Source organism: Kosakonia sp. H02, from assembly GCA_030704225.1.
Taxonomy (GTDB): domain Bacteria; phylum Pseudomonadota; class Gammaproteobacteria; order Enterobacterales; family Enterobacteriaceae; genus Kosakonia.
Window position 1 is genome coordinate 3,742,142 of sequence record CP131915.1, and the last position, 57,671, is coordinate 3,799,812.

Consider the following 57,671-nt stretch of genomic DNA (forward strand, 5'->3'; position numbering starts at 1 on the left):
CTGTGGTTTTTTATGCAGTTCGGCATTCCGCTCGATCAGGCACTCAGCGGCATGCAGCAGATTGGCCGCTATGTTCTGCGCATGTTTGTCTGGCATGATTTTCTCAACTGGCCGTTTGCTTACTATTTCACGCAGATTGGCATTACGCTGGCGATTGTCTTTGCCGGGACGCTCACCGCCACCGTGTTCGCGCTGCTGCTGTCGTTCTTTGCCGCGCGCAACATTATGCGCGGCGGGCTGGCTGGCGCGTTCGCGTTTCTGGTGCGCCGCCTGTTCGATATTCTGCGCGGGATTGATATGGCTATCTGGGGGCTGATTTTCGTGCGCGCCGTCGGCCTCGGGCCGCTTGCCGGGGTGCTGGCGATCATCATGCAGGACACCGGCCTGCTCGGTCGCCTGTATGCAGAAAGCCACGAAGCGGTGGATCGCTCCCCGGCGCGCGGGTTAACTGCCGTGGGCGCAAGCGGTCTGCAAAAACACCGCTTCAGCACCTTTACCCAATCTTTCCCGACCTTCCTCGCCCTTAGCCTGTATCAGGTTGAATCCAACACCCGCTCGGCGGCGGTGCTCGGCTTTGTCGGCGCGGGCGGGATCGGCCTTATTTATGCGGAAAATATGCGTCTGTGGAACTGGGATGTGGTGATGTTTATCACCCTGATTCTGGTAGCGGTGGTGATGCTGATGGATGCAGCATCGGCGTGGTTGCGCCGACGCTACATCACGGGCAAAGCGGTTGCGTTGTTTAAACCAGAGTGATGAGTCGTTAAATGCCGTTGGTGCCGCTACCGCACAGCACAACGGCGATTTTCTCGTCCGGTTTCATGGTGAAGAGTTGACGCGTGACGGCAGCCACCGCCGTTGCCGCACCCAGCTCGATCGCAAGCCCGGTTGCCGCCCACACTTCGCGGGCAGAAGCTTCGACCTGATCTTCCGCCACCAGCACAATCTCATCGACATATTGCTCGACTAACGCAAAGTTGATCGCCTCTGTCGAGCGCGCGGCGAGGATCGGCACGATGGTTTTAACCGCCTCCAGTTTGACTATCTGCTGCTGTTGGCGGCAGGTCCACATCATCGGGCAGCCAGCGGCTTCAACACCAATAATGCGAATGCCCGGTTTCAGCAGTTTTGCCGCCTGCGCCACACCTGCGATCAGCCCGCCGCCGCCAATTGACACCACCAGCGTGTCGACGTCCGGCCACTGCTCCAGGATCTCCAGTGCCATGGTGCCCTGGCCGATGATCACATCACGATCGGCATACGGGTGCAGTAAAGCGCCGCCGGTTTGCTGGATGCGTGCGCCTGCGGCGTCCCAGCTTTGATCCCAGAAATCCCCTTCAACCGTCAGTTTTGCGCCGTAGCTTTCAATCCGCTGACGGGTCAGTTCGGTGCTGGTGTTCATCACAAAAATATCCGCCGGTAGCGCCAGTTGCTGGCCGACATAGGCCACGGCCGCGCCAAAGTTACCGCCTGAGGCGGTTGCCAGCCCCTGTTCGCGCACCTCGGGCGGCAGGTTCAACACGCGGTTAAACGCCCCGCGCGCTTTAAAGGAACCGGTCACCTGGCAAGATTCGGCTTTGAAGCGCAGCTCAATTCCCTCCACCGGTTGCCAGGGTGCCGCTTCCACCAGCGGCGTTTTACGCACCCACGGGCGAACGCGATCTAACGCCGCGAGATAATCGTTTGCAGTGATGTCAGGGTTCATGCCTGTTCCTCCACGGGTAAATGGTGTACCAGCACCGCCAGGCTATTGCCCTGCGCGGTTGCGCCGAAGGTACGCTGGGAGTAAATGCGCCCGCCAATGGCGAAATGCACCGCCTGCGGCACAGCTTCTGGTTCAGACAGACGGTGCAACCACCCCGCCAAATCGCCAGCTTTTACCTCATCGCCAATATCGACAACCGGCTCGAACCAGCCATCGCCTGGCGACAGCAGGTTGCCACCTGGCGGAATAAAGACCTGTTGCGAAAACTCCGCCGCCACCGGCTCAGAGCGGATCAATCCCAGATGATTCAGTACGCGCTCGACCGCCGCACGGGTGCGTTTCACACCGCGCGGAGAGATGCTGCCATTCCAGCCCATTTCAGCGGCAATCGCCGGAATGCCCAGATTGGCCGCCGCGCCGCAACTGGTGCGCGGATCGCCCATATTGTTGGTCACCACCGTTAATGTGGCCGCAAAAGCGCGGGCCATCGCTTCACTCTGCTCGCGCACTTGCGGGCTGAGTTCTTCAGTGACCACCACCTGCGCGCTCTCTTCAATAAACAGCGAACTGCCGCCGCTGTGCAGATCAAGGTAGAAATCACACAGCGGGAAAATGGCGTCATGGATCCAGGCGGCAATCTGCTCGGTTGGCGTTCCCCACGGGTTACCGGGGAAAACGCGGGCCAGGTTTTTATTGTCCAGCGGGCTCACGCGCATGGAGGCACGCAGCGCGGGCGTATTGGCGCAGGGCAGCAGAATAATGCGCCCGCGCACCTGTTCAGCAGTGAGGTTGCGGATCAGCTCATTAATAATAATGGGCCCTTCGTACTCATCACCGTGGATAGCCCCGGTGATCAGCAAAGTTGGCCCCTCGCCGTTGGCGATCACCGCCACGGGCATGGCGATCGTTCCCCACGCATCGTTGTGGGCGGAAAGCGGCAAGTGGGCAAAGCCCACCTGTTTACCGGGACGGTTGAAATCGATGCTGGTAAAAACAGTCGACATAATTACTGCTCCGTTGCCAGGTCGTTTTGTTCATCGTTAAACCACTTCTGGCGCAGCGCAGGCAGCTCGCCATCTTTGGTGCTCTTGTCGATAAACTGGTTAATCGCCGCCATCAGTTCCGGCTGGCCCGGGCGCACGGCGATATAGGCAGGGCTTTTGCGCAGCAGGTATTTCAGTTCGATATGTTTAGCAGGGTTTTCCTGCGAGACTTTCTGGGCAATCAGGTTGTTTTCGGCAAACATCGGCGCTTGCCCGGCGAGAAACGCGCTCACCGCCGAGGCGGTATCTTCCAGGCGCAGATAGTTACCCTGCGGGTAAAGCTCGCTCAGGGTCAGATCCGGCGTGGAGCCTTTTGGCACCGCGATCGCTGCTTTGCCCAGTTCGCTCAGCTTGTCGACTTTTTTCACGCTGTCATTGCCATAAACGCCCAGGTAAACCGCCGCATAGGGTTTGGAGAAGGCCACCTGTTTGGCGCGCTCCGGGCTGGAGCCGAGGGCGGCAATCAGCACATCCACTTTACGCGACATCAGGTAAGGGATGCGGTTCGCGCCGGTGACCTGTTGCAGTTGCAATTTCACGCCCATCTCTTGTGCCAGTTTCTGCGCCAGTTCCACATCAAGGCCCGTTGGTTTGCCGGACGCATCGGTGTAACCCCAGGGCGCGGCATCTACCGTGGTTGCGACACGCAGAACGCCGCGCGATTTGATGTCATCCAGGGAATTCGCCTGCGCCAGTAACGGCAGCGCGCAAAAGGCGAGAAGTGCAATTTTCTTGATAATTTTCATGCAAAATCTCCGGTGTTATCAGGCTGGGGTTTGAATAAATCGTTGTAATTCTGCGGTGCGCGGCGCACCAAAAATCTCGGCCGGCGGCCCGCTTTCCCAGACTTCGCCCTGGTGCATAAAGACGACGTTACTGGAAACTTTGCGGGCGAAAGCCATTTCATGGGTGACGGCAATCATCGTCATTCCCTGACTGGCTAAATCTTCCATTACGCGCAGCACTTCGCCGACCAGTTCAGGGTCGAGCGCTGAGGTAGCTTCATCAAACAGCATCACTTCCGGCGACATCGCCAGCGCGCGGGCAATCGCCACACGTTGCTGCTGACCGCCGGAAAGGGAGGAGGGAAAAGCGTCGCACTTTTGCCCAAGCCCGACCTGCTCCAGTAACCGTTTTGCCATTGCCGGGGCATCGGCTTTGCTGATCCGCCGCGTCAGGATGGGTGCCAGCGTGACGTTTTCAGCCGCTGTTAAATGGGGGAAAAGGTTAAAGCTCTGGAACACCATGCCGACGTTCTGCCGCAGTTTTTGCAGCTCGGCAGGCGTTCCGCCGACCGGTAAACCGCCGACGTGGATGGTGCCGCTATCGGGCTTTTCCAGCCCGTTAATACAGCGCAGCAGCGTGCTTTTGCCGGAGCCGCTCTTGCCAATAATCGACACGATGTCGCCGCGCTCGATGGTGGCGTTAATGCCGCGCAGCACTTCGTTGTGGCCAAAACTTTTCTTCAGGGAATTAATAACGACCAGCGCCATGGAATCGGGCCTCCAGTTGTAATGAGAGTCGTGCCAGCGGGAAACAGAGCGCGAAATAGCACAGCGCCACCAGCAGGTAGATAACCAACGGCTGTAACGTTGAGCCGCTGACGATTTGCCCGGAGCGTGTCAGCTCGACAAAGCCCACCAGCGCCGCCAGCGAGGTGTTTTTAATCAGTTGCACCGAGAAACCGACCGTAGGCGGCAGCGCCAGGCGAAACGCCTGCGGCCAGATGACATTGCGCAGCATCTGCCCGCGAGTGATGCCCAGCGACAGCGACGCTTCCCACTGCCCTTTTGGCACTGCGGCAATGCTGCCGCGCCAGATTTCACCGAGAAATGCGCCCGCAGACAGGGAAAACGCCGTCAGCGCGGCCATGAAAGAACTGACTTCCACGCCGGTGAGCATCGGCACGCCGAAGAAGAGTAAAAACAGCAAACCGAGCAGCGGAATGCCCTGAATCAGTTCGACATAGCACCAGGCGACGGTACGGATCCAGCGCTGATGCGACGAGCGGGCGGTGGCAATCAGCAGACCAATGACCGCGCCGCAGGCAAAGGTGCTGAGCGCGAGGATCAACGTCCAGCGCAGGGCGCTGATAATCATCCACAGATCGCTAAGAGAAATACCGCGCATGCTTACCTCCGTTCCTGAAAGCGATACCAGACTAAGCGCAGCACGACTTTCATCAGGCTGACGGCAAAGAAGTAGAGGCCGCAAATCAGCAGGTAGATTTCGAAACTGCGAAAGGTGCGTGATTCAACAAAGCTGCCGTTATGGAAGATCTCTTCCACGCCAATTTGCGAAATCAGGCTGGTGCCAATCAGGGTCAGGACCATCTGGCTTGCCAGCGCCGGAAAGACGTTTTGCATCGCCGGGAGGGTCAGAACGTGGGTGATTATCTGGCGACGCGACAGCCCCAGCGCTTCCCCCGCTTCACTCAGACCGCGCGGCAATGAGATAAGCCCGGCGCGCAAAATTTCCGTCATATACGCCCCGCAGTAGAGCGACAGCGCAATGGTGCCCGCCACGGGTGGCGAGAGATGAACGCCGAGGCTTGGCAAGCCGAAATAGATTAAAAACAGTTGCACCAGCGAGGGCGTGTTACGAAAAAACTCAACGTAACAGCGCACGACGCGCTGCCAGCCCTTCGCGCCATAAAGCAATGTCAGGGCGCAAACCGCCCCGAGCGTCAGGCCAAAGAAGATGGACAGCACAGCATATATCGCCGTGCCCAACAGCCCTTCAGCTAAGACATTGGTGTAGGGTAATAAAGAAGAGAAATCAAAGAGGTAATCCATCTGCATTGGCCTCCAGTTCGAGGATCGCCTCAATCTCTACCGTCTGGTTCTGTGGTAGCGATCCGGCGCCGATCGCGGAACGGGCTCCCCGGCCAATCTGTTCGCCAAAGACCTGCACGAAGAGATCGGAGCAACCGTTAATAACCTGGGGATGGTGCTTAAAGCCTTCATCGGCATTGACCCAGCCCAGCAACTTGACCACGCTTTTTACGCGCCCTAAATCGCCGGTGGCCTGGCGGACAACCGCGAGCAAGTTAAGCCCGGTGATACGCGCGTGATAGTAGGCATCTTCGACGCTGACTTCGCGCCCAACTTTGCCGGTATGCAAATGGCCGCTTGCTTCCAGCGGCCCCTGGCCGGAGAGATAGAGCACGTTGCCGAAACGTCGCCAGGTGACAAAGTTCGCCACCGGTGCGGGAACCGGCGGTAGTTCAATGCCGAGATGGTGCAGATGATCCGCCAGACGGCAACTGGCGGTGTGAGCAGGTGTTGGCATGGGTGTGTTCATTTTTTCCCCGTCGTCTCTTTTTTCGGCATTATGACCATGCTGGTTTTTATTGGTCAACCATAATGGTTAACCAATAAGAGATCTGTATGGCAAAGTTGCAAAAAAGTTAAAAACGACAGAGAGCGCAGCTTAACAGCAAATTGTTGGCGCATGAGAAATAAGTAAGTGCTCTGGTTCGCATAAATTGCGTACAGCTAGCTGCAAACGATGCTCGCCGTCGTGATTTTCTCAGGATATAATTCACGCCCGCGGGCCAGATTGGTCAGCCAATAAGGGATATTTCTGCGCACGGTATCAGGAGCCGCCAGATGAACGAGACTGATGACATTACCCAGCGAATTGTCGGACATGACAAAACCGCCGCTGTTAGCGTTTATCGCGCCATTATGCGCGCCATTAACGACGGCGATTTAAAAGCAGGCGATAAGTTGCCCAACGAGCGCGAACTGGCGCGGCGCTTTGAGACTTCCCGCAGTACCATTCGTAACGTACTGGCGATGATGTCAACGCAGGGGCTGGTCACGCGCAAAGTGGGAAGTGGCTCTTACCTTTCTGACAATTTGCAGCAACATCTTGTTGATACCGATCGTCCGGTCGCTGCCTGGCATAAAGAGGTGCCGACCTACAGTGAGATCCTTGAAGGCCGTCTGCTGTTTGAACCGATGATGATGACGCTGGTTGCCAGCCGCGCCACTCGCGAAGATTTCGCTACCATGCGCCATCACTTACAAGGCATCCGCGAAGCACAAGAGTGGCTGCTCTATAAAGAGCATATTTACGCCGTTCACCAGGCGATGTTCGCCGCCACCCGCAACCGCTTTCTGATCCAGATTTTCGATAATGTCATCGCCGACCGCCGCGCGGTGCAGTACGACGGCCAGCATTCGTTGCACTCTGCCGTCAGTGAAATTGTGCGCGAGCAGACCCTGCGTGAGTTAACGCCGCTGGTTGACGCGCTGGAAGCCCGCGATGGCAAACTCGCGCAAAAACGTGCCGATGACTATTTCACCCGCATTCTGGCATCACTGAGCGTTTACGGCTGATACCATCGTCACTACACTTGAAGGCATCGACTGCCCGGAGATATGAAATGGATGACAAGACAGTGAGCCCGCAAGACGCACGGGCGCAACAGCAAAACGGGGCGATGATTATTGATATTCGCCAGCCCGATGAATTTCGCCGCGAACATCTGCCCGATGCGATGTCCCTGCCCCTGGATGAGCTGCTGGCGGGTAAAACGGTGAACCCCACTTCCCCCAAGCAAACGGTGATTTTTCACTGCCAGTCCGGTATGCGCACGCAACAAAACGTTGAGACACTGATTCGGGCGGCGGCACCTGCGCACGTCGTATTGCTTGAAGGCGGGCTGACTAACTGGAAGCGCGCCGGGTTGCCCACGGTGCAGGATAAACGCCAGCCGCGCCCGCTGATGCAACAAGTGCAAATCGTGGCGGGCAGCCTGATTCTTCTTGGCGTCGTGCTCGGTTACACCCTCTCGCCCGCGTTTTTCCTGCTGAGCGGGTTTGTTGGTGCGGGGCTTTTATTCGCCGGGCTAAGCGGCTGGTGCGGCATGGCATTGCTGCTGGCAAAAATGCCGTGGAACCGGCCGTAATTGTTTGGCGTTTCTCCTCTGGGTCAAATGAGTGATATATTTCTGCCCTCAAACCCAAGGAGACGCCATGGCGGAATTTGATTCACTCGCGCAGGATCTGCTGGTACAGGCAGAAACTGAGCAGCAGCAGGCACGGGACCGGGCATTACTGAACCAGGTAGTGGAAATCTACGGTCAAAAGTACGTGGCGGAGCAGCTAAAAAAAGCGGGCAAGTCCGAGTGGAGCCGCGAAGCGCTCAACCGTTGGGTGAATGGCAAAGCCGCAGCGAAAATCCTTACCGCCGCCGAAGAAGCGCTGCTGCGCGGGCTGTTACCCTCCCCGCCTGCGCACCATCCTGACTATCGTTTTCGTTTTATCGATCTTTTCGCCGGTATCGGCGGCATTCGCAGCGGTTTTGAAGCCATTGGCGGGCAGTGCGTATTTACCAGCGAATGGAACAAAAACGCGGTGCGCACCTACAAAGCCAACTGGTACAACGACAGCGCCGCACACACCTTTAATCAGGATATCCGCGAAGTGACCCTGAGCGGCAATCCGCACATTTCTGAAGCCGACGCTTACGCGCATATTACAGAGCACATCCCCGAGCATGATGTGCTGCTGGCGGGCTTCCCCTGTCAGCCGTTTAGCCTTGCCGGGGTGAGCAAGAAGAATGCGCTTGGCCGCGCGCATGGTTTTGAATGTGAAGCCCAGGGCACACTGTTTTTCGACGTTGCGCGCATTATCAAAGCCCGCCGCCCGGCGATTTTCGTGCTGGAAAACGTTAAGAACCTCAAAAGCCACGATAAAGGCAAAACCTTCAGCGTGATCATGAATACGCTGGATGAGCTGGGCTACGACGTGGCCGATGCCGATGCGTCCGGCAAAGATGATCCGAAAATTATCGACGGTAAACACTTCCTGCCGCAGCATCGCGAACGCATTGTGCTGGTCGGTTTTCGTCGCGATCTTAATCTCGCCGACGGCTTTACCCTGCGCGATATCAGCAAGCTTTACCCTACGCAGCGGCCTGCGTTTGGCGAACTGCTGGAACCCACCGTCGACAGCAAATATGTGCTGTCACATAAGTTGTGGGATTACCTCTATCGCTATGCGAAAAAACATGCCGCCAAAGGCAACGGCTTCGGCTTCGGGCTGGTCGATCCCCTGCATGCCGGGAGCGTGGCCCGCACCCTTTCTGCGCGTTATCACAAAGACGGTTCTGAGATCCTTATCGATCGCGGCTGGGATAAAGCGCTGGGGGAAGCGGATTTCGCCAATGCGGAAAACCAGGCGCGTCGTCCGCGTCGCCTGACGCCGCGCGAGTGCGCGCGCCTGATGGGCTTTGAAAAAGTGGGCGAAAAACCGTTCCGCATTCCGGTTTCCGATACACAGGCTTACCGCCAGTTCGGCAACTCGGTCGTGGTGCCGGTCTTTGCCGCCGTGGCAAAACTGCTGGAGCCGCGTATTGCGCTGGCGGTCAAACGGCGCAACAAAAAATAACACCCTTCCCGGCGTATAACGCGCCGGGCGCTTTCTTAAGCATGAATAAATTGTTTAAAAAGTGATCATAAAGTTAATTACGTCCGGGTCGATATTAATTGAGCAATCCCGACTCTCTCACGGACTCTGACCATGCTCAAAAACATACGTGTTATTACCGGCATCATTATCGCGCTTTCGGTATTTTGTCTTCTTCAACTGGTCACCGGGGGACTGTTCTACTCGGCGGTTAACAACGACCGGGTCAATTTCCAGAACACCGTCGTACTCAACGCCCAGCAAGAAAACCTTGGCGACAGCGTTAATACGCTGATCAAAACCCGTGTCACCGTGACCCGCGTGGCGATCCGCTTTTTGAAAAACCAGCGCGATCCGGCTTCCCTTGCCAGTATCGAAAAACTCCTCACCACCGCTACCGAGTCGCTCGGCAAGTCTGAAGGTTATTTCAACAACTACAAAAGCACCCCGCGCGTTGCTGGCCAGGACAGTGCGTTAGCCGACGATGTGGTGCAAAACATCAATAAAATGCATGACGTGTTGCAGCAGTCGATCGCCTTCCTGCGGGCCAACAACTACGAAGCCTATGGCAACCTGGATGCGCAGCAGGCGCAGGACGATATGGATGCCAGCTACACGAAATGGCGGACAGAAAACAACACCTTCCTGCAAGCTGCCGCGCAGCAAAACCAGAGTAGTTTTACCAGTATGCAGTGGACGCTGGGGGTGATCTTGCTGGTGGTGATTGCGGTGATGGTCATTATCTGGCTTGGCCTGCAACATCTATTGCTCAGACCGCTGCACAGCGTAATGGGGCATATTCGCGCCATCGCCGGGGGCGATCTGACGCAGCCTGTTTCCGCTGATGGCCGCAACGAGATGAGCCAACTGGCGGCAGGTTTGCACGAGATGCAATTGTCGCTGGTCAAAACCGTCAGTTCAGTGCGTAACAGTTCGGATTCGATTTACACCGGCGCGAGCGAAATCTCCACCGGCAACAATGATCTCTCTTCCCGCACCGAGCAGCAGGCCGCGTCGCTGGAAGAGACTGCCGCCAGCATGGAACAACTGACCGCTACGGTGAAACAGAACACCGACAACGCGCGTCAGGCATCACAACTGGCGAAAACCGCGTCAGACACCGCCGCGCGTGGGGGTCAGGTGGTCAGTAATGTGGTGCGCACGATGAGCGAGATTTCCGACAGCTCGCAGCAAATTGCCCACATTACCAGCGTGATTGACGGTATCGCTTTCCAGACCAATATCCTGGCGCTGAACGCCGCCGTAGAAGCCGCGCGCGCAGGCGAACAGGGCCGGGGTTTTGCCGTGGTGGCCGGAGAAGTGCGCACGCTGGCAAGCCGCAGCGCGCAGGCGGCGAAAGAGATTAAAACCCTTATCGATAACTCGGTTAACCGCGTGAATTCCGGTTCGACGCTGGTCGCGGAAGCGGGCGATACGATGAAAGAGATCGTCAACGCCGTCACCCGCGTGACGGATATTATGGGGGAAATTGCCTCGGCATCTGATGAGCAGAGCAAAGGCATTGAGCAGGTGAGCCTGGCGGTGTCGCAGATGGATAGCGTCACCCAGCAGAACGCCTCGCTGGTGCAGGAATCTGCCGCGGCCTCTGCCGCGCTCGAAGAGCAAGCGGAGCAGTTGCGCCAGGCTGTCGCCGTGTTTCGTGTGAACGGGCACAGCGCCACGCTGAGTGCCAAACCCGGCAAACCCAGCGCCGCGCCACTGCGACCAGTTGCCGCTGTAACGCAAAGCCGCAGCGACAGCAACTGGGAAACGTTCTGACCGCAACAAAAACAACCCGCGCGATGAAACTTAGTCGCGCGGGTTATCGATGAGCGGGGTTAAGGGAGGTTAATCGCGGGTTTGTACCCAAAAGGCATGGATCAGGCCAGGAATGTAGCCCAGCAACGTGAGCAGGATGTTAATAATAAACGCCCAGCCGAAGCCTTTGCCGAGCAGCACACCCAGCGGCGGAAGAATAATCGTGATAACAACACGCCAGAAACCCATATAGCCTCCTATGCAAGTCAATTCCAGGTGATTGAAAATTGAGACAATCTCCTTAAGCGTAGCCGCTCTGCGCGCGACTGCCACCTTCACATTGTCTGTTTTACCCTGTTTTACGCTGTACCCTGTTCGGGGTTCAGGCTATGTTTACATTCACAAGCTCGTTACAAAAGGAGAGAAGCAATGTTTTCTGTTGGCGATATCGTTCAGCCCCGCATCGGCGGCCCGAAACTGAAAGTGCTGGAAGTGCATGAGGATCAAATCGTCGCGGTTCCGACCTATGACGAACAGGCAGAGAAGATAACCCTCAAGGCCGAAGATGTGGCGCTGTATAAAGAAGACGGCGACTTTGGTGTCTGCTGATCGACTGCGGTGAGAGCACTCTCACCGCCATGATGCGTAGTCATTCAATAAATATGCATAATCACCAATTACGCATATCAGCATCTCATCCTGCAAAACGGGCCTGATCAGCATAAAAAGTGCTGTTGCTTATTTTATCAGCGCAACGGAAGCATAGCGCGCTGAAACGCCTCCTCGTCCCTCTCCTGTGCCGCTGCATGGTTTCTCACCTTTCACTTAATCCATTGATATTTAAAATATTTTACCGCAAGCCCAACAAAAATAATGAAATAGTGAAAAAGCAAGCTATCGCAGAGGAGTTTCTCCAACAAAGAAAAGAAAATAAAAATTTATCGCTAGTTGTGAGTTTCAAACCAGATAGATACTCTAGTCGCATATATCCAGCCGTTTCAAAACGCTAAAGCCCGTTCGTTTTTTATCAAGGAGCACCACATGTTCTCTTCGCAGTCTCGCCTGCGTCACGCCGCTGCGGACACCTTCGCCATGGTCGTCTATTGTTCGGTAGTGAACATGTTGATTGAAATATTCCTCTCAGGAATGAGCTTCGAGCAGTCACTTTCATCGCGCCTGGTGGCGATCCCGGTCAACATTATTATTGCCTGGCCTTATGGGATGTATCGCGATCTGTTTATGCGTCGGCTAAGCCGTATTAGCCCGTCGGGCTGGATGAAAAATCTGGCAGATGTGCTGGCTTATGTGACGTTCCAGTCACCGGTGTATGTCGCCATTTTGTGGACGGTAGGCGCGGACTGGCACCAGATTGTCGCGGCGGTCAGCTCGAATATCGTGCTGTCGATGATGATGGGTGCGGTGTACGGCTATTTTCTTGATTACTGCCGCCGCTTGTTTCGGGTCAGCAATTACCACCAGGCCAAAGCCTGATGGCCGCAATCGATCATTAATGCTGTTCGCCAAATAATCCTTTAATAAACCGCTCCAGCGCCATGCGCGAGCTGAAACCGTGCGGGATACCGTAATGTTCCTGCGCCTGGCCGCCCAGATAGAGCGGGAAGTTCTGGTAGTGATCGCACATCTTGATGTCCGAGGCGGGATCCGCAAGCGATGAACTGCGTTCTTTTAACGTAGGGTGAATGACCAGTGCGGTGCGGCCCATGCGCGCTTCGCGATTGACATACACATAATTCTCGCCACGGCGATAGCCATAGGTTTTTGGCGTCGCCACATCCATGGTAAATCCTACATTTTCCAGAACGCGTGCCACTTCATCGGGTCTTAAGTACATAGATTTTCCTCGTCATCTCTCAACAGCTTCGCCACCTTACAGTACTGAGCATGGTCAGTGACTCAGAAAATTCCACAAAGGGACGTGAAAGACGTGATTGCCGTCTGGCCGTGAAAATTATGGTCTACGCTTAAAAACACACCAAAAACAAGGGAGGCTTCTATGTTTAACAGACCGAACCGCCGAGATGTCGATGAAGGTGTCGAGGATATCAATAATGATGTCAGCCAGTTAGCCGATAGTCTGGAAGCCGTGCTCAAATCCTGGGGCAGTGATGCGAAAGACGAAGCGGAAATCGCACGTCGTAAAGCGAAAGCGCTGCTGAAAGAGACCCGCGCGCGCATGAATGGCCGTAACCGCGTACAACAGGCCGCCCGCGATGCGGTTGGCTGCGCAGGCACCTTTGTGAAAGAGAAACCGTTGTGCAGTGTCGGTGCTGCCGCTGCGGTCGGGATCTTCCTCGGCGCGCTACTTAGCCTGCGTCGTTAATCGGTAAAAATACGTTCCAACCCCTGCGTGTCCTGTGGCGCGCAGGGGTTTTTCTTTGCCCTTCGCCCGCGTATCTGCGTATAAAATAGCGACAATTTGCCCTTACCCATTCTGCTTATTACCTGGGCATTGTCTATGCCATTTTCCTATATATTGTGTGGTTGAATCTTTTAATAACTACATCTAGTATTCACTTCAGTAGCAAACATCCTAACTGACGCGACTCTTCGCGCCGCCCTTTCATTTTAAACGGAAATACGAATTATGCGCATTACCATTTACACTCGAAATGATTGTGTTCAGTGCCACGCCACCAAACGGGCAATGGAAAACCGGGGTGTTGAATTTGAAATGGTGAACGTTGACCATGTGCCGCAAGCTGCCGATGAGCTTCGCGCGATGGGTTTTCGTCAGTTGCCCGTGGTGGTTGCCGGTGAGACAAAATGGTCCGGTTTCCGCCCGGATATGATCAACCGCTTGCCAGGCGCACCTCGCGTCGCCAGCGCATGAGCACCCTCGTCTACTTTTCCAGCAGCTCGGAAAACACCCGGCGCTTTATCACGCGCCTCGGGTTGCCCGCCGTGCGCATTCCGCTGAACGAGCGTGAGCGCATTCAAGTAGACGAACCTTATATTCTGGTGGTTCCCAGTTATGGCGGCGGCGGCACGGCAGGCGCTGTGCCGCGCCAGGTCATTCGCTTTTTAAACGATCCCCATAACCGCGCCTTAATTCGCGGCGTGATTGCCGCCGGTAACCGCAATTTCGGCGAAGCTTACGCGCGCGCTGGCGATGTGGTGTCGCAAAAATGCGCTGTGCCGTATTTGTATCGTTTTGAGCTGATGGGAACCCAGCAGGACATCGACAATGTGCGTAAAGGAGTGAGCGAATTTTGGCAACGACAACCGCAGAGCGCGTGATGCAAACCACGCCCGATTTCCATGCGCTGAATGCCATGTTGAATCTTTATGATAAAGACGGCCGCATTCAGTTTGAAAAAGACCATCAGGCGGTCGACGCCTTTATGGCTCACCACGTGCGCCCGAATACCGTCACGTTTAACAGCCAGGATGAGCGGCTGAACTGGCTGGTTGATGAAAATTATTACGATGAAAGCGTGCTGGCGCGTTATGACCGCGCGTTTGTGGTGGATTTAATTGCCCATGCGCACGCCCGCGGTTTTCGCTTCCAGACGTTCCTTGGCGCGTGGAAGTTCTACACCAGCTACACACTCAAAACCTTTGATGGCAAACGCTATCTGGAACATTTTGAAGATCGCGCCTGTATGGTGGCGCTGACGCTGGCACAGGGCGATACCGCACTCGCAGAGCAGCTAACGGAAGAGATTCTTTCCGGGCGCTTCCAGCCTGCGACACCGACTTTTCTGAACTGCGGTAAACAACAGCGCGGCGAACTGGTTTCCTGCTTCCTGCTGCGTATTGAAGACAATATGGAATCCATTGGCCGCGCGGTGAACTCGGCGTTGCAGCTCTCCAAACGCGGCGGCGGCGTGGCCTTTTTGCTCTCTAACCTGCGTGAAGCCGGTGCGCCAATCAAGCGCATTGAAAACCAGTCTTCCGGCGTGATCCCGGTAATGAAAATGCTGGAAGATGCGTTTTCTTATGCTAATCAGCTTGGCGCACGCCAGGGCGCAGGCGCGGTGTATTTGCATGCCCATCACCCGGATATTTTGCGTTTCCTCGATACCAAGCGTGAAAACGCCGACGAGAAAATCCGCATCAAAACCCTGTCGCTGGGCGTCGTCATTCCCGATGTCACCTTCCGTCTGGCAAAAGAAAATGCGCAGATGGCGCTATTTTCGCCTTACGACGTTGAACGCCTGTACGGTAAGCCGTTTGGTGATGTGGCGATTAGCGAGATGTACGAGCAACTGCTCGCCGACGATCGCGTGCGCAAAACGTATATCAACGCCCGTGATTTCTTCCAGACGCTGGCGGAGATCCAGTTCGAATCCGGTTATCCGTACATCATGTTTGAAGATACGGTGAACCGCGCCAACCCGATTGCCGGGCGCATTAATATGAGCAACCTGTGCTCGGAGATTTTGCAGGTTAACAGCGCCTCGACCTTTGATGAAAACCTGGATTATGCCGAAACCGGGCGCGATATCTCCTGTAACCTCGGTTCGCTGAATATCGCTCACACCATGGATTCACCGGACTTTGGTCGCACGGTAGAAACCGCGATCCGCGGCTTAACCGCGGTGTCGGATATGAGCCACATTCGCTCGGTGCCGTCGGTGGAAATCGGCAACGCCGCGTCGCATGCTATCGGCCTTGGGCAGATGAACCTGCACGGCTATCTGGCGCGGGAAGGCATCGCGTATGGCAGCCCGGAAGGGCTGGATTTCACCAACTTCTATTTCTACACCATCACCTGGCATGCGCTGCATACCTCAATGATGATCGCCCGTGAGCGCGGGCAGCAGTTTGCCGGTTTCCCGGCCTCGCGCTATGCCAGCGGTGAGTATTTCAACCAGTATCTGGAAAGTGACTGGCAACCGAAAACGCAGAAAGTCCGTGCGCTGTTTGAACGTGCCGGCATCACCATTCCCACGCGCGAAATGTGGCAGCAACTGCGCGAGGATGTGATGCGCTACGGCATCTATAACCAGAATTTACAGGCGGTTCCGCCGACCGGTTCTATTTCCTATATCAATCATGCGACCTCCAGCATTCACCCGATTGTGTCGAAGATTGAAATCCGCAAGGAAGGCAAAACCGGGCGCGTCTATTACCCGGCACCATTTATGACTAATGAGAACCTGGCGCTGTATGAAGATGCGTATGAAATCGGGCCGGAGAAAATCATAGATACCTACGCCGAAGCCACGCGCCATGTCGATCAGGGCCTGTCGCTGACGTTGTTCTTTAAAGACACCGCGACGACACGCGATATCAACAAAGCGCAGATTTACGCCTGGAAAAAAGGCATCAAGTCGCTGTATTACATCCGCCTGCGCCAGCTTGCGCTGGAAGGCACCGAGATCCAGGGCTGCGTGTCCTGCGCGTTGTAAGGAGAAAAGGATGAGCCCACTATCACGCGTCAGCGCGGTGAACTGGAACAAAATTCAGGACGATAAAGACCTGGAAGTGTGGAACCGGCTGACCAGTAACTTCTGGCTGCCGGAAAAAGTGCCGCTGTCGAACGATATTCCCGCCTGGCAGACCTTAAGCCCGGCGGAGCAGCAACTGACCATTCGCGTGTTTACCGGCCTGACGCTGCTCGACACTATTCAGAACACCGTTGGCGCGCCTGCGCTGATGGCGGATTCGCTGACGCCGCACGAAGAAGCGGTGTTATCGAATGTCAGTTTTATGGAAGCGGTACACGCCCGTTCGTACAGCTCGATTTTTTCGACGCTGTGCCAGAGCAAAGATGTTGATGCGGCTTACGCCTGGAGTGAGGAGAACAGCGCGTTGCAGCGTAAAGCGCAGATAATCCTGACCCATTACCGCGCCGATGAGCCGCTGAAAAAGAAAATCGCCAGCGTCTTTCTCGAGTCGTTCCTGTTCTATTCCGGCTTCTGGTTGCCGATGTACTGGTCGAGCCGCGGCAAACTGACCAACACCGCCGATTTGATTCGCCTGATTATTCGCGATGAAGCGGTGCACGGTTATTACATCGGCTATAAGTACCAGAAAGGATTAGAGAAAGTGAGTGCAGAAAAACGCGAAGCGCTAAAAGGCTTTGCGCTGGATCTGCTGATGGATCTCTACGATAACGAACTCACCTACACGGAAGATTTATACGCGAACAGCGGTTGGGTGGAGGATGTGAAAGCATTTCTCTGCTACAACGCCAACAAAGCGATGATGAACCTCGGTTATGACGCGCTGTTCCCGCCGGAAATGGCGGATGTTAACCCGGCTATTCTTTCCGCGCTGTCGCCAAACGCCGATGAAAACCACGACTTTTTCTCCGGTTCAGGCTCGTCGTATGTGATGGGCAAAGCGGTTGAAACCGAAGACGAAGACTGGAATTTCTGACTGCCCTCTCCTCTCCCGGCAGGGAGAGGAGTATTCCTCTGTTAAATAACCCGCTGCGTAAAAAGCTTTTGATTAATTTAATCATATTTGCGTAATTTCTCAGCACAATATTCCCACAGGATCTACACTGTAATTTCCCCGTCATTTTCATCTGAATCGGTACAATTCAGATGCGATCCCCCGATGAATTCAAAAAAAATATCACCCGGCGTTAGCCCTTATCTCATGGGAAATAGAGACGATTCTGCACCCGATAATTCCGCCAGGCCCGGCAATTGAGGGTTGTCTCAGAGTGAGAGTATGGTAGGGTATGACCAGTCAATTATTCTCACTGGGTAGCATATCGACATAATAAATAACAGGAACTCTTTTATTGCATGGCAATTAAATTAGAAGTTAAAAATCTATATAAAGTATTTGGCGAGCATCCGCAGCGAGCTTTCAAATATATTGAAAAAGGACTTTCGAAAGAAGAAATACTGGAAAAAACGGGTCTGTCGCTTGGCGTTAAAGACGCCAGTCTGGCCATTGAAGAAGGCGAGATATTTGTCATCATGGGGTTATCCGGTTCGGGTAAATCCACTATGGTACGCCTTCTCAATCGCCTGATTGAACCCACCCGCGGACAGGTGCTGATCGACGGCGTAGATATCGCCAAAATATCAGATGCCGAGTTGCGCGAGGTGCGCAGGAAAAAGATTGCGATGGTCTTCCAGTCATTTGCGCTGATGCCCCATATGACGGTGCTGGATAATACCGCATTCGGTATGGAATTAGCGGGCGTTCCGGCGCAGGCGCGCCAGGAAAAAGCGCTGGATGCGCTGCGCCAGGTGGGTCTGGAAAATTATGCTCACGGCTACCCGGATGAACTCTCCGGCGGCATGCGCCAGCGCGTGGGTCTGGCCCGCGCATTAGCCATCAATCCCGATATTTTATTAATGGATGAAGCCTTCTCGGCGCTCGATCCATTAATTCGTACGGAAATGCAGGATGAGCTGGTGAAGCTTCAGGCGAAACATCAGCGCACCGTAGTGTTTATTTCCCACGATCTGGATGAAGCGATGCGCATTGGCGACCGGATTGCCATTATGCAAAACGGCGAAGTGGTTCAGGTCGGCACGCCGGATGAGATTTTGAATAATCCGGCCAATGATTATGTGCGCACCTTCTTCCGCGGGGTGGATATCAGCCAGGTGTTCAGCGCGAAAGATATTGCGCGCCGCACACCGGTGGGATTGATTCGCAAGACGCCGGGTTTCGGCCCGCGTTCAGCGCTGAAAGTATTGCAGGATGAAGACCGTGAATATGGTTATGTGATTGAGCGCGGCAATAAATTTGTCGGCATTGTCTCCATCGACTCCCTGAAAGCGGCGTTAGGCCAAAACCTGGGTATCGATGCGGCGTTAATTGACTCTCCGCTCGCAGTCGATGCGGAAACGCCGCTTAGCGAGTTGCTCTCCCATGTTGGACAAGCGCCCTGTGCGGTGCCGGTAGTGGGTGAAGAACAACAGTACGTGGGCATCATTTCGAAACGAATGCTGCTGCAAGCTTTAGATCGCGAGGGGGCAAACAATGGCTGATCAAAATAATCCGTGGGATAGCGCACCGGCAACGGACAACGCGGCACAATCTGCCGATGCATGGGGCGGCGGCGGTTCTGCCGCACCGGCCGATAGCGGCGGCGCAGACTGGCTGCACAGCGCGCCAACACCGGCTCCCGAACATTTCAATATTATGGATCCGTTCCATAAGACGCTGATCCCGCTCGATAGCTGGGTGACGCAGGCGATCGACTGGGTGGTGATGCATTTCCGCCCGGTGTTCCAGGGGATCCGCATCCCGGTGGATTACATTCTTAGCGGCTTCCAGCAGTTGTTGTTGGGAATGCCGTCACCGGTGGCGATTATCGTCTTCTCACTGATTGCCTGGCAGATGAGCAGCGCCGGGATGGGCGTGGCGACGCTGGTATCGTTGATTGCGATTGGCGCGATTGGCGCCTGGTCGCAGGCAATGGTGACGCTGGCCCTGGTGCTGACGGCGCTACTGTTCTGCGTGGTGATCGGTTTGCCGATGGGCATCTGGCTGGCGCGAAGCCAGCGGGCGGCGAAAATTATTCGCCCGTTGCTGGATGCGATGCAGACCACGCCAGCGTTTGTTTACCTGGTGCCGATTGTGATGCTGTTTGGTATCGGCAATGTGCCAGGCGTGGTGGTGACGATTATCTTCGCCCTGCCGCCGGTGGTGCGCCTGACTATTCTTGGGATTAACCAGGTCCCGGCTGATTTGATTGAAGCGTCTCGCTCATTTGGTGCCAGCCCGCGCCAGATGTTGTTCAAAGTACAGTTACCGCTGGCCATGCCAACCATTATGGCGGGAATTAACCAGACGTTGATGCTTGCCCTCTCCATGGTAGTGATCGCCTCGATGATCGCCGTTGGTGGGCTTGGCCAGATGGTACTGCGCGGTATTGGCCGCCTTGATATGGGGCTTGCCACCGTTGGCGGCGTGGGGATCGTTATCCTCGCCATCATTCTCGACCGCCTGACCCAGGCTGTCGGTCGCGATTCCCGCAGCCGCGGTAATCGTCGCTGGTATCAAACCGGCCCGCTGGGTCTGCTGACCCGTCCATTCGCAAAATAATTCTGTTGCCCGGCGCACCCCGCGTCGGGCAAGAGTGTCCCACCTGAAAAATAAGGAACAACGATGCGACATAGCGTACTTTTTGCCACAGCGTTTGCCACCCTTGTCTCTACCAGCACGTTTGCAGCCGATGCAGATTTGCCAGGCAAAGGCATTACCGTAAAGCCTTTTCAAAGCACCATTGCGGAAGAAACCTTCCAGACCCTGCTGGTCAGCCGCGGCCTTGAAAAACTCGGTTATACAGTGAATAAACCCGACGAAGTGGATTACAACGTCGGTTACACCTCGCTTGCCGCAGGTGATGAGACCTTTACCGCCGTGAACTGGCAACCGCTGCATGACGATATGTATGCCGCCGCCGGTGGCGATAAGAAGTTCTACCGCGAAGGCACCTTTGTCACCGGTGCAGCGCAGGGTTACTTGATCGACAAAAAAACCGCCGATAAGTATCACATCACCAATATTGAGCAGTTAAAAGACCCGAAAATCGCCAAACTGTTCGACACCAATGGTGATGGCAAAGCCGACATGACCGGGTGTACACCAGGCTGGGGCTGTGAGGCGGTGATTAATCACCAAATCGACGCCTATGGGCTGGATAAAACCGTGGTACATAACCAGGGCAACTACGCAGCGATGATGGCGGATACCATTACCCGCTTTAAAGAAGGCAAACCGATCCTTTATTACACCTGGACGCCGTACTGGGTGAGCGATGTGCTGAAACCGGGTAAAGATGTGGTCTGGTTGCAGGTGCCGTTCTCGTCCCTGCCGGGTGAGCAGAAAGATATCGACACCAAACTGCCGAACGGAATGAACTATGGCTTCCCGGTAAACTCCATGCACATTGTGGCGAATAAAGCCTGGGCGGAGAAAAACCCGGCGGCGGCGAAGCTGTTCGCAGTGATGAAATTGCCGCTGGCGGATATTAATGCGCAGAACGCCATGATGCACGAAGGCAAAGCTTCGGAAGCGGATATTCAGGGCCACGTTGATGGCTGGATCAAAGCGCACCAACAGCAGTTTGACGGCTGGGTGAAAGAAGCGCTGGCCGCGCAGAAATAACGCCTTTTCCGCAATAAACGTATCAAAGCGCCATCGGGTTTCTGCCGGATGGCGCTTTTGTGTATCTCTCATGCCCGGGCATCCTGCACATACGACAACACATAATCACAATCAATTGGTTATGATGGGTTTCTGACAAAACCATTATCTGACTTTTCTTATGACAAAACCCAACCAGGGCCTGAGCCCGGCGCTGATCGCGCTGATGTCCATTGCCACCGGCCTTGCCGTCGCCAGTAACTATTACCCGCAGCCGTTGCTGGATACTATCGCCAACGCCTTTTCGCTCTCGCCAAACCAGGCGGGATTTATTGTGACCGCCGCACAGCTTGGCTATGCCGCCGGCTTACTGTTCCTGGTGCCGCTTGGCGATATGTTTGAACGCCGCACATTGATTGTGGTGATGACACTACTGTCGGCGGGCGGCATGTTAATCACCGCCAGTAGCCCGTCCCTGAGCTTGATGATCCTCGGTACCGCGCTGACCGGCCTGTTTTCCGTGGTGGCGCAAATCCTCGTCCCGCTGGCGGCTACACTTGCGACACCCGAGACACGCGGCAAAGTGGTCGGCACCATTATGAGCGGCCTGCTGCTCGGCATTTTGCTTGCGCGCACCGTTGCCGGGCTGCTTGCCACCCTCGGCGGCTGGCGCACCGTTTACTGGGTCGCCAGCGTGTTAATGGCGCTGATGGCGCTGGCCCTGTGGCGTGGTCTGCCGAAAATAAAGCAGGAGACGCACCTCAACTATCCGCAGTTGCTCGGCTCGGTGTTTACCCTCTTTGCTGGCGATAAACTGCTGCGCACCCGCGCGCTGCTCGGCTGCTTGTGCTTCGCCAACTTTAGCGTGTTGTGGACGTCGATGGCGTTCCTGCTGGCCTCACCGCCGTTTAACTTCTCTGACGCTGTCATCGGCCTGTTTGGCCTGGTGGGCGCAGCGGGTGCATTAGGCGCGCGGCAGGCAGGCACGCTGGCGGATAAAGGCAAATCGCATCTCACCACGACCGCTGGCCTCATTTTTCTGCTGCTGTCATGGATTGCCACCTGGTTTGGTCACAGCTCGGTTGCTGCACTGATTATTGGCATTATCGTGCTCGATCTCACCGTGCAGGCGGTACATATCACCAACCAGACGATTATCTACCGCGTAAATCCGGATGCGCGTAACCGCCTGACCGCCGGGTATATGACCAGCTACTTTATCGGTGGCGCGGCGGGTTCATTGATTTCCGCCTCGGCGTGGCAGCATGCGGGCTGGACCGGTGTTTGCGTGGCCGGTAGTACGCTTGCGGTGCTGAATTTGCTGGTGTGGTGGCGAGGATTTCACCATCAAGAGGCGGCAAGCTAAGCAGTCGCTCACGTTTACGCGTTGCGGTTAAAAACCGGGGTGTTAACACGCTCCTCAGTCTGCTAAGGTTAAGGGACTTGTTTATCCCGGTTATATTAACGTGTGTGATATATAACAAACATTATGGATATGGAATGTTCATCTACCGTAACGGCCAGGTCTGAAAAGGCAGCAATGCTCACGGAAGACATCAAAGAAAAGCGTTCAATGGTGCTCAGTTACCTCCCTGTTGCTGGTGCGTTTGCCGTTGGCATGAACATCCCCCGTCCCGTTTTTACTCCCCTGGCAATCCCTAACAGATATATAGATAAAGCAAATTTATTAGAGCAAATAATACATTTACTTTATTTGTCACTGTCGTTACTATATCGACTGCAATTAATGAGGTTATACCCAAATGGATAGTTCGTTCACGCCCATTGAGCAGATGCTCAAATTTCGCGCCAGCCGTTATGAAGATTTCCCGTTTCAGGAAATATTATTGACCCGCCTGTGTATGCACATGCAGGGTAAGTTACTGGAAAACCGTAATAAGATGCTGAAAGCGCAGGGCATTAACGAAACGTTGTTTATGGCGTTGATTACGCTGGAATCCCAGGAAAATCACAGCATTCAGCCTTCAGAACTGAGCAGTGCGCTGGGTTCGTCGCGCACTAATGCCACGCGTATCGCTGATGAGCTGGAAAAACGCGGCTGGATCCAGCGTCGCGAAAGCGATAACGATCGCCGCTGCCTGCACCTGCAACTTACTGATAAAGGTCATGAATTCCTGCGTCAGGTTCTGCCCCCGCAGCACCACTGCCTGCATCAACTCTGGTCTTCTCTGACCGTTGCCGAAAAAGACCAGCTCGAGCAAATCACCCGCAAACTCCTGTCACGCCTCGACCAGATGGATGAAGAAGACATTATTCACGAGGCGCTGCGCTAACGCGACTATCTGCTTGAATTTCCAGGATATAAGAACAGTAAAGGGCCGGCCATAAGCTGGCCTTTCTGACGAAAGGTCGGCTTTCGCCGACACAATGAAAAATAAGATCGTGGAGAAAATCATGAGCGCAAATGCGGAGAGTCATACCCCGCAGCAACCGGTCAAAAAGAGAGGCAAACGTAAAGGCCTCCTTCTTTTACTGACCTTGCTCTTTATTGTTATTGCCGTGGCATACGGGATTTATTGGTTTTTGGTACTGCGTCATTTTGAAGAGACCGATGATGCGTACGTGGCAGGGAATCAGGTACAAATCATGTCGCAGGTATCCGGCAGCGTGACAAAAGTCTGGGCCGATAATACCGATTTTGTTAAGCAAGGCGATGTGTTGGTGACGCTGGATGCGACGGATGCGCAACAGGCGTTTGAAAAAGCGCAAACAGAACTGGCGAGCAGCGTTCGTCAGACCCGCCAGTCGATGATCAACAGCAAGCAACTGCTGGCGAGTATTGAACTGAAAAAAACCGCGCTGGCGCAAGCTCAGAGCGACTTTAACCGCCGCGTGCCGCTGGGAAGCGCCAATTTGATTGGTCGCGAAGAGCTGCAACACGCCCGTGATGCGGTAGCCAGTGCGCAAGCCGAACTCGATGTTGCGGTGCAGCAATATAACGCGAACCAGGCGATCGTGCTTGATACCCGTCTGGAAGAGCAACCCGCCGTTAAGCAGGCAGCCACCGAAGTGCGTAATAGCTGGCTGGCGCTGCAACGAACCAAAATCGTCAGCCCGATAACCGGCTATGTTTCCCGCCGTGCCGTGCAGCCTGGCGCACAGATAAGCACCACCACCGCCTTGATGGCTGTTGTTCCGGCAACCCATTTGTGGGTGGATGCGAACTTTAAAGAGACTCAGGTTGCGCATATGCGCATCGGCCAGAGTGCGACGATCATCAGTGATATTTATGGTGATGACGTCGCGTACAGCGGTAAGGTTGTCGGTCTTGATATGGGTACCGGCAGCGCGTTCTCACTGCTGCCTGCGCAGAATGCCACCGGAAACTGGATCAAAGTGGTTCAGCGTTTGCCGGTGCGTATTGAGATCGATGCCAAACAACTCGCCGATCATCCGCTGCGTATTGGACTTTCCACATTAGTGAAAGTGGATACTTCCGCACGTGACGGTCAGGTGCTGGCAAGCCAGGTGCGTACGACTCCAGCTTATGAAAGCAACGCCCGGGAAATCAGCCTTGAGCCGGTCAATACGCTTATCGATAACATCGTAAAAGCCAACGCCGGTTAATCTGAGGTGAGTGCAATGCAACAGAAACCGCTGGAAGGCGCGCAACTGGTCATTATGACCATTGCGCTTTCGCTTGCGACCTTCATGCAGGTGCTGGATTCCACCATCGCTAACGTTGCTATTCCGACTATCGCCGGTAACCTGGGGTCGTCTCTGAGCCAGGGAACCTGGGTTATCACCTCGTTCGGGGTGGCGAATGCCATCTCGATCCCCATCACCGGCTGGCTGGCGAAGCGCGTCGGCGAAGTGAAGCTGTTTCTCTGGTCCACCGTGGCGTTTGCTATCGCCTCGTGGGCATGCGGCGTGTCCAATAGCCTCGGGATGCTGATTTTCTTTCGCGTGATCCAGGGGATTGTGGCCGGGCCGTTGATTCCGCTATCGCAAAGCCTGTTGCTGAGCAACTACCCACCCGCTAAACGCTCTGTCGCGCTGGCGCTGTGGTCGATGACGGTGATCGTTGCGCCGATTTGCGGGCCGATACTCGGCGGCTATATCAGCGATAACTACCACTGGGGTTGGATCTTCTTTATCAACGTGCCGATTGGCGCGCTGGTGGTGTTGCTGACGCTGCAAAGCCTGCGCGGTCGCGAAACGCGTACCGAACAGCGGCGCATTGATGGCATTGGTCTGGCGCTGTTGGTGGTGGGGATCGGTAGCCTGCAAATCATGCTCGACCAGGGTAAAGAGCTGGACTGGTTCAACTCGACGGAAATTATCGTGCTGACAATTGTCGCCGTGGTGGCGATAAGTTTCCTGGTGGTGTGGGAGTTAACCGACGAGAACCCAATTGTCGATTTGTCGTTGTTTAAGTCGCGCAATTTTACCATCGGCTGTTTGTGTATCAGCCTCGCCTATATGCTCTACTTCGGCGCGATTGTGCTGTTGCCGCAGTTGTTGCAGGAGGTTTATGGCTATACCGCAACCTGGGCGGGTCTGGCCTCTGCGCCCGTTGGGGTTATTCCGGTCTTGCTGTCGCCGATTATTGGCCGCTTCGCCCATAAGCTCGATATGCGCCGCCTGGTGACATTCAGCTTTATTATGTATGCGGTGTGCTTCTACTGGCGTGCGTATACATTTGAGCCGGGGATGGACTTTGGCGCGTCGGCGTGGCCGCAGTTTATTCAGGGTTTCGCGGTGGCCTGCTTCTTTATGCCGCTGACGACCATTACCCTTTCCGGTTTGCCGCCCGAACGCCTGGCGGCCGCGTCCAGCCTCTCGAACTTTACGCGAACGCTGGCGGGCTCTATCGGGACGTCGATTACCACCACACTGTGGACTAACCGGGAATCGTTGCACCATGCGCAGTTAACGGAAGCGGTCAATCCTTATAACCCGAACTCGCAGGAGATGTATAACCAACTGCAAGGGCTGGGTTTGTCGCAACAGCAGTCGTCTGGCTGGATAGCCCAGCAGATTACTAACCAGGGGCTGATCATTTCGGCTAACGAGATTTTCTGGTTTTCGGCGGGCGTGTTCTTGATCCTGCTGAGCCTGGTGTGGTTCGCTAAACCGCCGTTTGGCGCTGGCGGCGGCGGTGGCGCGCATTAACGCAAAAAGCAAATCGCCTCCAGAAGGAGGCGATTTTTTTATTTCTCGATGCTGAGGACTTCCAGCGTCATTGTCGAAGCAACACCTGGCGGCACCGCGCCGGGTATTCCTTCCTCGCCGTAAGCCAGTTCGACCGGGATATAAATTCTCACCCTGCCGCCAACGACCAGCTTTTCCACGCCTGCACGCATGAGCGGCGGCAGTTCACTTACCCGCCCGGTATGAATCTCACCTTTGGCCAGAATCTTGCCCGAGCTAACTTTTTCATCCACTTTAAAACGGATGACATCATTAGCCGCAATCGCCGCGCCTTCTCCACGTTTTTCAACCAGATAGACGACGCCGCTTTCTGCCCGCTCGGCACCTTTAAGCTTTGCCGCATCCGCCAGAAGCTGCTGCCCCTGTTTCTTGTTGCTTGTCATGTCGCGTTGACGCGCATCAGCCACCCGCTTGTTTAGTGCGCTCAGCACTTTTTCGATATCAGCGGGTTGCATTTGCAGGCTACCGGCAAACTTGTCCTGTAAGCCTTGCAGAAATGCCGGCGGCAGAAATTTTTGCCCGGCGCTTTTCAGCGTTTCGCTTTCAAGCTGCACTTTTTCTGCAAACCAGATGCCCCAGGCGTAATTGGTTTTCGCTTGTTCAGACTTGTTCGCAGCCAGCGAGAAAACAGGATTGCTTACTTTTGCCGGTTCTTTTTCCGCCTTGCGCGGTATGGCCAGCGCCGCGACAAGCTGCTGCTGAACCCGTTCTTTCTCTGCGCTGCTCTGTTTCAGCTTCTCTTCCAGCGTCGCGATACGTGACGCCTGTTCATTCACCTTTTTCGTGGCGACATCAAGCTGGCCTTTTACCTCGCCATGCTTTTTATTCACTTCCGTGAGTTGTTTAACGTGATCCGTCGTTTTTGTCGCCGTAAGCTGGAGCTTCGCATTTTGCTCCGCGCCCTGTTTTTTCGCTTCGGCCAGTTGCTGCTGGCTGGTTTTTAATTGCCGTTGCAGCTGGCTGTTCTCATTGCTGATGGCCTGAAACTTCCCGGCATCCTGCACGTGCCTTTTCGTCGCTTCCGCTAACTGCTGCTTTAGCCGTATATTTTCGTGACTGGCAGCGTTTACTTGTTCATCCGATTTCTTTGCCGGCACAGCGGCGGCCTGTTTTTTACGCAACGCCTGCACTTCACGCCGCGATGCTGCAAGCTTACTTTTCAGCAGCCTGATCTCTTTCTCGCTCGCGTCCTTTTTAGGCGCGACGCTCGGTTTCACAGGAGCGGAATTTGCAGGCATGACGACCGGGCTCGCGGGAATGCCCGTCTGGGTAAAAGGGGATTTTGGCCCGACGGATATTATGTTCTCTTTGTTAAGACGTTCGAGTAACGCCGTAGAATCAGCACCGACCGCAGAGGCTGAAATAGTCGATAGCAATACAACCGATAAATATAATAACTTTCTCATAACTGTTTCAGTGAATTTGCACGTCTGGACATATTTGTGAATACCGCGCTGCGCACGCGCGAACAAACAACTTCAATTTTGTTGTCTATTTCGGTCTTCATTATTTCCGCCGAGTTGTTATCAATGATCGGCTGATTTTTCTTATACACTTCGTAGCTTTGATTGATGGTGCTGAATTGTTGCTTATACGTTTCAAAGGCAGAGTTATCCAGCCCTTTTAATGCAGTCAGAAGTTCGTAGCATTGCTGTGTCTGCTGCTTCTGCGGCGCGTCCAGCACCACGGCGGGAGCTTTTGATTTAACGCAACCGGTTAAGAGGAAGGGTAAACAAAATGAGATACATAAGAGAGAAAGCTGTGAGCGCCGCATAATATCCTCATCATTCAGGCATCTTTTTCACTGAAATTGGTTCAGAGAGTGAATATATTGGAAGTAAAAGGTTCGTCTAATAACGACGAGAGGAGCAAACTAGCACGGCAAGAATTAAATAACAACCAGAAGGCTCAGGACAGCAGAGGATATTAACAATACATCAGCAATTAATTATAAATAACAAAATCAAATAAATTTCTTGAATAAAAACTATCTGATAAATACGGCGATAAATAATACGCCGCCTTCTGCTGACAGAGAGGCGGCGTAAAAGACTAGATATGCAGTTCCTGCAATTTTTCTTTCGGCAGGGCCAGCTCTTCGTTGCTATTAACACGGACATCGCTTTCAAGAATATGGCGCGCAATTTCCTGCGCTTCGGTAAGCGAATGCATCTGGTACGTCCCGCACTGATAAACGTTCAGCTCCGGGATTTGGTTCTGCTCTTTAACCTTCAGAACATCTGCCATCGCTGCTTTCCAGGCGTCCGCTACACGCTGCTCATCCGGCGTACCGATCAGGCTCATGTAGAAACCCGTGCGGCAGCCCATCGGCGAGATGTCGATGATCTCAACGCCGTTGCCGTTGAGGTGATTACGCATAAAGCCCGCAAACAGATGCTCAAGGGTGTGGATCCCTTTTTCCGGCATCACTTCTTTGTTAGGAATGCAGAAACGCAGGTCGAATACAGTGATGGCGTCGCCGTGCGGCGTGTTCATTGTTTTGGCAACACGGACAGCAGGCGCTTCCATACGGGTATGATCGACAGTGAAGCTATCCAATAACGGCATTTAGTCACCTCCGACAGTGATTTTTTTAAAAATAAAATGAACTCTTGTTTCCCGTGCGGGTCTGAACATGTGAAAGACGCGCATTTGTTATCATCATCCCTGAGTTCAGAGATGAAATTTCGGCCACAGCGATGTGGCCTTTTTCTTTTCTATCAGGCGTGACGCGCAAGCAACGCTTCAAACGGCTCCGTATCCCCGGCTTCAACCTCTGCCTGACGCGCCAGTGATGCTTTACATTCGGCGATAAAATCTTCTTCACGCAAGATCTCCAGCGGCTCTTCACGCAGCTGTGAGCGGTACTGATCGCCCAGCGCCTTACCGGTGCCGCCAATCCCATTATCGATCATCGAGCGCAAAATACGCGCAGAGAAGGTTAATTCCGGATCGTCGAAGCTGGCAACCAGTTGGTCACACACTGTTTCATACTCATTGCCACCGTACACGCCATCAAGCGTCTGCGCTACTCGTTTCAGATCGCTAAACAGATCGCGCCCCACATCGGCGAGCGGGTACTGTGCAGTTTCGCAGCCAATTCCCAGCGTCAGACCAGGTTTGCGCCCTTCCAGAATCACGCGATTCCAGTTGGTGCGGGTACACAGCAGTTCATCGCTGCTCATTTCAGGCGCATCGGCCAGCACGCACCAGACCATAAACAGATCGAGGAAACGCACCTGCTGCTCGTCAACGCCAATCGCGGTGAATGGGTTGATATCCAGCGAGCGCACTTCAATGTATTCAATACCGCCGCGCAGCAGTGCATCCGACGGTGTTTCGCCGCTGCGGGTAACGCGTTTCGGGCGAACAGGCGCATAAAGCTCGTTCTCGATTTGCAGGATATTGGTATTGATTTGCAGGTACTTACCGTTTTTTTGCAAACCGATTTTTGCATACTCTTCCGAAGGCGTTTTAATGGCGCGCTTCAGAGCAACGACGTAATCGTGCAGATTGTTAAAGGTGATGCCCAGGTTGTTTTGCGATTTATTGGTGTAACCCAAATCGCTCAAGCGCAGCGAGGTCGCATAGGGCAGATAGAGCATCCCGTTCGCTGTTTTCTCAAACGGCAGCGTAGTCGGTTTGCCTTGCAGGAACGATGAGCAGATCGCCGGAGAAGCGCCGAATAGATAGGGGATCACCCAGCCAAAGCGGTAGTAATTGCGGATCAGGCGGAAATAGCCGTCCGAAACCGTTTCTTTATCGGTGCTGCCGCTTTTTGCCTGCCAGAACGCCATCGGCAGCGAGAAATTATAATGCACGCCGGAGATGGTTTGCATCAGCGCGCCGTAGCGGTTTTTCAGCCCTTCACGATAGAGCGTTTTCAGGCGACCAATATTAGAGGTGCCGTATTGCGCCAGTTCGATGTCCTGCCCTTCTTTTATATAGCAGGGCATACTCAGCGGCCACATGCGCTCATCGCCAATCTGGCGGGCGGTGTAGCGGTGGATATCGCGCATAATGGTCAACATATGGTCGATATCACCATCAACCGGAGTGATAAACTCCAGCAGCGCTTCGGCAAAATCAGTTGTAATCCATTTATGGGTTAATGCAGAGCCAAGCGCTGCCGCGTGACCTGTTGTCGCCAATGCCCCATCCGCATTAACGCGCAGGGTTTCACGCTCAAGACCGCGTTGGATCCCTTTCAGCGCCTGAGGATTTTTTTCCAGCCAGGACAACGCCTGTGATACGTCCGGGATCAAATTGACCTCCCGCCTGTAATAATCATTTCATTAAGCATAATTGTAATGGTTGACGATGAAAGGTCACTCACTCAGTCCAATTAGTGCCACCACGTCATACCCTGAAGCGTTACGAGAGCAAGAGCCACATAGCGCAACGCTTTGCCAAGGCATAAAAAAAACAGTACGGGCCCCCACGAAAGGCGTAGCCATCCCGCAAGAACACACAGTAAATCGCCCATAACAGGCATCCAGCTCAACAACAGCGCCACTGCGCCATAGCGCCTGAGCCAGTGGGTAGCTTTTTCCTGCCAGCGCGATACCTTACGCTGCGGAAAGAAACGACCAAGGATAACGTTAGTCAGCCCTCCAAGGCTATTACCCATTGTTGCTATTCCAACAAGCCACCAGGGCTGGCTTGTATGCGCGAGTAACATTGCGACCAGCACGACCTCAGAGTTGCCTGGCAAAATCGTAGCGCTGAGGAAACTGCTGGCGAACAATGAGAAGAGCGACAGTGAGTCGCTCACAATAAGCGAACATCCACAACGTCCATACCGGCAGCGCGCGCGGCCAGCAGGCCGAAATCGGCATCTTCAAACACCACGCACTGCGACGGCTCAACGCCCATTCGTTGTGCGCAGAGTAAGAAAGTATCCGGTGCAGGTTTGTGGTGTTGAACGTGATCGGCAGCGATGACCGCATTGAAGTATTGCCGAAGCCCGAGATGCGCCAGTAATGCTTCGGCAATAAAACTTTCGCTGCCAGTGCCAACGGACATCGGGCGACGGCCATACCACTCTTTTACAACTTCAATGAGCGGCAACGGGCGCACGCAATCCAGCAGCATCGCTTTTACGGCTGCGGTCTTCTCTTGTGCTAATAAATGGGGATCGAGATCGGCCTGGTTTGCTTCAATTATCGCTTGTGCGGTACGCCAGGTCGGTGAGCCATTCAACCCAACCATGGCCTGTTCGTCAAAATGCATTCCGTAACGCGCCAGCACCTCGTGCCAGGCTTTGCGGTGGGTTGGTTCAGTATCGAGGATGGTGCCATCCATATCGAAAATCAGACCAGCATAACGTTCGTACATCGTACTCTCACAAACCGGATAACAAACAATTACTTTAACGTAAACAAGGTTTTTTGTCGCTGCCAGAGAGTGAGAAGCTGAGAGGGATGATGATTATTGGAAGGGATTTCGCAGAAGATGGTGCATCCGGGAGGATTACTCGGCTTCGCCTCGCTCTGCGGGCCGTTGCTGAAGCAACGTTATCCTCTCTGGTGCTTGCGGTTAGGCCCGCCAGCCCTGAGAAAACAAATTCGAGGAGAACCGCTACGCCAGCGGGGCGGACAGTGAGACGGTACACCGCACAGACTTCACGGTGATACCGGCGTCGGTGGTGTACCGCCCGGCGGCGTTGACGGCGTGGCCGAAAACATACGGCCCGCAGACGGCCAGAGTGGTGGGACCGGAAGGGCAGAGTATCTGGACGGACAAATACGGGCGGGTGAAGGTGAAGTTCCACTGGGACCGGCTGGCGAAGGGCGATGACACCAGTTCCTGCTGGGTGCGCGTGTCGAGCGCGTGGGCAGGCCAGGGCTTCGGCGGGGTGCAGATACCGCGCGTGGGTGATGAGGTGGTGATTGACTTCATCAACGGCGACCCGGACCGGCCCATCATCACCGGGCGGGTCTACAACGAGGCGAGTATGCCGCCGTGGGCACTGCCCGCCGCCGCCACGCAAATGGGTTTTCTCAGCCGCTCGAAAGATGGCTCGGTGGATAATGCCAACGCCTTGCGCTTTGAAGATAAAGCCGGAGAGGAGCAGGTCTGGCTGCATGCCGAGCGTAATTTCGATGTGGATGTTGAGAACGACGAAAATCACACCATTGAAAAAAATCATACGCAGTTCGTCGGTGAAAACGAGACGCTGCGCGTGGTGAAAGATCAAAAGAGCGGCGTAAAAGTGAATACGCTGAATCTAACCGGCAGCGATCGTCAGGATAAAGCCGTCAATACGTTCACATTGTCCGCTGGCCGTTCTTTACGTCTGGAATGTGGTGAGAGTGCCATTGAGTTAACCAGCGACGGGAATATCAATATTGTGGGTAATAACTTTAACTTCACCGTGAAAGAGAGTGGGCAAATTAACACGCTCGCCGGGGAGTTGCATCTGAATCCTGACGGGGGGCAAGCGGCAATTATCGCGCCCGGCACCGGCCACCTGGGAGCTATCCAGCAAGAAGTTGACAGCTTTTTTGTCATTAACAGTAATAAATAAAGGGACACGAACGTGGCTGATTATATTCTTCAGGAAGCAACCCTTGCCCTGCCAGATGTGTTTAAAGACAGAACCATGAATTTATTCACGCTTAATGATAAGGGTGCCAGTGAGTTTACTTTTGTCGTATCCCGCGCCAGCGCAAACAAAGGTGAGACACTCCAGTCCGTGGCGGCACGAATTTTACGTGAACTTGAAATAACCGTTCCTCAATTTCAGCTTGAGCTGTCACGACCGGTCACTGTTGATGGTGAGCCCGCCATTGAGCTCTATTACCAGTTTAAAAATGACAGTGCGGTCATTATTCAACGCCAGACCGTCGTCTTACTTGATGAGGCACCCGCAGGTAAGAAAATCGTTAGCTACATTGGCACATGTCCTGATGAATTTAGCGATTATCATCAGCGGCAGTATCAGGACATTATCCAGAGCATCAAATTTCACCGGCAATCAGAAGCATCGCCCGAACAGATGCTCCCTCCCGATGATCCGCAGATCTTTTTTGCTTTAGACACCGAGACAAAGCATCTCAACTCCTATGCAGGCATACAGTCGCTGTATCAACATTTGCCCCTGCAACGTGCGCGTGAAGGTGTATTTCTGCTTTATGCCCAAAGTGGGCAGGCGCTAAAGATTGCCCCGGTACCCGGCAGTGAGCCGGTGCGCTATGCGCTCTGGACAATGCGCTCGGATAACGGACACGCTTTAGAGCAGCAACTTTCAGTCTGTCGGACATATGGCGGCGTTGAGGGGCTTGATACAGCGGATGACGTTCGGCGTTTTCTCAGCCGCCATCGGGATGGATTGAACCATGGCTGAGTATCAGGCCGCGCGCGTCGATGACCCCATCGCGCACACCGCGTCGCAGGGCTGGATGATTGCCGGGCTTATCGGCGGCGCTTTGCTGGGTATGGCGGCTGTGGCGGTAACAGGGGGCGCTGCACTCATTGTGGTTTCGACGGTAGCTGCTGGCGCCTGTGCGGGTGGCGGGTTGGGCGAGGTGCTGGGAAGTATGTCGTGGGCACCCCGTCACGTGACCGGCATGTTGAAAGAGGGGTCGCCGGATGTCTTTATTAACAGCCGCAAGGCCATCCGCGCGCATCTCTCTTCTGGTGAGTGTGATGAACACAGCGGCAGCCTTCAGCGCGTTGCCGAAGGTTCAATCAAGGTTTATATCAACAACTATCCAGCGGCGCGTATTGGCGATCGTTTGACCTGTAGCGCGGAGATATTTCAGGGCTCAGCCAACGTTTTTATCGGCGGCGCAAAAGTACAAACGGATGATATCAATCCCGAAATTCCGGCGTGGGTGAACTGGGTGATGTTAGGGGTTGGCGTCGGTGCGCTGGCGGTTATCGCCGGGCCGGCCATTGCACTGATCAGCACGGCCGGTGGTATGGCGGGCGGAACGGCCGGGGATTACGTTGGTGGAAAAATCTTCGGCGAAGGCAGCGACGGCCAGAAATGGAGCATGCTTGCGGGCGGGATCATTGGTAGTGGTATTGCGGCTAAAGGCACCACGTCGTTTAGAGCCTGGCGTGCGGGTAAGGTTGAAACCAATGGGGTTCCAATAGACAAAGTCACTTACGATGAGATCCTCAATATCCCTAAAGGTCAGAAGCCGGATCCTGAAACCTACCTTCCACCGGAGTACATTAACAAGCATGCAGAGGAGTTTTCTGAAGGGGCGACGCGTATCGTTTCAAGAGGTGATTATGATATGTACGGTTTAGGTAAGCCGGATGACTTAAACTCAGAATTCGTAAGCTCTAAACGTAATATGGAGTCTATTGTTAATGAGTCAAATGGCGATACAACCGTAATGTCTGAACGTTTAGGCATTCCTAAAGAGCAATTTGAACAAGGGGATTTACTTAGGGTCGATTATTTCCCTACCGAAAAATATAATGCAAAAATACCAACGGGTAACGAGTGGGGTGCCCGGGATACTGAACCTTTATGGTTGCCTGGAGGGAAGCTACCCAATGGAGACTATGAGGCTGTTATCTCTATGAAAGGTTTAGAAAAAGGCGTTGACTATCAAGTATATGATTTGAAAACAGGAGCGATATATGATTGAGGCTAAAATTATTTATTCGCAGCGTGGCGATTTTGTTTTAATGGAGTCCGGAGATAAATTTATTATTTCCGTGCTAATACCTAATTTTTATCCAAATTCACATTTTGATGTGAGCAAACACTTTTTTCTGACGGAAGAGGAAATAAAACATAAAGATGATGTTGATTATCTGAAAAAAATAGCTGAACTGATCAGAAAAGACTGGGCGCTATTTTCTGATAGAGAGGTGGCTAATGTAAAAATTAAACGATAGGGTTTTACGGTTAGTAGTGCATGATAAAGCGAGATGTCTCATGAATTATATTAATAGAATATCTTTTAACCCATGGGATTATACGCTTTATCAAATAATAGACGGTGGTTTTGTACTGAAGATTGTTTTTTCTGAAGGTGTTTATAAAGTAGATATCGAACGATATTTTTTGTTTACTGCGAATGGAATTATTACACCATTAGATGCTGAATATATGAAGGCGTTGTCAGAAAATATCCGTTGTGATTACGCACGATTTCAGTTGCGAGAAATAACAAAAGGTCAATTTCAGACTGGCTTTGTTATTGTGGATAAAGATAATGATTCTGTTTGAGGATTTTTCAAGATGATAATTCTGTTATTTCAGCCAGGTTAGGGGTTTATTATGAAGTTTATAACCTGAAGACAGGAGTTGTTTATGAATAGTGTTAAAGTTCTTTTTAAACAACAGGGTGATTTCTTTATTTTGCAAGGAACGGATGGCTTGTATATTTGTATGATTTGGCCAGCCGGTCATCTTGATGAAGAAAAGTGTTTCAAACTGAAAGATGACGACTTAATAAAATATTCTGATTACCATGATATGGTTTCTTTGGCTAAACAAATTCGTGCTAATTATGCGTTATATAAAGCGCAAGAAGTACCTGTTATGCAAGAGGCTACAGCGCAAGACTATATCGATAAGGCATTATCGATGGCGCGTAAAAGGCATCAGGCCATATCAGAAAATCCAGCTGCCGCGGCGCTTGAGCCAATGTATGATTCTATCGTTGAGCAACTATCTTATTTACGTAACATTGTTGACGGTAGCGAAAGTGACAAAACCAGATTGCGTAAATTGACGTTTGGCCTGTATGCAGTAAGAGAGTTTGAAACCTCTGATGAAATCTTCTTCCAGCGTTTGACTGATGCATTTTATATCGCGTCACAACTATCTTCTGGTCTAAAAGTGAAATTACCGCACGAAGTGAACGACAAATATATGCAGAGAGAACAGCGTCTTTGCAAACTTTATCCGGATGATTTTTATATTTAATGACAGGTTAAAAACCTTATGAAAATAACAGGTGCAAATGGCTATGTCATTTTATCTGTCGATGGGCGAGCAATAAAAATAGCAGGTGAGAGAATTATCGGTGGATTTGTAGCAGAAATAACATCGATGAGAAATTTCGAACCTCCATTTGAACACGAGACGTTAACGGAAGAGATCAAAAGTCATTATATTGCAGAAGTAACGAAAAAAACGAAGCATTCGAATTTTGTGATTCACTTTGTGTAATTTTTACTTAACGAACGACAAAACCCTCATTCAACAAAACCCCCGACGCGTTCTCCCGCCGGGGGTTTTATCATTTAACGCTGGCTACAACCGGCGCACTGTTTGTTCTGGATCTGCTGGAAGAAGTCATTACCTTTATCATCCACCAGAATAAATGCCGGGAAGTTTTCCACTTCAATCTTCCAGATAGCTTCCATTCCCAGTTCCGGATAGGCAACGCACTCCAGGCTCTTAATGCTCTGCTGAGCCAGCACCGCAGCCGGGCCACCAATACTCCCCAGATAGAAACCGCCGTGTTTAGCACAGGCATCGGTCACCTGCTGGCTGCGGTTGCCTTTCGCCAGCATAATCATGCTCGCGCCGTGGGATTGCAGCAGATCAACGTAGGAATCCATACGCCCTGCGGTGGTTGGGCCAAGCGAGCCGGAGGCATAACCTTCCGGCGTTTTCGCCGGGCCAGCGTAATAGATCGGGTGATCTTTCACGTACTGCGGCAACTCTTCGCCGTTATCAATCAGCTCTTTCAGCTTCGCGTGAGCAATATCGCGCGCCACAATAATGGTGCCGTTCAGCGAGACGCGCGTAGAAACCGGGAAGGCGGAAAGCTGCGCCAGAATATCCTTCATCGGCTGGTTGAGATTGATTTTCGCCACATTGCCTTCGCCCTGCTGGCGCAGTGCTTCCGGAATATACTGCCCCGGATTGTGCTCCATCTTCTCAATCCAGATGCCGTCGCGGTTGATCTTCGCTTTGATATTGCGGTCAGCGGAGCAGGAAACGCCCATACCGATCGGGCAGGATGCGCCGTGACGCGGCAGGCGGATCACGCGGATGTCGTGAGCAAAGTATTTGCCACCAAACTGAGCACCGAGGCCGAGGTCCTGCGCTTCCTGCATCAGTTCCTGTTCCAGTTGCACATCGCGAAACGCCTGGCCGTGCTCATTACCTTCTGTCGGCAGGCCATCATAATAACGCGTAGAGGCCAGTTTCACCGTTTTCAGGGTTGATTCTGCGGACGTCCCGCCAATTACAAAGGCGATATGGTAAGGAGGGCAGGCCGCCGTACCGAGGGTACGCATCTTCTCAACCAGGTAGTTTTTCAGTTTCGCCGGGGTGATCAGCGCCTTGGTTTCCTGATAGAGATAGGTTTTGTTCGCCGAGCCGCCGCCTTTGGCAACGCAGAGGAACTTATACTCATCCCCATCAACACTGTAGAGGTCGATCTGCGCTGGCAGGTTGGTGCCCGTGTTCACCTCGTTGTACATATCCAGCGGCGCATTTTGCGAATAACGCAGGTTATCTTCGGTGTAGGTGTTATACACGCCACGCGCCAGTGCGGCTTCATCACCGCCGCCGGTCCAGACGCGCTGACCTTTTTTACCCATAATGATTGCCGTGCCGGTGTCCTGGCAGGTCGGCAAAATACCTTTCGCGGCAATTTCTGAGTTACGCAGGAATTGCAGAGCAACGTATTTGTCGTTTTCGCTCGCTTGCGGGTCATGCAGGATCGCGGCAACCTGTTTCTGATGAGACGGGCGCAACAGGAAAGAGGCATCGTGGAAAGCCTGCTGTGCCAGCAGCGTCAGCGCTTCCGGCTCGACTTTCAATACCTGATGACCGTCAAAATCGGCGATGGAAACATGTTCGCGGCTCAGCAAATAATATTCCGTATTGTCTTTTGCCAGCGGGAACGGGTCCTGATACACAAAGGGTTTGTTCGACATAGCTCTTTACTCCATAAAAATAAAACCGCCGGGAAAACCCGACGGTTATGAATCAAAACATCATGGTGATCCACGGATAACCAATCAACAGCAGGGCGGCCAGGAAGATAGCACCGAAGATGGTGCCCAGACGCCAGTAGTCTTTCGTTGGCAGATAGCCGCTGCCGTAGTAAATCGGGCTTGGGCCAGTACCGTATGGGGTGATGATGCCCATCACGCCGAGGGAGGTACACAGAACCAGGACAACCACTTCCATATTGATGCCAGGGATAGTGGCCGCGATGGTCAGCATGGCTGGCAACAGCGCGGTGGTGTGCGCGGTGGTGCTGGCAAACAGATAGTGCAGCAGGTAGAACGCCAGCAGCAGGGCGATAGTCGCCATCCCCGGAGAAATACCGCTCATCAGCAGGCCGCCTTCTTTACCCAGCCAGGCGATAAAGCCGGTGGAGGAGAGGCCATCAGCCAGTGCCACTAAGGTGGCGAACCAGACGAAGGTGTTCCACGCCGGTTTGTTGCTGGTAATGTCGTTCCAGGTCAGCACGCCGGTCCACAGCATCAGTACCACAACCAACAGGGCAGCCAGTGCCGGTTCAATAAAGTCGGCAGCGAAGATCCACATCAGCAGCGCACAGCAGACAAACACCAGCAGCAGGATTTCATTGCGGGACATTTTGCCCAGTTTTTCCAGCTCGCGGCTCGCCCACAGCGGCACTTCATCATTCACTTTGACTTCTGGCGGGTAGAACAGGTAAGCCAGCAGCGGCATCGTCAGAATCAACAACACGCCCAGCGGCAGGAAGGCGATAAACCAGGTCCCCCAGGAGATGTTAATCCCGACGATGCTTTTCACCAGCGCCAGCGCCAGCAGGTTAGGTGCCAGAGCGGAGAGGAACATTGAACTGGTGATACAGGCGGCGGTAATGGCAACCCACATCAGATAAGAACCAATACGGCGCGCACTCGGATCGTTAGGTTTAGAGCCGTAAAGCGGCGGCAGGTTAGCGATAATCGGGTAGATGGTCCCGCCGCTACGCGCGGTGTTAGACGGCGTGAACGGTGCCAGCAGCAGATCGGCGAAGGTAATGGCGTAACCCAGCGTCAGGCTGCGACGGCCAAGGTATTTCACCAGAATCAGCGCCAGGCGGCGGCCGAACTGCGTCTTATCGTAACCGGCGGCAAACATAAACGCGCCGAAGATAAGCCAGACGGTTGAGTTACCGAAACCGCTGACTGCCCATTTGAAAGACTGGCCTGCCAGCTTAAATTTCGGGTCCGCCAGTTGATCGGGGCTAAACAGCACCCATTGGCTGCACAGCGCAATGATTACGACACCGGTCAAGCCGATAACTGCACCCGGCAACGGTTCGAAGATCAGGCCGACAATCACACCGACGAAGATAGCGAAATAGTGCCAGGCGTAAGGCGGTAAACCTTCCGGCACAGGGACAAACAGCAGTAGTACAGCCACGATAATCGGTAGTGCCATCATTATCAGGCGGTTTTTATTTCCGGCCTTTGCACTGTCTGCATTGGCAGAGGGTGGTGTTGTTGTTTTCTCGTTCATAGTGAGCATCTACAAGTAGTTAAAAATTCGGATATGCAACGGAATAGATTTGCGATTTATTTAGTTTCAAAAGTTAATTTAGTTATTAATGTCGCGCTTTCTTATTCCGTTTGCGGTTACTTAACGCAACTTTTACGGCGATAAATAAAGAAACTGAGTGTTTTTATATATTGCTCTTCCACTACAGAATACTCTTGATTGAGATCAAGAAAAAGAAAAGAGCACTGCTTTTTTTAATATAGTGAATACCCACAATGAATTATGTGGGTAATTTCACAAAATGAACCGAAATGTTAAAAAATGGTGCTGATAAAAACTCTCATTTCGCCGATTATTTTTGTTAACTATCTGATAAATAGTATTTTTATTCGTATAAGTAAAAACTTAAGCCATAAAGCGAAGTGATCACAATGTTACCGGTAATTAAATACCTGTAAATATAATATTTAAAAATGATAATACAGTGGAGGTAGTGCTGTTATTGGAGTGGTTAAATAGTTTTATAACTAACGTAATTAATTTAGTAAATAGAATTCGCGGTATATTAAATACACGACGCCAGGATTAAAAAACAAAACGAAAAATAAATCCGTCACCGAATTCAAAGTTTTCAATTTTAGATGTGGAGTTTAATTATGACCAGCAACGAACGCATTCTCAGCCCTTTCACCTTGCCGAATGGCGCGGAACTGAAAAACCGTTTGTTAATGGCACCCATGACCACCTGCACAGGTTATTTCGACGGTACCGTCAGCAGCGAGCTGGTGGAGTATTATCGTGCCCGCGCAGGTAGCATTGGCACCATTATTGTTGAGTGCTGTTTTGTCGATGACCTCGGGTTAGCCTTCCCGGGCGCCATTGGTATTGATAACGACGATAAAATCGCCGGGCTGGCAAAAATCGCTGCCGCCATTCAGGGCGAAGGATCGAAAGCGGTTCTGCAAATTTATCACGGCGGCCGTATGGTGGAGCCGAAGCTGATTGGTGGCCGCACGCCGATTGCGCCGAGCGCGATTGCCGCGCCGCGTGAAGGGGCGGCTATGCCGGTGGCGATGACCACCGCTGACGTAGAAGCCATGATCGGCAAGTTCGGCGAAGCCGTTCGCCGCGCTATTCAGGCCGGTTTCGACGGTGTCGAAATTCACGGCGCTAATACTTACCTGATCCAGCAATTTTTCTCCCCCAACTCCAACCAGCGTGATGATGAGTGGGGCGGCAGCCGCGATAACCGCGCGAAGTTCCCGCTGGCGGTGCTGGATATCACCCATAAAATGGCGCGTCAGTACGCTGACGACGCGTTTATCATCGGTTACCGTTTCTCACCGGAAGAGCTGGAAGTGCCCGGCATCCGTTTCGACGACACGATGTTCTTGCTGGAAAAACTGGCGGCTCGCGGTGTGGACTATCTGCACTTCTCCCTCGGTGCGTCGTTGCGCTCGTCCATTAATGACACCACCGACCCAGCGCCGTTGATTAATAAATATTGTGCCATGCGCTCCGAAACGCTGGCGCAGGTTCCAATCATGGGCGTGGGCGGCATCGTTAATGCCGCTGATGCCGAAGAAGGCCTGGATCATGGCTACGACCTGATTGCCGTTGGTCGTGCCTGCATTGCCTACCCGGACTGGGCGGCGCGTATCGCCAATGGCGAAAATCTGGAGCTGTTTATCGACAGCACCCAGCGTGAAGCGCTGCACATCCCCGAACCGCTGTGGCACTTCTCACTGGTAGAAGCCATGATCCGCGATATGAGCATGGGTGAAGCGAAATTCAAACCGGGGATGTTCGTCGAAACGGTACAGGACGACAGCAATGAACTGGTGATTAACGTTAGCCTGGAAACCGATCGCATTGCCGATATCGCCCTGGCGTCTGGCCCGGCTGATAACGTTGAGTTTACCAGCAGCTTTGCCGAGATCCGCGGGCGCATTCTGGATGCGAACTCCCCGCATGTTGATGCCATCTCGGGGGCTACCAGCCAGAGCGAAGCGGTGAAAAAAGCCGTTTCCAAAGCGATGGTGAAATCGAGCAAAGCGCGAGTGGCAGAAGAGGGCGGCGATACCAGCGCGCCGAAAAATTACGATGTGGTGGTAGTCGGCAGCGGCGGCGCCGGTCTGGCGGCGGCTATTCAGGCTCATGACGAAGGTGCCAGCGTACTGATTGTTGAAAAAATGCCGTCCATCGGTGGTAACACCATTAAAGCGTCTGCCGGTATGAACGCGGCAGAAACCCGCTTCCAGCGCGTGAAAGGTATTCAGGACAGTAAAGAGCTGTTTTATGCCGAAACCCTGAAAGGCGGCGGCGAGAAAAACAACCCGCAACTGCTGCGTCGCTTTGTTGAAAATGCCCCGGAAGCCATTGAATGGCTGGCGCGTCGCGGCATTATGCTTAACGACATCACCACCACCGGTGGTATGAGCATTGACCGTACGCACCGTCCGCGTGATGGATCGGCGGTTGGCGGTTATCTGATTAGCGGCCTGGTGCGCAACGTCACTAAACGCAACATTGATGTGATGCTGGATACCTCCGTTGAGGACATTCTGTTTGAACAAGGTGAAGTGCGCGGTGTACGTTTACTGACCGACGAGCAGGAAACCGTTAACGTGCAGGCGAAAAGCGTGATTGTGGCAACCGGTGGTTTCAGCGCCAACAGCGCGATGGTGGTGAAATACCGCCCGGATCTGGATGGTTTTGTGACCACCAACCACAAAGGCGCGACCGGCGGCGGTATCGCACTGCTGGAGCGTCTCGGTGCCGGTACGGTTGATATGGGTGAAATCCAGATCCACCCGACCGTAGAGCAAAACACCTCGTATCTGATTTCCGAATCGATTCGCGGCGGCGGCGCCATCCTGGTCAGCCAGCAGGGCAACCGCTTCTTTAACGAGATGTCGACCCGCGATAAAGTCTCTGCGGCGATTATCGCGCTGCCGGAACACTATGCTTACATTGTGTTTGATGAGCATGTCCGGGCGAAAAACAAAGCGGCGGATGAATACATCGCCCGCGGACTGGTAACCAGCGCCAGTTCACCGCGCGAGCTGGCGGATAAACTGGGCATCGATTATCACGCCTTCCTCGCAACGCTTGAACGCTACAATGGTTTTGTAGAGAAACAGCACGATGATGACTTTGGCCGTACCACCGCGCTGCGTGCGCCGATTAACGAAGGCCCGTTCCACGCTATTCAGATTGCGCCGGGCGTGCACCACACCATGGGCGGCGTGACCATCAACACCAATACCGAAGTGTTGAACACCGAACAGCAGGTGATTGCAGGTGCGTATGCGGCGGGTGAAGTGGTTGGCGGCCTGCATGGCGGCAACCGTATTGGCGGCAACGCCGTAGCCGATATCATTATTTTCGGCTCTCTGGCAGGGCACCAGGCCGCGATGCGTGCCAAACAGTAAGTAAAAAGTGCCGGATGGCGCGTTATCAGCTACTCCTCCCCCAGGACTGATAAGCGAAGCGCCATCCGGCAATGAGCACAGGTGCACCAACGCCGGATGGCGGCTACCGCCTTATCCGGCCTACAAAAGATGTGCCAAAAGGAGTACGCCATGTCCGATAACCCTGTCTGGAGCTACTCTGCCGTACTGATGGGTTCGCCCATTCTGCTCAAACTGTTTTCCCACGACGACGCCCTCGCATCCCGCGTTTTTTCGCTGATCAAACGCTACGAAGACCTGTTCACCGTTAACCGCGCACACTCCCAGGTGATGGACATCAACCACGCCGCAGGCAGGCATCCGGTGGTCGTCAGCCGCCCGGTATTTGAGCTCATCAAATGCGCCAAAGCCGCCAGCATGGTTCCTGATAGCGCCTTTAACCTGGCCATTGGCCCACTGGTTAAGCTGTGGCGCATCGGTTTCAAAGGCGATAGCGTTCCGCCCGCCGATGAAATAGCCGCGCGGCTACGTATCACGCATGTGCAGGATGTTATCCTCGACGATACCGCCGGAAGTGTTTTTCTTGCGCAGGCGGGAATGGAGATCGATCTGGGTGCCATCGCCAAAGGTTTTATTGCCGATCGGGTGCGGGATTATCTGCATCGAGAGGGGATTCACGACGGGCTTATTAATCTTGGCGGCAACGTGCAGACGCTCGGTTCCCCGCAAGGACAGTGGACTATTGGCGTGAAAAAGCCGTTTGCCGACGCCGACGCGTTAGTTGGCTCCATTGAGGTGGTGAACAAATCGGTGGTGACATCCGGCACTTATGAGCGCTATTTCGAACAGGATGGCAAACGCTGGCACCATATCCTCGATCCGCGTAGCGGCTACCCGCTGGATAACGAACTCGACAGTGTGACCATTATTTCCACCGACTCTCTCGACGGCGATATCTGGACCACACTTCTTTTCGGGCTTGGGGTGGAAAAAGGCGGCGCACTGCTGAAACAGCGCGACGATATCGAGGCGATTTTCGTCACCAAAAACCGCGAAATCATCCTCTCCTCACAGCGCCAGTTCCGCTTTACCCTTCTCGATGCCCGCTACCGGCTTACTGACAATACTGCTTAAGCAGGCCGTATTGCTCGGCAATGAGTTGGTAGCGGTACACCGGACGACCGGTTGCGCCGTAGTGAATGGTGGTATAGAGAATATTAATCTGTGCCAGCCAAATCAGGTACTTACGGCAGGAAACGCGGGAGATATTGACAGCGTTTGCCAGCTCATCGGTCGAAAACTCGATTCCTGGATGGGCATCAATCCACTGGCAAATAGTGCGTAAGGTCTGCGCCGTTAACCCCTTCGGCAACCGGCGCGTATCGGCCACTTCCGGCGCACCGCCGTGCAACAGCTTGTCAACATCGGACTGCTCATAATAGGGGCGGGCTTCCATCAGCCTGCGTTTTTCGCGCCAGCTGGTGAGCGCCTCTTCAAAACGCGGGAACTGGAACGGCTTGATTAAGTAATCCACCACGCCGTAATGCAATGATGTCTGGATAGTGGCGGCATCGGCGGATGAGGTGATCATAATCACGTCGATAGCGCGACCGCTGGCGCGAATGGTCGGCAGTAAATCCAGGCCGCTGTCCTGCTGCATATAGACATCCAGCAACACAAGGTCGATTTCACGCCCTGGATCGTTAATCATCTCCTCGGCCTGGTGCAGTGTCGACGCCGTGCCGCAGCACTGAAAACCGGCTATCTGCGCCACATACATGCGGTTCAGCTCGGCTACCATGGCATCATCGTCAACTATTAATACATTTATCACGCGGTCTTCCTTTCACTATCCCAGGGGAGGTGGACAAAAAATTGGGTAAACACACTGGGTTCAGACTCAACGGTAATGGTGCCGCCCAGTTCAGTCAGTTGTTGGCTGGCAAGGAACAGGCCGACTCCACGGTTATCACCTTTGGTGGAAAAACCTTTACGGAAAATCACCTCGATATGGTCTGGCGCAATGCCTGGCCCATCGTCGCTGACTTCGCCCGACAGCCAGCCGTCCTGATAGTGCAGCAGCAGGCTGACTTCACCTTCCGGCTGGTCGCTCATCGCGTCCAGCGCATTCTCAATCAGATTTCCCAGCACCGTGACCAGCACGGTGACCTGTTTCTCATTCGGGTTATCCGGCACCTGGCTATCATCCGCCAGCGTCAGGGTGTAGCCGCGCTCTTTCGCCCGGTTGATTTTGCCTAACAGGAAACCCGCCACCACCGGCGATTTGATGCGGTGCTGAATGGCACCAATATCGCTCTGGTAATTCTGCGCCGTTTGCAGCACATACTCCTCAAGCTTGTCATAACGTTTCATATTCAGCAGACCGAGGATCACATGCAATTTATTCATAAATTCATGAGAGGTGGTGCGCAAGGCATCGACATAATTCACCATGCCGTCCAGCCGTTGCAGCAACTGGCTGACTTCGGTTTTATCGCGAAACGTGCTGATAGCACCAATAATGCTCTCCTGGCTGCGTACCGGTACGGTGTTACTCAACAGCAGCAGGCCGTTACACCCCAGCTCCCGGTCATAAATCGGCACACCGGTTTGCAGCACTTCCCGCAGATCCGCCAGTAAAGGCTCATGGCCCGCCATTTGCGTGGCCGCATTGCTGAGTAGCATCCGCCGCCCGGCATGGTTTAACAGCGTGACGCGTCCATCGGCATCCACCGCCATCACGCCCTCTTTTAAGGATTGCAGCATCGCCTGGCGCTGCTTGAATTGGGCGGAAATCTCGTGCGGCTCCAGCCCCAGCAAAATACGTTTTAACACCCGCACCACTTGCCAGACGCCAAGCGACCCCATCAGCGCGCTGAACAACAAGATAACCATCGCCGCCTGGCGGCTGCGGCCCACCTGTTCATCCACTTTGCTCAGCGAGATGCCCACCACCACCACGCCAATTTGCTGGTAGCGTTCATCGTACACCGGGGTAAAGACACGCAGCGCCGGCGCCAGCACGCCATGATTGACGGCGATATTCTCTTTGCCCTTTAACGCCGGCTGCAAATCGTCACCAATAAAGTTCTGCCCGATGATCCCGGCATTCGGATGCGAATAGCGAATGCCCTGCATATTGGTCACTACCGCGTATAACAAATCGTTACGCGCGGCCACCGCCTGCGCCAGCGGCTGAATAATGTTGCTGTTGGGCGGCAATAACAGCCCGCGTTTGATGTCGGGGGCATCGGCAAGGGTGCGCGCCACCGCCAGCGCCGTCTCTTTTACGCCGTCGCGCGTGGCGTTGCTTATCTGCCAGAACCACAGGCCGCACGCCAGAAGCAGCACCGAGCCAGTAACGCTGCATACCATCAGCGTCACCGTGGTGCCGAACTTCATAGGGCGTTTGCGTGGTTTTGCCGCTGGGGGCGCTAAGTCAGTCATGCCAAACCCGAATCATTATAAAGAAGGGGGTATTATCACCGATGAGGGCGGTTTCATAAAGCAGCGTTATGAATCGCGATGCCGGGAGCGGAACCGGGAAGCGTGACCCCATTCGCAGGTATGGGAAATAAATACCCTTATAGTGTGTATGGAACCTTTAAAAAGGAGCAGTGTATGAGCAGTAAGCCAAACGGTTCAATGACAGAACGCCGCAACAGCCGCACCCACGATATCGACCGCCTTACCACCCTGGATATGCTTACCCTTATCCATCAGGAAGAGAAATATGTTAAGCAGGCAATAGCGGACTGCCTGCCAGCTATTGCCCGGCTGGTGGATAATGCCAGCGCGACACTCCACCACGATGGCCGGGTGGTGTTAGTCGGTGCAGGCGCCTCAGGGCAGGCGGCATTGCAAACCGCCCGCGATTTTGCGCCGGATACCCATCACCGGGTAATCGGTCTGATGGCCGGCGGTGCGCAAGCACAGATGGCTGAGCAGGCGCGCGCAGCGGCGGATTATGCCCGCGGGATGGCGGATTTGCAGGCCATTGAATTCAGCCCACGCGACATGCTGGTGGCCGTCTCCGTCAGCGGTAAAACACCGTGGACCAACGGGGCGCTGCGCCATGCGTGGTCCGTCGGCGCGCGGGTCGCGCTGCTGACCCGCAGCCGGGAGAGTGAAGCTGCGCAAATCGCGGATATCGTGCTGGTAGCCGATACCGGCGCCGAAGTGGTGAGCGGTTTTAGCGAGCCAAAAGCCCGTCAGGCGCAGGTGCAGATCCTCAACATGCTGGCAACCGGTCTGGCCATTCGCACCGGTCGGGTGTACAGCAATTTGCGCGTGGATTTACAGCCGGCCAGTGTTCATTGGGTCGAGCGGCAGATTGCCGTGGTGATGGCCGCTACCGATTGTTCCCGTGAGCAAGCAAAAAGCGCCCTGGCGCAGGGAAATCATCACTGTCGCACCGCCATTTTAATGCTGCTTACCGGGCTGGATGCCGCGCACGCCCAGGCGCTGCTGGCGGAAAATAATGGTCATTTGCGCGTCGCGCTAAACGATGCGCAAGCGCAATTTGCCGGGCTGTAATTCCCCGTTATCGGCCACTATTTGCGGCCGATAATGTCTGTCTTTTTATTTCGCATTTTTTCATAGCCGCCATTTATTATTTCAGCGTCTTCAGATAAATCCCGCCAGAATTAATTCCACACACTGTTTGCTATTACTTTTTTTAATTAAAAAAAGCAGCGAAATAAGGGGGATAAAATTTATTAATTTTGTGAATGATATTTTAAATTAACGTAAAATTGCGTTAATATCCGTTCCCACGAATCACTCGCTGTTATGTAACCTAATAATTATGCCTGCAATCAAAAAGACAATTATTACCCTGAGCGCTGTCGCGATGCTCGTCAGCACTGCGACCAGCGCATGGGCACAAGAGAACCAAAAAACCGATTTCCTGCTGATTGGCGGCGGTATCATGAGCGCCTCCCTCGGCACCTGGCTGCAAGAGCTGCAACCGGAGTGGAAACAGGTGATGGTCGAGAAACTCGATGGTGTCGCACTGGAGTCGTCAAACGGCTGGAATAACGCCGGCACTGGTCACTCTGCCAATATGGAATTGAACTATACGCCGCAGCGTGCAGACGGTTCTATTGATGTCAGCAAGGCGCTGGAAATTAACGAACAGTTTATGATTTCCCGTCAGTTCTGGTCGTCTCAGGTCAAACGCGGCGTGTTGAATAATCCACACGCGTTTATTAATTCCACGCCGCATATGAGCTTTGTGTGGGGCGATAATGTGGATTACCTGGCAAAACGTTATGCTGCGCTGCAACAAACCACGCTTTTCCAGGGAATGAAATTCTCCACCGATCATCAACAAATTAAGCAGTGGGCGCCGCTGGTCATGGAAGGGCGCGATCCGCAGCAGAAAGTGGCGGCGACCTGGACCCCGGTCGGTACCGATGTCAATTACGGTGAAATTACCCGCCAGTTAGTCGGTAGCCTGAAAAAAAGTAAAAACTTTTCCCTGCAAACCTCCTCTGAAGTGACCGATTTTAAACGCAATGCCGATAACTCCTGGCATGTGACGATTAAAGATGTGAAAAGCGGCGATGAGCACACTATCGACGCAAAATATGTCTTTATCGGTGCTGGCGGTGGCGCGCTGAAGTTACTGCAAAAAACCGGCATCCCGGAAGCGGACAACTATGCGGGCTTCCCGGTGGGTGGCTCCTTCCTGATGACGGAAAACCCGGCAATCACCAGCGTGCACCAGCAGAAAGTCTACGGTCAGGCTTCCGTGGGCGCGCCGCCGATGTCCGTTCCGCATATCGATGCGCGTTTTATTGACGGTAAACGCGTGGTGCTGTTCGGGCCGTTCGCAACGTTCTCGACCAAGTTCCTGAAAAACGGCTCCTTCTTTGATCTGTTAAGCACCACGACCACCAGCAACGTTATGCCCATGACCCATGTCGGTCTGGATAACTTTGATCTGGTGAAATACCTGGTCGGCCAGGTGATGCTGAGCGATGACGACCGCTTCGAGGCGCTGAAAGAGTACTATCCGCAAGCGCGTAAAGAGGACTGGAAACTTATCCAGGCCGGTCAGCGCGTACAGATAATCAAAAAAGATGAAGACAAAGGCGGCGTGCTGAAACTTGGCACCGAAGTGGTAGTCGATCAGCCTAAAACCCTCTCGGCGCTGCTGGGCGCATCGCCGGGCGCATCAACCGCCGCCCCGATTGCGCTGAACGTCATCAAGAAGATGTTCCCGGCGCAGTTCAACTCGCCGCAGTGGCAGAGCAAGATCAAAGCGATCGTGCCGAGCTACGGCCAGAAGATGAACGGTAACGTCGCGCTGACGCAGCAAGTCTGGGATGACACTGCCGCCACGCTGCAACTGACTAAGCCGCCGGTCATTCAGATGAAAGACCCGGCGCCTGCTGAAGAACCGGCAGAGCCGAAAACGGAAAACGCGCCTCAGCACGATATGGCGCTGTAAAAGAGAAGGGCGCACTGCGGTGCGCCCTTGTTGCATATATCTCTGCGCATTCGTATTTTGTGAATTAACATCTCGCCATTAATTTGTTGAAGAATATTCCGGGTAACAGGAAAAGTATCTGTATTTACTTCGTTATGTTCGATTCGTATATTTCTCCCGTTTATTTTCTTGTCTGTGCTTGAGTCTGTTCGCAGTTTGTGGTGCAGCATTGATTTTTATTCTGGAGAATATTAATGAAAAAGAAAAAAGTCGCCGCAGCGATGTTCGTTGTGGCCTCGTTATTACCGTTCAGCGTCATTCACTCCGCATCAGCAAGCGAAAGAATGGTCAAAATTGTGAACGGTACACCTGCACAACCGGGTGAGTTCCCTGAATTTATCACTATCAATGACGACAACACGCTCTACGGGCACGTATGCGGCGGCGTGCTGGTCAACGCCCGCTGGGTATTAACCGCAGCGCATTGTGCCGAGGTGTTCGATACCGCGACGGCAAATATTTTAGTCGGTATAGAAAGTTACGAACCGCTAAAAATTAAAGACAGCGTACCTATTGAAAAAGTTGTGGTGCATCCTTCGTATGATCCGTCGACAATGGAAGGCACTGCCAAAAATGATCTCGCGTTAATTAAATTAACCCGCGATGCTAACAGTACAAGTTTCGCTAATCTCACCGGAAATAATATTCATGACGAACCTCCGGCGGCGCTGACGGATATTCCGCTCACCGGTATAGGTTTTGGGGATGATGAAAACGGACTCAGACCGACTGTGCTCTATAAAGGTGATTTAAACGTGCTGGCCGATAACATGTGTATCGACGTGCCCGAGTTCTACCCGCCGACCTATTACGATCCGGCAATGCATATCTGTGCAGGCTATGCCACCGCAGGCGGGGATTCCGGCGGCCCGCTGTTCGCAACCTATAACGGAACGCGCTATGTCGTCGGGCTGGTGTCGCGTGACCTCATTCTGCCTGCGCAGCAATTCACCCGCGTCAGCTACTTCGCTGACTGGATAGCGAAGACCACGGCAGAGTAATCCCTTACCGGGGCAGGTATTGACCTGCTCCTGTTCAGTCAGTTATACGCTGGCGTTTCTCCAGCCGCCGGTAAAGCGTACTGCGGGAAATGCCCAGTTTCTTGGCGGCAAGACTCATATTGCCCTGCGCCTCGGCAATCGCTTGCTGTTCATCGGCGGGTTGGGCGACTGCGGGGCTCTGTACGCACCGCGTTTCACCCGGCAGGCTCGCCAGGCTAATGCAATCGCCATCTTCCGCCAGCGCCATCAATACCCTTAACTGGCTTAACAGTTGCCGCACATTCCCCGGCCACGGACGCCGGGCCAGCGTGGTGACCACCTCGTCGCTGAGCGTCAGGCCGCGAGCGGGCGCGCCAAGCTCATGCCACAGCTTATGGATAAAGCCCTCGACCTGTTGCCATTCACGCAGTGGGGGAATCGTCAGATGAAATTCCTGAATGCGATAGAGCAAGTCCTCGCGAAATGTCCCGGCCTGCACCCGCGCGGCCAGGTCCTGATGGGTGGCGCAAATCAGGGCAAAATTGACATCAACGCTGCTGTTTGCCCCGAGCGGCGTCACTTTTTTCTCCTGCAACACGCGCAACAGGCGGGTTTGCAGCGCGAGCGGCATATCGCCGATTTCATCAAGAAACAGCACGCCGCCATGCGCTTCGCGGCATTTGCCGATATAGCCTTTCGGGCTGGCCCCGGTAAACGCGCCGGGGACATAGCCAAACAGTTCGGATTCAATCAGGTGTTCCGGCAGCGCGGCGCAGTTAATGGCGACAAAATTCCCCGCCTGCCACTGGCTGCGCACATAGAGTTCGCGCGCCAGGTACTCTTTGCCACAGCCGGTTTCGCCGGTGATGCACAGCGCAATGCCCGCATTGACAATGCGCAGCGCTTTCTCTTTTTCCTGCGCCAGATGATCCTGCGCGTGTGGTGCGCCGCGTCCCGGGTAGCGCCGGGAAGGCAAGGTCTGGCGAGCATAATAGCGACGCGTATTGCTGGATTCGAACGCGGTTTCGCCCGCCCGTAAATCAATACCGGGAAACAGGGCGTCAATATCGAGTGCGCCAAACTGGTTCGCCGTCAGGGAAAACTCTTCCATTGCCAGCCGGTTGGCGCCGAGCAGGGTATTGTCCTCGAAAATTAGCAGTAACTCCTGGGCGCTACCCAGCACCGAAGGATCATGATGCACACTTAGCAGCCAGCGATCGGCCCCGAGCGCACTGGTCGCCCAGGCATGCTCAATCTGGCACACCGCACGGCGGATAAGCGTGGCGGCATCACGACGCGGCGCCTGGGCGGGCGTTGAGAGATCCAGCACGCCGGCGATATGTCCGTCCGGGCGAAATACAGGCGCGGCAGAGCAAAACAAGCCTGCGTTACGGCTCAGGAAATGCTCACCGCCGAACACTTCGCAGTGACGTTGTAATGCTAACGCCGTGCCGATGGCATTGGTTCCCCGCGCATGTTCCCCCCACAAATTGCCGGGCGAAAGCGCATAGCGCTGCGCTTTATGCAGAAAATCGCGGTTGCCGTAGGTATCAAGCACCAGGCCGGTGGCATCGGACATCACCATAATGGATGGATGGCTGGAAAGCGCGGGGCGCAGGCGGGCCAGCAGCGGCGCAACCAGCTGGCTCACCCAGCCATTTTCGGCGCGGGCATCATTAAGCATCGAAGAGGCGACCCAGGGCTGCGCGTCATCGTCCCGCGTTAATCCATAACGTGAACTGCGCTGCCAGGAATCTTCCAGTTGATGCGGCAGGCTCGCCTGAGTGGCGCGGGGGGACAACGATCGGGCGCGTGGCGGCATGTTACTCTCCGATAATTGAAATGTTACATTTGTGTATCACATGAGTGTCCCGCATGTAGCGACATGCGACACACTTCGCGCAATCAACGGCACTTTTTTTACCGCTGCGCTGACTTACAGATTTTTAATTTGCTGATTTTCCTTCGCTTAATGTTAAATCTCTTTCCCCGGGCCAGCCTGGCATAAGAACTGCTTATATCCCTCTGTCCGCCCCTGCGCGAGACGCCTCACCTGTACCGATAATAAAAGAGGAACATCTTATGAAATACGTCCACCCTGGCCTTGCTGGCGCAAAAGTGTCGTTCAAACCGCGTTATGGCAACTATATTGGCGGTGAATTTGTTGACCCGGTTGAGGGGCGTTGGTTTACCAATACCTCGCCGGTCACCGGACAGGTGATCGCCGAGTTCCCGCGTTCAAACGCGGCAGATATCGACAAGGCGCTGGACGCTGCCCACGCCGCCGCCGATAGCTGGGGCAAAACCAGCGCGCAGGATCGCGCCAATGTGCTGCTGAAAATTGCCGATCGTATTGAGGCCAACCTCGAACTGCTGGCATTAACGGAAACCTGGGACAACGGCAAACCGATCCGCGAAACGCTCGGCGCCGACATTCCGCTGGCGGTCGATCATTTTCGCTATTTTGCTGGCTGTCTGCGGGCGCAAGAGGGCACGGCGGCCGAGATCGACAGCAACACCGTCGCCTATCACATTTACGAGCCGCTGGGGGTGGTTGGGCAGATAATCCCGTGGAACTTCCCGATCCTGATGGCGGCCTGGAAGCTGGGCCCGGCGCTGGCGGCGGGTAACTGCGTGGTATTGAAACCGGCTGAGCAAACGCCGCTGGGTATTTGTGTGCTGATGGAATTAATTGGCGATCTGCTGCCAAAAGGCGTGCTGAATGTGGTGCACGGTTTCGGCACCGAAGCGGGCGAACCGCTGGCGCGCAGCAAACGCATTGAAAAAATCGCCTTCACCGGCTCGACGGCAATTGGCCGCCACATCCTCTCCTGTGCGGCAGAAAACATTATTCCCAGCACTGTCGAACTGGGCGGCAAATCCCCCAACATCTTCTTTGAAGATGTGATGAACGGTGACGCAGAATTTATTGATAAAGCGGTTGAAGGCGCCGTGCTCGGTTTCTTCAACCAGGGCGAAGTCTGTACCTGCCCATCGCGCGTGCTGGTGCAGGAATCCATCTACCCGCAATTTATTGAAAAAGTGATTGCCCGTATGGAAACCATCCGTAAAGGCGACCCCTTTGACACCGAGACCATGATTGGCGCGCAGGCGTCACAAGAGCAGTACGACAAAATCCTCTCTTATATCAACATCGCCCGCGAAGAGGGCGGCGAAATCATTACCGGCGGCGCGCATGTGGAACATGGTGATGCGCTGGAAAATGGCTACTACATCCAACCGACGCTGATCAAAGGCCATAACGGCATGCGCTGCTTCCAGGAGGAGATCTTTGGGCCGGTGATTGGCATCACTACCTTTAAAGACGAAGCGGAAGCGCTGCACATTGCCAATGACACGGAATATGGGCTGGGTGCCGGGCTGTGGACGCTGGATATCAACCGCGCGTGGCGCGTGGGGCGCGCCATCAAAGCCGGTCGCGTCTGGACTAACTGCTACCACCTCTATCCGGCACATGCCGCGTTTGGGGGTTACAAAAACTCGGGCGTCGGGCGTGAAACCCACAAACTGGCGCTGAGCCACTACCAGCAGATCAAAAACCTGCTGGTGAGCTATAGCGGTTCGCCGCTGGGTCTGTACTGATTTTCCATCAGGATGAAGGAGATATTATGCAACTGAAAACCATGAAAGCCGCCGTTGTGAAGGCGTTTGGCGAACCGCTGGTGATTGAAGAGGTGATGGTGCCCGCTGTTGAGCCGGGCAAAATCCTCGTCAAGATTGAAGCCACCGGCGTCTGCCACACGGATTTGCATGCGGCGGAAGGCGACTGGCCGGTCAAACCGAACCCGCCGTTTATTCCCGGTCACGAAGGTGTCGGGCATGTGGTGGCGGTTGGCGCGGGCGTCACGCACGTGAAAGAGGGCGATCGCGTCGGTGTGCCGTGGCTTTATTCAGCCTGCGGCTACTGCGAGCACTGTCTCGGCGGCTGGGAAACGCTGTGCCATTCGCAGCAAAACTCTGGCTATTCAGTTAACGGCAGCTTTGCGCAATATTGCCTGGCGGATGCCAATTATGTCGGCATCCTGCCGGACAATATCGGCTTCAATGAAATTGCGCCGATTCTGTGCGCCGGTGTCACCGTTTATAAAGGGCTGAAGATGACCGAAGCCCGCGCCGGGCAGTGGGTGGTTATCTCCGGGATTGGCGGGCTGGGACACCTGGCTATTCAGTACGCGGTGGCGATGGGGATGAACGTCGCGGCGGTGGATATCGACGACGACAAACTGGCCTTTGCCCGTCGCCTGGGGGCATCGGTCACCGTCAACGCGCGGGAAGAGGATCCCGGCACGCGTTTTCACGCCGAGTTTGGCGGCGCGCACGGTGTGCTGGTTACAGCGGTCTCGCCGAAGGCCTTCGAGCAGGCAACCACCATGATGCGCCGGGGCGGGACAATGGTGCTCAACGGCCTGCCGCCGGGGACATTTGACCTGTCGATTTTCAACATGGTGCTGGATGGCATCACTGTGCGCGGGTCGATTGTTGGCACGCGCAAGGACTTGCAGGAAGCGCTGGATTTTGCCGGGCGCAACAAAGTCCATGCCGAGATTTCCGTTGAGCCGCTGGGAAATATCAACGCCATTTTCGACCGTATGCGCGCCGGGAAAATCACCGGCAGAGTGGTAGTGGATATGTCGATGTAATAAAAAACCCGGCAGACGCTGGCCTGCCGGGTTTTGAGGAAGGGTTACAACCCGCGTTTCGCCATCAGCGTTGTCAGGTCAACCAGGCGGTTGGAGAATCCCCATTCGTTATCGTACCAGGCAAGGATTTTCACCAGCTTGCCGCCAATGACCAGCGTGGAAAGCCCGTCGATAATCGAGGAGCGCGGGTCACCCTGGTAATCGCTGGAGACCAGCGGCTCATCGCTGTACCCCAAAATGCCTTTCAGCGGCCCATTGGTCGCGGCTTCGCGGAATGCCGCATTCACTTCATCCACCGTGACATCGCGTTTCAGCGTTACGGTGAGGTCAACAATCGACACCACCGGGACCGGCACGCGCAATGAATACCCGGTCAGCCGACCATCCAGTTCCGGGATAACTTTGCCCAGCGCTTTCGCCGCGCCGCTGGAGTAGGGCACGATAGAGAGTGCGGCTGCACGCGCGCCGCGCAAATCTTTTTCCGGCTGATCGTGCAGCGCCTGGCTATTGGTGTAGGCGTGGGTGGTGTTCATCAGCCCGTGCTCAATGCCAAACTGCTGATGCAGCACCTGCGCGGCAGGCGCCAGGCCATTAGTGGTGCAACTGCCGTTACTCACCACAAAGTGGCGCTGCGGATCGTATTGCTGGTCGTTCACGCCGAGCACAATGGTCAAATCTTCATTTTTGCCAGGGGCGGAGATAATCACGCGTTTCGCGCCGCCGCTATTGATGTGGACGGCGGCTTTTTCCCGGTCGGTAAAAAAGCCCGTCGCTTCAATCACAATCTCCACGCCCGCGTCGCGCCAGGGAATATTGGCCGGGTCGCGCTCGCTAAACACCCGTACTGCGTTACCGTCGACAAACAACTGACCTTCGCCCGCTTCCACCGGCACGGGCAGCGTCCCCAGCAGGGAGTCGTGTTTAAGCAAATGCGCGAGGGTTTTACTGTCTGTCAGATCGTTAATCGCCACGATCTGCATCTCGTTATTACCCAGTGCCGCACGTAATACATTGCGCCCGATGCGGCCAAAACCATTAATGCCGACCTTCACCATGATGCTCTCCTTCAGTAGGTATCTGCCTTTACTGTAGGATTGGCGCGGTTTGGCGTAAATGACAAATAAGGATCACTTTACGCCATTTTGCGGCAGTGGAAGCGCTGGCGGTACTCGCCGGGCGTCAGATGCAACTGGCGCTCGAAGGTGCGCCGCAGATTAATGCTGCTGCCAAAGCCGGTGAGGGTGGCGATACGCTCCAGCGTGTCGTTGGTTTGCTCAAGCCTGTCGCGCGCGGCGGCCAGGCGTGCTTCAGCAACATAACGCGCCGGGGGCGCGCCGGTTTCCCGGGTAAAGACGCGGGTGAAATTGCGCGGGCTCATGGCAACACGGGCGGCGAGTTTTTCGACGGATAAATCGTCAGCCAGGTTTTCCTGGATCCAGCCCTGCAAATCACTGATCGGCCCGATACCGCTGGCCTGCTGTAAATGGTAGCGGCTGAACTGCAACTGCCCGCCGGGGCGGCGCAGGTACATCACCAGATCCTGGGCGACATCGCGGGCGAGGGTAAAACCATAATCCTCTTCCACTAACGCCAGCGTCAGGTCGAAGCCAGAGCTGACGCCGCCTGAGGTCCACACCGGGCCATCCTGAATATAGAGTGGGCCAGCTTCAACGTGAATGTCAGGAAAGCGCGTCTGCATGGTTTCCAGCAGCCGCCAGTGAGTGGTGGCGCGTCGGCCATTGAGCAGCCCGGTTTGCGCCAGCAGCATCGCGCCGCCGCAAATCGACACCACGCGGCGGGCGTGAGGGGCGGCAAGATGCAACCAGTCCACCACGGCAGTGCCTTCGTCCTCGTTGATTCCGCGACCGGTAATCATAATGGTGTCCCAGGGCTTGCGCGGATCGATTTCCGGCAGGCGATGGTCGGCCAGCAAGTTTAAGCCGGACTGCCCGTGGATTACCTGCCAGGGCTGCGGCGTGGCGAGACTTATCTGGTAACGCGGTTCGGGTGAGCCATTTGGGTGCAGACGATTGGCCTGCATCAGGATGTCGGCGATACCGGCAGCTTCGAACAGCATGCCGCCATCGGGTACTATTATCAGGAATGTTTTCATGTCCTGAAAAGTACGCTTATTACAATATAAGTCAACTGGCGGCGATAAAAATGCCCGACGCATCCACGCCGGGCAAGTAACGCAAGGCACATAACGGAGAGGGTATTTACCCTCTGTTATTCACTACGTCTATCGACTTGTTTACGATCTGCCATCATCTTGACCGGCACAAAGGGTTTTTCCAGTCTTGCGCGTTCGAACTCATCCAGAACCTGCCAGCCTAAATCGGCGCTGGTTCTTGAGTTCATGCGGACATTCCTTACACGTTTCAGATTCTGTTGCATATCTGTATCCTTCTTTGTCCCATCGCCGCTATTTTCTGGCGCCTTTTCAGACGCCGGTTTTGATATTTCACGAGGCTAACGAGTTACCACTACGTTATTTGCACCCGTGTATCAATTAAATAGCGGAAATATTTACCTTTAATGCTCGATAATTATCGCTACGCTTCGCTATGGCAAGTAT

General features: G+C 54.2%; 55 protein-coding genes and 1 pseudogene (1 of these 56 cut by a window edge). 33 read left to right on the top strand and 23 right to left on the bottom strand.

What is annotated here, in order from left to right; genetic code table 11:
- A protein-coding gene (gene phnE, locus Q5705_17540; GenBank protein WLI76365.1) for a phosphonate ABC transporter, permease protein PhnE crosses the window boundary here: on the top strand, positions 1 to 756 show its 3' portion. Its footprint begins 126 nt before the window's first position; the window shows 756 of its 882 coding nt (coding positions 127-882); the start codon falls outside the window, past its left edge; its stop codon occupies positions 754 to 756.
- A 7-nt stretch (positions 757 to 763) separates the two neighbouring features.
- Here the strand turns inward: phnE and Q5705_17545 are convergent, their stop codons facing one another.
- The 7 genes from Q5705_17545 to Q5705_17575 are packed head-to-tail and all read right to left on the bottom strand — an operon-like array spanning position 764 to position 6,039.
- Positions 764 to 1,705 carry a pyridoxal-phosphate dependent enzyme gene (locus Q5705_17545; GenBank protein ID WLI76366.1) on the bottom strand — a complete coding sequence of 314 codons (942 nt, stop codon included), beginning with the start codon at positions 1,703 to 1,705 and terminating at the stop codon, positions 764 to 766.
- Positions 1,702 to 2,709 (bottom strand): succinylglutamate desuccinylase/aspartoacylase family protein, encoded by a 1,008-nt coding sequence (locus Q5705_17550; GenBank protein ID WLI76367.1) that lies wholly within the window; start codon positions 2,707 to 2,709, stop codon positions 1,702 to 1,704. Before Q5705_17550 ends, Q5705_17545 begins: the two co-directional genes overlap by 4 nt.
- Before the next feature lie 2 nt (positions 2,710 to 2,711).
- On the bottom strand, positions 2,712 to 3,494 hold the full coding sequence (locus Q5705_17555) for a transporter substrate-binding domain-containing protein (GenBank protein WLI76368.1): 783 nt from the start codon (positions 3,492 to 3,494) through the stop codon (positions 2,712 to 2,714).
- Between the two features lie 18 nt (positions 3,495 to 3,512).
- Entirely contained in the window at positions 3,513 to 4,241 is a 729-nt protein-coding gene (locus Q5705_17560; protein WLI76369.1) for an amino acid ABC transporter ATP-binding protein, read from the bottom strand.
- Entirely contained in the window at positions 4,222 to 4,878 is a 657-nt protein-coding gene (locus Q5705_17565; protein WLI76370.1) for an amino acid ABC transporter permease, read from the bottom strand. The genes Q5705_17560 and Q5705_17565 overlap by 20 nt, the downstream gene beginning before the upstream one ends.
- A gap of 2 nt (positions 4,879 to 4,880) precedes the next feature.
- On the bottom strand, positions 4,881 to 5,549 hold the full coding sequence (locus tag Q5705_17570) for an amino acid ABC transporter permease (GenBank protein WLI76371.1): 669 nt from the start codon (positions 5,547 to 5,549) through the stop codon (positions 4,881 to 4,883).
- The gene (locus Q5705_17575) at positions 5,527 to 6,039 is read right to left on the bottom strand and encodes a RidA family protein (GenBank protein ID WLI76372.1); all 513 of its coding nucleotides are present in this window, start codon (positions 6,037 to 6,039) and stop codon (positions 5,527 to 5,529) included. Before Q5705_17575 ends, Q5705_17570 begins: the two co-directional genes overlap by 23 nt.
- Positions 6,040 to 6,359: 320 nt before the next feature.
- On the opposite strand from Q5705_17575, the gene Q5705_17580 reads away from it, so the two are divergent.
- The 4 genes from Q5705_17580 (at position 6,360) to Q5705_17595 (ending at position 10,946) form a co-directional block, all read left to right on the top strand.
- Positions 6,360 to 7,094, top strand: a complete 735-nt coding sequence (locus Q5705_17580) for a GntR family transcriptional regulator (GenBank protein ID WLI76373.1) — start codon at positions 6,360 to 6,362, stop codon at positions 7,092 to 7,094.
- A 47-nt stretch (positions 7,095 to 7,141) separates the two neighbouring features.
- Positions 7,142 to 7,666, top strand: a complete 525-nt coding sequence (locus Q5705_17585; protein WLI76374.1) for a rhodanese family protein — start codon at positions 7,142 to 7,144, stop codon at positions 7,664 to 7,666.
- Positions 7,667 to 7,733: 67 nt separating this feature from the next.
- On the top strand, positions 7,734 to 9,149 hold the full coding sequence (locus Q5705_17590) for a DNA cytosine methyltransferase (protein ID WLI76375.1): 1,416 nt from the start codon (positions 7,734 to 7,736) through the stop codon (positions 9,147 to 9,149).
- A gap of 132 nt (positions 9,150 to 9,281) precedes the next feature.
- Positions 9,282 to 10,946, top strand: coding sequence for a methyl-accepting chemotaxis protein (locus Q5705_17595; GenBank protein ID WLI76376.1), 1,665 nt, complete (start codon positions 9,282 to 9,284; stop codon positions 10,944 to 10,946).
- Positions 10,947 to 11,015: 69 nt separating this feature from the next.
- On the opposite strand, the gene Q5705_17600 is transcribed toward Q5705_17595, so the two are convergent.
- Positions 11,016 to 11,174 carry a YqaE/Pmp3 family membrane protein gene (locus Q5705_17600; protein WLI76377.1) on the bottom strand — a complete coding sequence of 53 codons (159 nt, stop codon included), beginning with the start codon at positions 11,172 to 11,174 and terminating at the stop codon, positions 11,016 to 11,018.
- A gap of 180 nt (positions 11,175 to 11,354) precedes the next feature.
- Between Q5705_17600 and Q5705_17605 the strand changes: the two genes are divergently transcribed.
- Both Q5705_17605 and alaE read left to right on the top strand, forming a co-directional pair.
- Positions 11,355 to 11,534, top strand: coding sequence for a hypothetical protein (locus tag Q5705_17605; GenBank protein WLI76378.1), 180 nt, complete (start codon positions 11,355 to 11,357; stop codon positions 11,532 to 11,534).
- A gap of 432 nt (positions 11,535 to 11,966) precedes the next feature.
- Entirely contained in the window at positions 11,967 to 12,416 is a 450-nt protein-coding gene (alaE, locus tag Q5705_17610; protein WLI76379.1) for an L-alanine exporter AlaE, read from the top strand.
- A gap of 16 nt (positions 12,417 to 12,432) precedes the next feature.
- On the opposite strand, the gene Q5705_17615 is transcribed toward alaE, so the two are convergent.
- Entirely contained in the window at positions 12,433 to 12,777 is a 345-nt protein-coding gene (locus tag Q5705_17615; protein WLI76380.1) for a DUF2002 family protein, read from the bottom strand.
- A 162-nt stretch (positions 12,778 to 12,939) separates the two neighbouring features.
- Between Q5705_17615 and Q5705_17620 the strand changes: the two genes are divergently transcribed.
- The 12 genes from Q5705_17620 (at position 12,940) to emrB (ending at position 26,093) form a co-directional block, all read left to right on the top strand.
- Positions 12,940 to 13,266 (top strand): DUF883 domain-containing protein, encoded by a 327-nt coding sequence (locus tag Q5705_17620; protein ID WLI76381.1) that lies wholly within the window; start codon positions 12,940 to 12,942, stop codon positions 13,264 to 13,266.
- Between the two features lie 264 nt (positions 13,267 to 13,530).
- Positions 13,531 to 13,776, top strand: coding sequence for a glutaredoxin-like protein NrdH (gene nrdH, locus Q5705_17625; protein ID WLI76382.1), 246 nt, complete (start codon positions 13,531 to 13,533; stop codon positions 13,774 to 13,776).
- Positions 13,773 to 14,183 carry a class Ib ribonucleoside-diphosphate reductase assembly flavoprotein NrdI gene (nrdI, locus tag Q5705_17630; GenBank protein ID WLI76383.1) on the top strand — a complete coding sequence of 137 codons (411 nt, stop codon included), beginning with the start codon at positions 13,773 to 13,775 and terminating at the stop codon, positions 14,181 to 14,183. Before nrdH ends, nrdI begins: the two co-directional genes overlap by 4 nt.
- Positions 14,156 to 16,300, top strand: coding sequence for a class 1b ribonucleoside-diphosphate reductase subunit alpha (nrdE, locus tag Q5705_17635; GenBank protein WLI76384.1), 2,145 nt, complete (start codon positions 14,156 to 14,158; stop codon positions 16,298 to 16,300). Before nrdI ends, nrdE begins: the two co-directional genes overlap by 28 nt.
- A gap of 10 nt (positions 16,301 to 16,310) precedes the next feature.
- Positions 16,311 to 17,273 carry a class 1b ribonucleoside-diphosphate reductase subunit beta gene (gene nrdF / locus Q5705_17640; protein WLI76385.1) on the top strand — a complete coding sequence of 321 codons (963 nt, stop codon included), beginning with the start codon at positions 16,311 to 16,313 and terminating at the stop codon, positions 17,271 to 17,273.
- A gap of 377 nt (positions 17,274 to 17,650) precedes the next feature.
- Entirely contained in the window at positions 17,651 to 18,853 is a 1,203-nt protein-coding gene (gene proV / locus Q5705_17645) for a glycine betaine/L-proline ABC transporter ATP-binding protein ProV (GenBank protein WLI76386.1), read from the top strand.
- Positions 18,846 to 19,913: a glycine betaine/L-proline ABC transporter permease ProW gene (gene proW, locus Q5705_17650; GenBank protein ID WLI76387.1), complete on the top strand. Its 1,068-nt coding sequence runs from the start codon at positions 18,846 to 18,848 to the stop codon at positions 19,911 to 19,913. Before proV ends, proW begins: the two co-directional genes overlap by 8 nt.
- A gap of 63 nt (positions 19,914 to 19,976) precedes the next feature.
- Positions 19,977 to 20,978 (top strand): glycine betaine/L-proline ABC transporter substrate-binding protein ProX, encoded by a 1,002-nt coding sequence (gene proX / locus Q5705_17655; GenBank protein ID WLI76388.1) that lies wholly within the window; start codon positions 19,977 to 19,979, stop codon positions 20,976 to 20,978.
- A gap of 160 nt (positions 20,979 to 21,138) precedes the next feature.
- Complete coding sequence (locus Q5705_17660; protein ID WLI76389.1) at positions 21,139 to 22,323, top strand: MFS transporter; 1,185 nt, start codon at positions 21,139 to 21,141, stop codon at positions 22,321 to 22,323.
- A gap of 397 nt (positions 22,324 to 22,720) precedes the next feature.
- Positions 22,721 to 23,251 carry a transcriptional repressor MprA gene (gene mprA, locus Q5705_17665; GenBank protein WLI76390.1) on the top strand — a complete coding sequence of 177 codons (531 nt, stop codon included), beginning with the start codon at positions 22,721 to 22,723 and terminating at the stop codon, positions 23,249 to 23,251.
- A gap of 121 nt (positions 23,252 to 23,372) precedes the next feature.
- The gene (gene emrA, locus Q5705_17670) at positions 23,373 to 24,545 is read left to right on the top strand and encodes a multidrug efflux MFS transporter periplasmic adaptor subunit EmrA (GenBank protein ID WLI76391.1); all 1,173 of its coding nucleotides are present in this window, start codon (positions 23,373 to 23,375) and stop codon (positions 24,543 to 24,545) included.
- 15 nt (positions 24,546 to 24,560) lie between these two features.
- The gene (gene emrB / locus Q5705_17675) at positions 24,561 to 26,093 is read left to right on the top strand and encodes a multidrug efflux MFS transporter permease subunit EmrB (GenBank protein WLI76392.1); all 1,533 of its coding nucleotides are present in this window, start codon (positions 24,561 to 24,563) and stop codon (positions 26,091 to 26,093) included.
- Between the two features lie 38 nt (positions 26,094 to 26,131).
- Here emrB and Q5705_17680 read toward each other — a convergent pair whose 3' ends face one another.
- The 6 genes from Q5705_17680 to yqaB form a co-directional block, all read right to left on the bottom strand.
- The gene (locus tag Q5705_17680; GenBank protein ID WLI76393.1) at positions 26,132 to 27,538 is read right to left on the bottom strand and encodes an FKBP-type peptidyl-prolyl cis-trans isomerase N-terminal domain-containing protein; all 1,407 of its coding nucleotides are present in this window, start codon (positions 27,536 to 27,538) and stop codon (positions 26,132 to 26,134) included.
- On the bottom strand, positions 27,535 to 27,906 hold the full coding sequence (locus tag Q5705_17685; protein ID WLI76394.1) for a hypothetical protein: 372 nt from the start codon (positions 27,904 to 27,906) through the stop codon (positions 27,535 to 27,537). The genes Q5705_17680 and Q5705_17685 overlap by 4 nt, the downstream gene beginning before the upstream one ends.
- 278 nt (positions 27,907 to 28,184) lie before the next feature.
- Positions 28,185 to 28,700, bottom strand: a complete 516-nt coding sequence (gene luxS / locus Q5705_17690) for an S-ribosylhomocysteine lyase (protein WLI76395.1) — start codon at positions 28,698 to 28,700, stop codon at positions 28,185 to 28,187.
- A 152-nt stretch (positions 28,701 to 28,852) separates the two neighbouring features.
- Complete coding sequence (gene gshA, locus Q5705_17695; GenBank protein ID WLI76396.1) at positions 28,853 to 30,397, bottom strand: glutamate--cysteine ligase; 1,545 nt, start codon at positions 30,395 to 30,397, stop codon at positions 28,853 to 28,855.
- A gap of 80 nt (positions 30,398 to 30,477) precedes the next feature.
- Positions 30,478 to 30,906 carry a YqaA family protein gene (locus Q5705_17700; GenBank protein WLI76397.1) on the bottom strand — a complete coding sequence of 143 codons (429 nt, stop codon included), beginning with the start codon at positions 30,904 to 30,906 and terminating at the stop codon, positions 30,478 to 30,480.
- Entirely contained in the window at positions 30,903 to 31,469 is a 567-nt protein-coding gene (yqaB, locus tag Q5705_17705; GenBank protein ID WLI76398.1) for a fructose-1-phosphate/6-phosphogluconate phosphatase, read from the bottom strand. Before yqaB ends, Q5705_17700 begins: the two co-directional genes overlap by 4 nt.
- A gap of 232 nt (positions 31,470 to 31,701) precedes the next feature.
- On the opposite strand from yqaB, the pseudogene tssI reads away from it, so the two are divergent.
- The 7 genes and pseudogenes from tssI to Q5705_17740 all read left to right on the top strand — a co-directional run bounded on the left by tssI (position 31,702) and on the right by Q5705_17740 (position 36,276).
- A pseudogene (tssI, locus tag Q5705_17710) lies at positions 31,702 to 32,661 on the top strand (type VI secretion system tip protein TssI/VgrG).
- A gap of 12 nt (positions 32,662 to 32,673) precedes the next feature.
- A complete protein-coding gene (locus Q5705_17715) occupies positions 32,674 to 33,480 on the top strand; it encodes a DcrB-related protein (GenBank protein WLI76399.1) in 807 nt (268 codons plus the stop codon).
- Entirely contained in the window at positions 33,473 to 34,741 is a 1,269-nt protein-coding gene (locus Q5705_17720) for a PAAR domain-containing protein (GenBank protein ID WLI76400.1), read from the top strand. Before Q5705_17715 ends, Q5705_17720 begins: the two co-directional genes overlap by 8 nt.
- Positions 34,734 to 34,994: a hypothetical protein gene (locus tag Q5705_17725; protein WLI76401.1), complete on the top strand. Its 261-nt coding sequence runs from the start codon at positions 34,734 to 34,736 to the stop codon at positions 34,992 to 34,994. The genes Q5705_17720 and Q5705_17725 overlap by 8 nt, the downstream gene beginning before the upstream one ends.
- A gap of 40 nt (positions 34,995 to 35,034) precedes the next feature.
- Positions 35,035 to 35,328, top strand: a complete 294-nt coding sequence (locus tag Q5705_17730) for a hypothetical protein (protein WLI76402.1) — start codon at positions 35,035 to 35,037, stop codon at positions 35,326 to 35,328.
- An 84-nt stretch (positions 35,329 to 35,412) separates the two neighbouring features.
- Positions 35,413 to 36,030, top strand: a complete 618-nt coding sequence (locus Q5705_17735) for an immunity protein Tsi6 family protein (protein WLI76403.1) — start codon at positions 35,413 to 35,415, stop codon at positions 36,028 to 36,030.
- 18 nt (positions 36,031 to 36,048) lie between these two features.
- A complete protein-coding gene (locus Q5705_17740; GenBank protein ID WLI76404.1) occupies positions 36,049 to 36,276 on the top strand; it encodes a hypothetical protein in 228 nt (75 codons plus the stop codon).
- A gap of 74 nt (positions 36,277 to 36,350) precedes the next feature.
- Here Q5705_17740 and fumA read toward each other — a convergent pair whose 3' ends face one another.
- A complete protein-coding gene (gene fumA, locus Q5705_17745; protein WLI76405.1) occupies positions 36,351 to 38,000 on the bottom strand; it encodes a class I fumarate hydratase FumA in 1,650 nt (549 codons plus the stop codon).
- 52 nt (positions 38,001 to 38,052) lie between these two features.
- A complete protein-coding gene (locus tag Q5705_17750; GenBank protein WLI76406.1) occupies positions 38,053 to 39,564 on the bottom strand; it encodes an anion permease in 1,512 nt (503 codons plus the stop codon).
- Between the two features lie 635 nt (positions 39,565 to 40,199).
- On the opposite strand from Q5705_17750, the gene Q5705_17755 reads away from it, so the two are divergent.
- Both Q5705_17755 and Q5705_17760 read left to right on the top strand, forming a co-directional pair.
- Positions 40,200 to 42,977, top strand: a complete 2,778-nt coding sequence (locus Q5705_17755) for a flavocytochrome c (GenBank protein WLI76407.1) — start codon at positions 40,200 to 40,202, stop codon at positions 42,975 to 42,977.
- Positions 42,978 to 43,127: 150 nt separating this feature from the next.
- A complete protein-coding gene (locus Q5705_17760; protein WLI76408.1) occupies positions 43,128 to 44,090 on the top strand; it encodes an FAD:protein FMN transferase in 963 nt (320 codons plus the stop codon).
- On the opposite strand, the gene dcuR is transcribed toward Q5705_17760, so the two are convergent.
- Positions 44,071 to 44,790, bottom strand: a complete 720-nt coding sequence (gene dcuR / locus Q5705_17765) for a two-component system response regulator DcuR (GenBank protein WLI76409.1) — start codon at positions 44,788 to 44,790, stop codon at positions 44,071 to 44,073. The genes Q5705_17760 and dcuR overlap by 20 nt on opposite strands.
- On the bottom strand, positions 44,787 to 46,403 hold the full coding sequence (locus Q5705_17770) for a sensor histidine kinase (protein WLI76410.1): 1,617 nt from the start codon (positions 46,401 to 46,403) through the stop codon (positions 44,787 to 44,789). Before Q5705_17770 ends, dcuR begins: the two co-directional genes overlap by 4 nt.
- Before the next feature lie 174 nt (positions 46,404 to 46,577).
- Here Q5705_17770 and Q5705_17775 point away from each other — a divergent pair, with 174 nt between their 5' ends.
- The 3 genes from Q5705_17775 (at position 46,578) to Q5705_17785 (ending at position 50,453) form a co-directional block, all read left to right on the top strand.
- Positions 46,578 to 47,492, top strand: coding sequence for an N-acetylmuramic acid 6-phosphate etherase (locus tag Q5705_17775; GenBank protein WLI76411.1), 915 nt, complete (start codon positions 46,578 to 46,580; stop codon positions 47,490 to 47,492).
- 271 nt (positions 47,493 to 47,763) lie between these two features.
- Positions 47,764 to 49,413 (top strand): malate dehydrogenase (quinone), encoded by a 1,650-nt coding sequence (gene mqo / locus Q5705_17780; GenBank protein WLI76412.1) that lies wholly within the window; start codon positions 47,764 to 47,766, stop codon positions 49,411 to 49,413.
- A gap of 233 nt (positions 49,414 to 49,646) precedes the next feature.
- On the top strand, positions 49,647 to 50,453 hold the full coding sequence (locus tag Q5705_17785; GenBank protein ID WLI76413.1) for a serine protease: 807 nt from the start codon (positions 49,647 to 49,649) through the stop codon (positions 50,451 to 50,453).
- 34 nt (positions 50,454 to 50,487) lie between these two features.
- Here the strand turns inward: Q5705_17785 and Q5705_17790 are convergent, their stop codons facing one another.
- Positions 50,488 to 52,254: a sigma-54-dependent Fis family transcriptional regulator gene (locus Q5705_17790; protein WLI76414.1), complete on the bottom strand. Its 1,767-nt coding sequence runs from the start codon at positions 52,252 to 52,254 to the stop codon at positions 50,488 to 50,490.
- A gap of 260 nt (positions 52,255 to 52,514) precedes the next feature.
- On the opposite strand from Q5705_17790, the gene Q5705_17795 reads away from it, so the two are divergent.
- Together Q5705_17795 and adhP are read left to right on the top strand one after the other, a co-directional pair.
- A complete protein-coding gene (locus Q5705_17795) occupies positions 52,515 to 54,035 on the top strand; it encodes an aldehyde dehydrogenase family protein (GenBank protein ID WLI76415.1) in 1,521 nt (506 codons plus the stop codon).
- A 26-nt stretch (positions 54,036 to 54,061) separates the two neighbouring features.
- Positions 54,062 to 55,093 carry an alcohol dehydrogenase AdhP gene (gene adhP / locus Q5705_17800; GenBank protein ID WLI76416.1) on the top strand — a complete coding sequence of 344 codons (1,032 nt, stop codon included), beginning with the start codon at positions 54,062 to 54,064 and terminating at the stop codon, positions 55,091 to 55,093.
- A 44-nt stretch (positions 55,094 to 55,137) separates the two neighbouring features.
- On the opposite strand, the gene gap is transcribed toward adhP, so the two are convergent.
- From gap to Q5705_17815, 3 genes are all read right to left on the bottom strand, one after another.
- The gene (gene gap, locus Q5705_17805; protein WLI76417.1) at positions 55,138 to 56,148 is read right to left on the bottom strand and encodes a type I glyceraldehyde-3-phosphate dehydrogenase; all 1,011 of its coding nucleotides are present in this window, start codon (positions 56,146 to 56,148) and stop codon (positions 55,138 to 55,140) included.
- Positions 56,149 to 56,225: 77 nt separating this feature from the next.
- Positions 56,226 to 57,206: a helix-turn-helix domain-containing protein gene (locus Q5705_17810; protein WLI76418.1), complete on the bottom strand. Its 981-nt coding sequence runs from the start codon at positions 57,204 to 57,206 to the stop codon at positions 56,226 to 56,228.
- Positions 57,207 to 57,322: 116 nt separating this feature from the next.
- Positions 57,323 to 57,454 (bottom strand): hypothetical protein, encoded by a 132-nt coding sequence (locus Q5705_17815; protein ID WLI76419.1) that lies wholly within the window; start codon positions 57,452 to 57,454, stop codon positions 57,323 to 57,325.
- Positions 57,455 to 57,671: the final 217 nt, after the last annotated feature.

Coding starts and splice junctions, on each gene's coding strand:
- Q5705_17545 (WLI76366.1), bottom strand. CDS start 1,705: ATGAACCCTGACATCACTGCAAACGATTATCTCGCGGCGTTAGATCGC.
- Q5705_17550 (WLI76367.1), bottom strand. CDS start 2,709: ATGTCGACTGTTTTTACCAGCATCGATTTCAACCGTCCCGGTAAACAG.
- Q5705_17555 (WLI76368.1), bottom strand. CDS start 3,494: ATGAAAATTATCAAGAAAATTGCACTTCTCGCCTTTTGCGCGCTGCCG.
- Q5705_17560 (WLI76369.1), bottom strand. CDS start 4,241: ATGGCGCTGGTCGTTATTAATTCCCTGAAGAAAAGTTTTGGCCACAAC.
- Q5705_17565 (WLI76370.1), bottom strand. CDS start 4,878: ATGCGCGGTATTTCTCTTAGCGATCTGTGGATGATTATCAGCGCCCTG.
- Q5705_17570 (WLI76371.1), bottom strand. CDS start 5,549: ATGCAGATGGATTACCTCTTTGATTTCTCTTCTTTATTACCCTACACC.
- Q5705_17575 (WLI76372.1), bottom strand. CDS start 6,039: ATGCCAACACCTGCTCACACCGCCAGTTGCCGTCTGGCGGATCATCTG.
- Q5705_17580 (WLI76373.1), top strand. CDS start 6,360: ATGAACGAGACTGATGACATTACCCAGCGAATTGTCGGACATGACAAA.
- Q5705_17585 (WLI76374.1), top strand. CDS start 7,142: ATGGATGACAAGACAGTGAGCCCGCAAGACGCACGGGCGCAACAGCAA.
- Q5705_17590 (WLI76375.1), top strand. CDS start 7,734: ATGGCGGAATTTGATTCACTCGCGCAGGATCTGCTGGTACAGGCAGAA.
- Q5705_17595 (WLI76376.1), top strand. CDS start 9,282: ATGCTCAAAAACATACGTGTTATTACCGGCATCATTATCGCGCTTTCG.
- Q5705_17600 (WLI76377.1), bottom strand. CDS start 11,174: ATGGGTTTCTGGCGTGTTGTTATCACGATTATTCTTCCGCCGCTGGGT.
- Q5705_17605 (WLI76378.1), top strand. CDS start 11,355: ATGTTTTCTGTTGGCGATATCGTTCAGCCCCGCATCGGCGGCCCGAAA.
- alaE (WLI76379.1), top strand. CDS start 11,967: ATGTTCTCTTCGCAGTCTCGCCTGCGTCACGCCGCTGCGGACACCTTC.
- Q5705_17615 (WLI76380.1), bottom strand. CDS start 12,777: ATGTACTTAAGACCCGATGAAGTGGCACGCGTTCTGGAAAATGTAGGA.
- Q5705_17620 (WLI76381.1), top strand. CDS start 12,940: ATGTTTAACAGACCGAACCGCCGAGATGTCGATGAAGGTGTCGAGGAT.
- nrdH (WLI76382.1), top strand. CDS start 13,531: ATGCGCATTACCATTTACACTCGAAATGATTGTGTTCAGTGCCACGCC.
- nrdI (WLI76383.1), top strand. CDS start 13,773: ATGAGCACCCTCGTCTACTTTTCCAGCAGCTCGGAAAACACCCGGCGC.
- nrdF (WLI76385.1), top strand. CDS start 16,311: ATGAGCCCACTATCACGCGTCAGCGCGGTGAACTGGAACAAAATTCAG.
- proV (WLI76386.1), top strand. CDS start 17,651: ATGGCAATTAAATTAGAAGTTAAAAATCTATATAAAGTATTTGGCGAG.
- proW (WLI76387.1), top strand. CDS start 18,846: ATGGCTGATCAAAATAATCCGTGGGATAGCGCACCGGCAACGGACAAC.
- proX (WLI76388.1), top strand. CDS start 19,977: ATGCGACATAGCGTACTTTTTGCCACAGCGTTTGCCACCCTTGTCTCT.
- Q5705_17660 (WLI76389.1), top strand. CDS start 21,139: ATGACAAAACCCAACCAGGGCCTGAGCCCGGCGCTGATCGCGCTGATG.
- mprA (WLI76390.1), top strand. CDS start 22,721: ATGGATAGTTCGTTCACGCCCATTGAGCAGATGCTCAAATTTCGCGCC.
- emrA (WLI76391.1), top strand. CDS start 23,373: ATGAGCGCAAATGCGGAGAGTCATACCCCGCAGCAACCGGTCAAAAAG.
- emrB (WLI76392.1), top strand. CDS start 24,561: ATGCAACAGAAACCGCTGGAAGGCGCGCAACTGGTCATTATGACCATT.
- Q5705_17680 (WLI76393.1), bottom strand. CDS start 27,538: ATGAGAAAGTTATTATATTTATCGGTTGTATTGCTATCGACTATTTCA.
- Q5705_17685 (WLI76394.1), bottom strand. CDS start 27,906: ATGCGGCGCTCACAGCTTTCTCTCTTATGTATCTCATTTTGTTTACCC.
- luxS (WLI76395.1), bottom strand. CDS start 28,700: ATGCCGTTATTGGATAGCTTCACTGTCGATCATACCCGTATGGAAGCG.
- yqaB (WLI76398.1), bottom strand. CDS start 31,469: ATGTACGAACGTTATGCTGGTCTGATTTTCGATATGGATGGCACCATC.
- Q5705_17720 (WLI76400.1), top strand. CDS start 33,473: ATGGCTGAGTATCAGGCCGCGCGCGTCGATGACCCCATCGCGCACACC.
- Q5705_17725 (WLI76401.1), top strand. CDS start 34,734: ATGATTGAGGCTAAAATTATTTATTCGCAGCGTGGCGATTTTGTTTTA.
- Q5705_17730 (WLI76402.1), top strand. CDS start 35,035: ATGAATTATATTAATAGAATATCTTTTAACCCATGGGATTATACGCTT.
- Q5705_17735 (WLI76403.1), top strand. CDS start 35,413: ATGAATAGTGTTAAAGTTCTTTTTAAACAACAGGGTGATTTCTTTATT.
- Q5705_17740 (WLI76404.1), top strand. CDS start 36,049: ATGAAAATAACAGGTGCAAATGGCTATGTCATTTTATCTGTCGATGGG.
- fumA (WLI76405.1), bottom strand. CDS start 38,000: ATGTCGAACAAACCCTTTGTGTATCAGGACCCGTTCCCGCTGGCAAAA.
- Q5705_17750 (WLI76406.1), bottom strand. CDS start 39,564: ATGAACGAGAAAACAACAACACCACCCTCTGCCAATGCAGACAGTGCA.
- Q5705_17755 (WLI76407.1), top strand. CDS start 40,200: ATGACCAGCAACGAACGCATTCTCAGCCCTTTCACCTTGCCGAATGGC.
- Q5705_17760 (WLI76408.1), top strand. CDS start 43,128: ATGTCCGATAACCCTGTCTGGAGCTACTCTGCCGTACTGATGGGTTCG.
- Q5705_17770 (WLI76410.1), bottom strand. CDS start 46,403: ATGACTGACTTAGCGCCCCCAGCGGCAAAACCACGCAAACGCCCTATG.
- Q5705_17775 (WLI76411.1), top strand. CDS start 46,578: ATGAGCAGTAAGCCAAACGGTTCAATGACAGAACGCCGCAACAGCCGC.
- mqo (WLI76412.1), top strand. CDS start 47,764: ATGCCTGCAATCAAAAAGACAATTATTACCCTGAGCGCTGTCGCGATG.
- Q5705_17785 (WLI76413.1), top strand. CDS start 49,647: ATGAAAAAGAAAAAAGTCGCCGCAGCGATGTTCGTTGTGGCCTCGTTA.
- Q5705_17790 (WLI76414.1), bottom strand. CDS start 52,254: ATGCCGCCACGCGCCCGATCGTTGTCCCCCCGCGCCACTCAGGCGAGC.
- Q5705_17795 (WLI76415.1), top strand. CDS start 52,515: ATGAAATACGTCCACCCTGGCCTTGCTGGCGCAAAAGTGTCGTTCAAA.
- adhP (WLI76416.1), top strand. CDS start 54,062: ATGCAACTGAAAACCATGAAAGCCGCCGTTGTGAAGGCGTTTGGCGAA.
- gap (WLI76417.1), bottom strand. CDS start 56,148: ATGGTGAAGGTCGGCATTAATGGTTTTGGCCGCATCGGGCGCAATGTA.
- Q5705_17810 (WLI76418.1), bottom strand. CDS start 57,206: ATGAAAACATTCCTGATAATAGTACCCGATGGCGGCATGCTGTTCGAA.
- Q5705_17815 (WLI76419.1), bottom strand. CDS start 57,454: ATGAACTCAAGAACCAGCGCCGATTTAGGCTGGCAGGTTCTGGATGAG.